Origin of the sequence: Nocardia sp. NPDC046473 (assembly GCF_040645995.1) — a bacterium.
In the GTDB taxonomy this organism is placed as follows: Bacteria; Actinomycetota; Actinomycetes; order Mycobacteriales; family Mycobacteriaceae; genus Nocardia.
Window position 1 is genome coordinate 571,460 of record NZ_JBEYZJ010000007.1, and the last position, 57,671, is coordinate 629,130.

A 57,671-nucleotide genomic window follows, 5' to 3' on the forward strand; every position below is an offset into this window, starting at 1 on the left:
GGCGGTGCCCCTGCCGTCGTCGCCATCAACCCGGGTACGGGCGCGGCGCCCAACGCGGGTGCGCCCAGCGGCTCTGTGCCCTTGGGCGCCGGCGCGCCGAACAGTTCTGTCCCGCTCGGTGGCGGCACGCCGAACGGCTCCGTTCCGCTCGGCGGCGCGGGCGGTGCCGATCCGTTCGCCGCCGCCCCGCTCGCGGCGCAGCCCGCGTGCCCGCTGGGCTGGCCCGCGCCGAAGCAGCAGGGCGGTCTCGCCTCGCTGATCGGGCTGGCCCCACTGGCGGGCCCGTTCTCCTCGGAAGCTTTCGCGCTCGGCTCGGTCTACCAGCCCATCCTGCAGCTCGCGGGTCCGGTGCTGGCCGAGATCGCCCCGGTCCTGGCGCAGTACCAGCCCGCGATCGACCCGTTCATCACCCAGGTCCAGGGTGTCGAAGCCATTGTCCTGCAAGCGATCCTGCCCTACTACGGACCGTACCGGGGTCAGCTGATCGCGGCCGAGGGCGAGCTCGCCAAGGCGCTGTCCCCGATCCTCACCAACGCCTACAACAGCGAGGCCGCCTCCTGCTTCGTCGCCTGGCAGGGCCAGATCATCGACCAGGCCAAGGGCGGCCGCATCACCGTCGCCTCCCTCGCCCACCCCGGCACCGTCGTAGAGCTCGGCCCCGAATCCTGACCCCGCGCTCCTCCCGTCGCGCCGCGCACGGATTCGCCTGACATTCCGTGCGCGGCCCAACAAAAGGTGCGCAGCGACGATCACTGTGTCGCGAACGGCCGTGCCGACACGGTGCGCGCAGGTCAGTGTGCTGCGCGCACCGTGTCACGCCGCGCAGGAATTCGTCGTACATATCGTGCGCGGCGTGATGGGAGGTGCGCGGCGGGTGGTGTGACGGATCGGTGATCAGCCGGCGACGAGCGTGAGGGTGGGATGGATCACAGTGTGCATTTACATGGACGTCCAACTATAGGATGACCGTATACCGCGCTGCGGGGTCATGGTCGGCTAACAGAACAGGACTGGCATGGTTCGCGAACTCACTCACTTCATCGGCGGGCAACACGTCGCGGGCGCCTCCGGCAACTTCGGTGACGTCTTCGACCCGAATCTCGGTCAGGTGCAGGCGCGCGTGCCGCTGGCCGGCAAGGCCGAGGTCGAGGCCGTCATCGCTAATGCCGAAGCGGCGCAGCCGGTGTGGGCCGCGTTCAACCCGCAGAAGCGGGCGCGGGTGCTGATGCGCTTCCTGACGCTGGTGCAGGACGAGATGGATTCGCTTGCGGCGCTGCTGTCTTCGGAGCACGGCAAGACCATCGCCGACGCGAAGGGCGATATCCAACGCGGCCTCGAGGTGATCGAGTTCGCCGTCGGCGCACCGCACCTGCTCAAGGGCGAGTACACCGAGAGCGCGGGCACCGGCATCGACGTCTACTCGATGCGCCAGCCGCTCGGCGTGGTCGCGGGCATCACCCCGTTCAACTTCCCGGCGATGATCCCGCTGTGGAAGGCGGGCCCGGCGCTCGCTACCGGAAACGCGTTCGTGCTCAAGCCATCCGAGCGCGACCCGTCGGTGCCGCTGCGCCTGGCCGAGCTGTTCCTCGAGGCGGGCCTGCCGCCGGGTGTGTTCAACGTCGTCAACGGCGACAAGGTGGCCGTCGACGCGCTGCTGCACGACCCGAGGATCAAGGCCGTCGGCTTCGTCGGCTCCACCCCGATCGCTCAGTACATCTATGAGACCGCGACCGCGAACGGCAAGCGCGCCCAGTGCTTCGGCGGCGCGAAGAACCACGCGATCGTGATGCCCGACGCCGACCTCGACGACGTCGCCGACCAATTGATCGGCGCCGGTTACGGTTCCGCGGGCGAGCGCTGCATGGCCATCTCGGTGGCGGTGCCGGTCGGCGAGGAGACCGCGGATCGACTGCTGGCCAAGCTCACCGAACGGGTGGAGAAGCTCAACATCGGCCGCTCCGACGATCCCGGCGCCGACTACGGCCCGCTCGTCGGACAGGACGGCGTGGACCGGGTGAACAAGTACGTCCAGATCGGCATCGATGAGGGGGCCGAGCTGGTGATCGACGGGCGCGGTGTGACCGTCCCCGGCGGCGAGGACGGATACTTCGTCGGCGCAACGCTTTTCGACAAGGTCACCCCGGAAATGCGGATCTACAAAGAAGAGATCTTCGGGCCGGTGCTGACGGTGGTCCGCGCCAAGGACTATGAAGAGGGCCTGCGCCTGGCCAATGAGCACGAATATGGCAACGGCGTCGCGATTTTCACCCGCGACGGCGACACCGCCCGCGACTTCGCGGCCCGCGTGCAGGTCGGCATGGTCGGCATCAACGTGCCGATCCCGGTGCCGATCGCGTACTACACCTTCGGCGGCTGGAAGCGTTCCGGCTTCGGCGACCTGAACCAGCACGGCCCGGATTCGTTCCGCTTCTACACCAAGACCAAGACCGTCACGCAGCGCTGGCCTTCCGGCATGAAGGAGCTTGGCCCGGTGGGTCGTTCCGCAAGCTCCACTCCGAACGCGTTCGTCATTCCGACCATGGACTGACGGATGTTCATCCTCGACGAAGACGAGAAGGCGATCCGCGACACCGCGCGCGGATTCGCCGATGAGTTCCTCGCCCCGAATGCCCTGGAATGGGATGAGCAGAAACACTTTCCGGTCGATGTGCTGCGCAAGGCCGGTCCGCTCGGCCTCGGCGGCATCTACGTTCAGGAGGATGTAGGCGGTTCGGGCCTGCGCAGGCTCGACGCCGTGCGCATCTTCGAGCAGCTGGCCACCGGCTGCCCGGCCATCGCGGCCTACATCTCCATCCACAACATGGCGACCTGGATGATCGACAGCTACGGCGATGCCGCACAGCGCTCGCGCTGGCTGCCGAAGCTGACGTCGATGGAGCTGCTGGCGAGTTACGCGCTGACCGAACCCGGGGTCGGCTCGGACGCGGCGGCGTTGAGCACCAAGGCCGTTCGCGACGGCGACGACTACATCTTCAACGGCACCAAGCAATTCATCTCCGGCGCGGGCGCCACCGACGTGTACGTGGTGATGGCGCGCACCGGAGCGGACGGCGCCCGCGGCGTCTCGGCGTTCATCGTGCCCGCCGACACCCCGGGAATCTCGTTCGGCGCCAACGAAAGAAAGATGGGCTGGCACGCACAGCCGACCCGTCAGGTGATCTTCGAGGACGCCAGGGTGCCCGCGGCGAACCTGCTCGGCGCGGAAGGTGACGGCTTCCGCATCGCGATGAACGGACTCAACGGCGGACGGCTGAACATCGCCGCCTGCTCGGTCGGCGGCGCGCAAGCGGCGTTGGACAAGACGGTGCCGTATCTGGCGCAGCGCCAGGCTTTCGGCAAGCCGCTGTTGAAGAACGAGGCCCTGCGCTTCCAACTCGCCGACATGCGAACCGAATTGGAGGCCGCCCGCACCCTGCTGTGGCGGGCCGCGGCGGCCCTGGACGCCGACGCGCCGGACAAGGTCGAGTTGTGCGCCATGGCAAAGCGATTCGCTACCGACGCGGGCTTCGAGGTCGCGAACAAGGCGCTGCAACTGCACGGCGGCTACGGTTACCTGGCCGAATACGGCCTGGAGAAGATCGTCCGGGATCTGCGGGTGCACCAGATCCTGGAGGGCACCAACGAAATCATGCGGGTGGTCGTCGCCCGCGCGGTGGTAGGAGCGGCATGACGGAACCGGAAGTCCTGATCGACCAGCGCGATGGGCTCGGGCTCATCACGTTGAACCGGCCCAAGGCCATCAACGCGCTGAATCACGCGATGACACTTGCCATTACCGACGCGCTGCACGCGTGGGCGGACGACGACGAGGTACGCACCGTCGTCGTCACCGGTGCGGGGGAGCGCGGGCTGTGCGCGGGCGGCGACATCGTCGCCATCCACACCGACGCCACCGGCGGTGCCACCGGTGCGGATTCGCCGACCGGCCGCTTCTGGCGCGACGAGTACGTGCTCAACGCGCTGATCGGCCGTTACCCGAAGCCCTACCTGGTGGTGATGGACGGCATCGTGATGGGCGGCGGCGTCGGCCTGTCCGGCCACGGCAGCCACCGGATCGTCACCGAGCGGTCCAAGATCGGCATGCCCGAGGTCGGCATCGGCTTCGTCCCGGATGTCGGCGGCACCTACCTGCTCGCGCGCAGCCCCGGCGAGCTCGGCACGCACGTCGCGCTGACCACCGCCAGGATGACCGCGGGCGACGCCATCGCGGCCGGCTTCGCCGACTACTTCGTTGCCACCGAACACCTTCCGGGACTGTTCGACACGTTGCGCACCGAGTCGGTCGAGGTCGCGATCGCCAAGTTCGCCACGGACGCACCGCAATCCGGGCTGCTCGGCCAGCGGGCGTGGATCGACGAGTGCTACCGCGCGGACACCGTCGAAGAGATCGTCGCTCGGCTGCGGGCACACGAGGCGCCGGAGGCGGCCAAGGCCGCTGCCGACATTCAGACGAAATCGCCTGTCGCGCTGAAGGTGGCGTTACGGTCGTTGCGTTCGGCGCGCACCGCGCCGGACCTGGAGACGGTGCTGAACGAGGAATATCGGGTCTCCATCGCGGCGCTGTCCTCGCCCGATCTGGTGGAAGGCATCCGCGCGCAGGTTATCGATAAGGACCGCAATCCGCAGTGGTCACCGGCGACCCTCGCCGAGGTCACCACCGCGCAGGTCGACGCATATTTCGCCGAATTGGGCGATCAGGAACTGGGTTTGGTGAGCAATGACTGAGAAGATCGGATTCCTCGGACTCGGCCACATGGGTGCGCCGATGGCGGCGAACCTCGTCGAGGCCGGATATGAAGTGCTGGCCTACGATCCGGTGCCTGCCGCGCAGGAGCAGGCCATCAAGGACGGCGCCACCGTGGTGAGCACAGCCGTCGAGGCGGCCGACGCCGGTGTCGTGATCACCATGCTGCCCAACGGAAAACTCGTCCTCGACGTGTACGCCGAACTGCTGCCCGCCGCCAAGCCGGGCACCCTGTTCATCGATTGCTCCACCATCGACGTCGCCGACGCCAAGTCGGCCGCGGTGCTCGCCATCGGCGCGGGCCACCGCGCGTTGGACGCACCGGTCTCCGGCGGCGTCGCGGGCGCGGCGGCGGGCACACTGACCTTCATGGTCGGCGGCGGTGCAGAGGACTTCGCCGACGCGCTGCCGCTGCTCGAGGTGATGGGCGGCAAGGTGGTGCACTGCGGCGGGTCCGGCGTCGGCCAGGCAGCCAAGATCTGCAACAACATGCTGCTCGGCATCTCGATGATCGGCCTCTCCGAGGCCCTGGTCCTCGGCGAAAAGCTCGGGTTGACCCACCAGTCGTTCTTCGATGTGGTCTCCACTGCCTCGGGGCAGAGCTGGGCGCTGACCACCTACTGTCCGGTGCCAGGCCCGGTGCCGACCAGCCCGGCGAACAACGATTACCAGCCCGGTTTCGCCACCGCCCTGATGAACAAGGATCTGGGCCTGGCCGCAAACGCGTTGCGCGAGAATGGCATCGACGGCCAACTCGGCCTGCTTGCCGCGGAGATCTATAACCGGTTCAACGAGTCGTCCGGCGGGCGGGATTTCTCGGCCATCGTCACCGAGATCCGGGACCGAAGTGATCGCCCCGGCCCGGGCGCCTGACCGCGGCACAAACAATTGATGACACGTCTCGAACATGCGTTCGACTCGAGGTATTGTTCGAGCCGTGTCTCCACTCTCCCGCCAGGACTGGGCCAGGATGAACCTCGAACAGGTCCGTGACCAGCTGCTCGACGCGGCTGCGTTCGGCAAGTACCTGCCGCCCGAGCAGCTCGAGAATGCGGCGGGGAAGATCGCCGAGGGGTTGCGGGTCTATACGGAATTGACCCGTGATCGAGGCGACGTCGGTTAGGGATTTATCCAATCCCGTTGTGTCATAACAGCTTCAGCATATTGACGGGGCGTTATAGCGGGGGGCGTGAACCCGTCTCCTGTATCGTCACCGATATTCCTGACCATTCCTACGTAGAAGGTGCCGAGTGACCGAATTCGAGACGATTCTGCTGGAGCGCAAGGGCCGGGTCGGCTGGATCACGCTGAACCGGCCGAAGGCGCTCAACGCACTCAACGCCCAGGTCCTCGACGACGTCATCGCCGCGCTCGACGAGCTGGAACGCGACGACGAGGTCGGCGCCGTGGTCATCACCGGATCGGAGCGGGCCTTCGCGGCCGGGGCCGACATCAAGGAGATGCAGCCGAAGTCGTACATGGATATGTTCCTGAACGACTACTTCGCGCGCTGGGACCGGCTCGCCCAGTTCCGCAAGCCGACCATTGCCGCGGTGGCCGGATACGCCCTCGGCGGCGGCTGCGAACTGGCGATGATCTGCGACATCCTGATCGCGGCGGACACCGCGAAGTTCGGCCAGCCGGAGATCAAGCTGGGCGTCATCCCCGGCATCGGCGGCTCGCAGCGGCTCACCCGCGCGGTCGGCAAGGCCAAGGCGATGGACCTGGTGCTCACCGGTCGCAACATGGACGCCGAGGAGGCCGAGCGCGCCGGACTGGTTTCGCGCATCGTGCCCGCCGCCGAGCTGCTCGATACCGCGCTCGAGGTCGCCGACACCATCGCGTCGATGTCGTTGCCGGTCACCATGATTGCCAAGGAATCGGTGAACCGCTCCTTCGAAACCACCCTGGCCGAGGGCCTGCGTTTCGAACGCCGAGTGTTCCACTCGCTCTTCGCGATCGACGATCAAAAGGAAGGCATGACCGCCTTCGTGGAGAAGCGTCCCGCGAAATTCACCAACCGCTGATCCTGCCGACGCGAGTTCCCCGGCAGAATGCCTATCCACTTAGCCGGGGAAAGTCGCGCTAGCCGAAATGCGCCGGCGACGGTCCGACGATCTCCACCGGCGTCGACGGGGTGCCGTGGCTCGGTTCGGCCGAAGTCCGGTCCATCGCAAGGATTCCCGCGATCGTCGCGCCGAGCGCCGCGGTCACCGCGACGGCGGCGATGAGCTTGCGGCGATCGACCGGGCCGTGCACCAGCGACGCGGACAGTGCCGTGCCCGCGCGGGCTCGGGCCATCCGCACATCGCCGCTGTGCCGTTCCGCCGCGAGCAGCACCGCGCCGCGAGCCGAGACATAATCCGGTTCCGGGTCGTAGATGATCGGCAGGTCGATCAATTCCGCGAGCTCGTCGCGGATACTCGGGTTGCGGGTGCAGCCGCCGAGCAGCACCAGCGCCTCGGGCCGCACGCCGCTCTCCTCGATGAGCTGACGCACGAACGACGCCGAGTGATGGATGCTCGCGGCACACAATTCCGCCAGGTCGCTGCGGGTGACCACCTCGCGGCCGCCGGAGATCGGATCGATCGCGGTGACCACCCGTTCGCTGCTCAGCGCCTCGCGATGCTTGCGGCTGGTCAGCTTGTCGGTGAGCACGCCGCCGCGCGCGAGCTGCCAGCGCAGCAGCGCGTCGTAGCCGTCGCCGCCGAGCACCGTGCTGCGTTTGCCCGCCAGGATGGTGTCGTTGCGGCAGTCGGCGTGCGTGATGGTCAGGCCGGAGGTGCCTAGGTCGTAGAGCAGTACCGAGCCGTCGTCGGGTAGCTGCCCGGTGAAGCGGAGATAGCGCAGCTGGGCCAGCGGCTCGTCGACGATGGTCAGGCGGTTGCGGCCCGCGCCGGTTCGGATGGCGTCGGCGTGCATGGTGCAGCGGCAGGTGACCGCGGTTCCGGTGACCAGTTCGTCGCGCCGATCGGCGGCGCCGCGCATCTGCCGGATGGCCTCGAAAACGGGTTCCTCGATCCCGCCGCCGGCGCGGCGGGGCACCTGACAGCGGTCGATCGGCGGAAGGTGTGGCTGATCGGAATGGGTCAGCATCGCGCGTGCGCCACCAGCGCCCGCCGATACCCCCAAGACCAGCACCATGGTTTACATGGTGGACCCTTTTGTGCTCGCTGCCAAGACAACGGGCCGGAAAATTCGCTAGTTGGATGCCGGACCGTTACCCCGTGGTCAATCGGCGGGTGTAGGGAACCGTCCAGTACGGTCATTTCGTTTTGGCTAGGTCGTGGACCAGCGCGCCTGTTCGTCGCCGGTGTCGAAGTCGCCTGCCGCGTGTCGGAATTCCGCGAGTAGCTGCAGCAGCGTGTGCAGCCGATCCGGCGCGAGACCGGGCAGCGCGAAAACCTTCGTGTTGAGTTCCTCGGTCGCCTGCGCGACCAATTCCCTTCCGGCGTCGGTGATCTCGATCAGTGTCGCGCGCCGGTCGGTGGGGTGCGGCACCCGCTCGACCAGCTGCGTCGCCTCGAGCCGATCGACGGTGTTGGTCACGCTGGTCGGGTGCACCTGCAGCCGGGCACTGGCCTTCGCCATCGGCAGCGCGCCGGTCTTGCTGAAGCTCAACAGCATGAGCAGTTCGTACCGGGAGAAGGTCAAACCGGTCGGTTTCAGCGCCTCGTCCACCCGGGCCATCACGATTTGCTGGGCGCGCACCAGCGAGGTCACCGCGGCCATGCCGTCGGCCACCGCGCCCCAGCCGTGGCCGACCCATTGGCGATGGGCCTCCTCGATCGGGTCGAGCGGAAGTGGGCGTGGCCGAGACATGTTCCGATCATTCCATGCGGGCGGGCGCGGTTCGGGGACATCCAGGGCGCCTTCGGATCACAGTGCGTCCGGCCTGCTTCGAATCAGCGTGAGCGCAAGGGTGTGTCGTGGCGTCCGAACCCGGCACTATCAATCACGAGGCGGGCGTGGCTGAGTGGTTGAGGCAACGGTCTGCAAAGCCGTTTACGCGGGTTCAATTCCCGCCGCTCGCTCCAACGGGGTTCGAGGGGCTCGGTTCGGCATACGCCACGGCTGAACCGAGCACCTCGAGCCGTACGCGCCGGCCCGTGGTCGGTGCCGCGACGCTGGCCCGGCGCACCCGGACCGCGTCGGCGCGGCCGTCCAGCGCGATGGTGAGCAGCACGTCGGCGCCGCGGAATTCGACGGCACGGACGACTCCACTGTCCGGCTCGCCGTCGGAAACCTCGTGGGCAACAAGCTGTTCCGGGCGGACCATGAGGTTCACCGAGCCGGTGGGCGCGGACTTCTGCACCGGGATCCGGCCGAGCACGCATTGCGCTACATCACCATTCACCACCGCGTCGAGCAGCACGCAGTCGCCGAGGAAGCGGGCGGTGAACAGGTCTTGCGGTGCGGCGTAAACCTTTTCGGGCGCACCGACCTGGGTGAACCGGCCGTCCCGCATCACCGCGACCTGCTCGGCGAAGGACAACGCCTCTTCCTGATCGTGGGTGACCAGGATGCTGGTCATGCCCGCCGCGCGCAGGGTGTCGGCGACGGCCTGCCTGGTGGTGGCGCGCAGGCCCGCGTCGAGCGCGCTGAACGGCTCGTCCAGCAGCATCACGTCGGGCTCGCGAGCCAGGGCGCGGGCCAAGGCGACTCGCTGCTGCTGACCGCCGGAGAGCTGATGTGGGCGGCGGTCGGCGTAGGAGGGATCCAGCGAGACCATCTCGAGCAGTTCCGCGACCCGGTGGTGGCCGTTGCGCCGCCCACGGAAGCCACTGCGCAGTCCATAGGAGATGTTCTGCCCTACGGTCAGATGCGGGAACAGCGCGCCATCCTGGGCGACGTAGCCGATATTGCGGCGCTGCGGCGGCACCGAGAACCGGTCCCGGGCAACGGTTTCCACACCGATGGTGACCGACCCGGCATCCGGCGCCTCGAACCCGGCGATCACCCGGAGCAGCGTGGTCTTGCCACAGCCGGAGGAACCGACCACCGCGGTCGACGTCCGGTCCGGCACCACGAGGGTCACCCCGCCGAGCACCCGGTGGTGGCCGAACGTCTTCGAAACATCGTCGACGACAAGCTGACTCATCTTCCGGCCGCCTTCCGAGACTGGGTGAACAGCAGATAGGTCACGGGCACCGCCGCGACGATCATGATCAAGGCATACGGTGCCGCCGCCGCGTAGTCCAATTCGCCGGACAGCGACCAGAATCGCATGGCCAGCGTGCGAGTTCCGATGGGCGCCAACAGCAGTGTCGCGGTCAGCTCGGTCGCGACCGCGACGAAGACCAGCGCACCGGCCGACGCCGCGGCAGGAGCGGTGAGCCGCAGAGTGACTCGGGCGAAGGTGACCGGACCGGACTTGCCGAGCGACCGGGACGCCTCTTCCAAACCGATCGGCACCTGCGCGAGCCCGGCCCGCACGCTGACCAGCGCGCGCGGCAGGAACATCAGCACATAGGCGGCGACCACCATGGTCACCGTCTGGTAGAGCGGCGGTGCCCAGCGGATGGTCACGGTCACCATGGCCAACGCGATGACGATGCCGGGCAGCGAACTGGTGATGTAGTTGGCGCCCTCCACCATTCGGGCGAACACCGAGGTGGACCGGACCGCGAGCCAGGCGATCGGGAAGGCACACAGCGTGGTGAGCAGCGCGGCCACCGCGGCGAGCACAACGGTCTGCCCGAGCGCCTGGCCGATCTCGGTGAAGTCCCACACCTGCGCGCCGCCGATGCGTAGCCAGCGTCCGATAGTCCACAGCGGTACGCCGAGCGCGCCGACGGCCACCAGGGTGAGCACGCCGAGCACGGGAATCGCGCTGGCCCCCAGCCGGATTCGCGTCACCTCCCGAGGTGCGCCGCTGCCGATCCTGGCGTATCGGGCGTTGCCGCGCACCGTGGCCTCGCCCGCCAGCAGCACCAGGCAGCAGACCACGAGCACGCCCGCCAGCATGCTGCCCGCCGGGCCCGCGAAACTGGACTGGTACTGCTCGAAGATCGCGGTGGTGAAGGTGTCGAAGCGGACCATCACGAACGCGCCGTACTCGGCCAGCAGGTGCAGCGCGATGAGCAGTCCGCCGCCGAGAATGGCCAACCGCAACTGCGGCAACACGATTCGCACGAACACCGCCACCGGACCGGACCCGAGCGCCCGCGCCGATTCCTCCACCGCGGGATCGAGGCGACGCAACGTGGCGGCGGCGGGCAGGTACACCAGCGGGAAGTACGACATGGTCGCGATGATCACCCCGGCCGACAGGCCGTGCATGGTCGGGAAGACGCTGACCCAGGCGTAGCTGTTGACGAACGCGGGCACGGCCAGCGGCGCCACGAATATCGGCCCCCACCATGCCTTTCCGGGCACGTCGGTGCGTTCGACCACCCACGCGAGCCCGACTCCGAGCAGCACGCAGATCGGCACGGTGCACACCACCAGGCCGACCGTATTGCGCAGCAGCTGACCGACTCTCGGCCGGAACACCAGCTCGCCGGCCTGGCTCAGGCCGGTGGAAAAGACCTCGGACACGATGTAGCCGAGCGGCACGAACGTCGCCGCCACCAGCAGCAGGGCGACGGTGGTGACGAGCGGCCCCGGTCGGCCGACCCGGGACGAGGTGAGAGCCGTCCGTAGGCCCACGGCTAGAGCAGACCCGCCTCGGTCATCAGCGCGGTGACCTTCTTGGCGTCCAACTTGGACGGGTCGATCTCCGGCGCCCGCAGGTCGGCCAGCGGCGGCAGCGCCGGGTTGGCGGCGACATCGCTGGCGACCGGGTACTCCATCGAGTCGCCGTCGCGCAGCACCTCCTGGCCCGCCTTGCCGGTGATGAACGCCAGGAACTTCTGCGCCGACTCCTGCTTCTTGCTCGACTTCAGCACGCCGCCACCGGAGATGCTGACGAAGGCGCCCGGGTCCTGCTGCTTGAAGTAGAGCAGCGCGGTGTGGCTGCTGCTCTCCTTGGTCTTGGCCTGATCGCGGTACCAGTAGTAGTGGTAGATGATGCCGCCGTCGATGGTGCCCGCATCGACCGCCTTCATGGTGACCACGTTGTTCTGGAAGGCGGTCGCGTTCGCCTTCATCTCTTTCAACCAGGCGCGGGTGGCGTCCTCACCCTGCGTCGCGAGCAGGGCGGCCACGATGGCCTGGAAGTCGGCGCCCGAGACGCCCGCGCCCCAGCGGCCCTTCCACTTCGGCTGCGCGAGGTCGAGCATCGAGCCGGGCAGCTGGTCGGCCGCCAGCTTGTCCTTGTTGTAGACGAAAACCGTTGCGCGCGCGGCGACTCCGGTCCACATGCCGGTGGACGGGCGGAACTGCGCGGGCACCTGGTCCAGCGTCGGCTTGTCCAGATCGGCGAACAGGCCCGCGTTTTCGACAAGTGCCATGGCGGGGGAATTCTCGGTGAGGAAGACGTCGGCGGGCGAGGCGCCGCCCTCGGCCACGAGCTGGTTGCCGAGATCGGTGTCACCGCCCTGCCGCAGCGTTACCTTGATCCCGGTTTCCTTGGTGAACGCGGTCGCCCATTCTTTGGTGAGTGACTCGTGCTGCGCGTTGTAGACCGTGATTTCTTTTGTATCGTCGGACGAATTCGAGCAGGCCTGAAGACTGAGCGCCGCTACCGTGACGGCCAATACTCCGGAGATCGTTTTCCATCCGACGGGCATCAGTTCGGTCCCTTCCGCGGTCAATTCCTCACGTTGATGAGGCTTACCTAAGTAAGATACCGCGTCCGACCTGCGCCGATGACATCGGTGCCGCCGCGGGTCGCCGGAATTCCGGATCGGTCAGCCGAGCCCCGAGAAATCGCGCAGCACAACGTGATTGCGATCCGCGGTGGTGCCGAGGGTGTAATCCGGGAGCAGGCCGAAGTATTCGGCTCTGGTGGTCGCGCTCCAACGCCGGGCGGCCTCGGTGCGGGTTTTGTAGAAGTTGAGCATGTAACCGCCTTCGTAAAGGCGAAGCAGGCTGTAGCCGCCCGGATATTCCTTCACCGCAGCGACTTCCAGGAATTCGACGGCGCAGGCGGTGTCGGGGCGGGTGCGGCGATTGCGGTGGGTGTGCCCGCTGTGGTGCAGGAAGACGCCGGGGGAGCGCTCGTACAGTGACTGCAGTTCGGCGCTGTCGCGGCCGTTGAGGACGAAGCCGGGGCCCGCGAGATTGGTCAGGCCCGATTCGATGGTGACCGGGTGGTGGCCGAAAACCAGGGTCGGGCGGTCCGGGCCGGCGCGCAGTCGCTCGGTGAACAGGTCGAACTGCGGGCGGTCGATGGCACCGCCCGAGCCGTCGAGTTCGCTGGTATCCAGGCCGAGCAGGCGCAGGCCGGCGGACTCGTGCTCGACCAGCTCCTGGCGCGGGAGGAACGCCTGGGCCCAGCAGTCGTGGTGGTCGGCGGGAGCGGGCTGGCAGGCCGCGTAGTCGGGGCCGACGTGCGGGCGATCGTGGTTGCCGCGCACGACGAGGTAATCGCTGCCCAATGTCCCCCAAGCGTCGAGTTGCGTGCGGACTGCGCGCGAATCCGCAAGGGACGCTTCGCTGGTGAGGTCACCCGCGATGAGTAGTCGATCGGCCGCGCGGTCGAGGCGGCGGAGGTCGTCGAGCAGGGCGGCCAGCATCACCTCGGGATACGGCGGCACGTCCTGACCGACGCCGGGTGGCAGGTTGGCGACGATCAAGCCGCTGACTTCCTCGCCGTAGTGCACGTCGTTGGCGAGGGCGAGGGTTTGCAGCCGACGGCCCGGCGGTGGCACCAATGTGGTGAATTCGCCGGTGCATTCGGGCGTGCCGGGGCTGAGCGTGGTCAGCGAGAGCGCGGGGATCGCGCGTACGCCGTGGGACCAGGCCTCGAAACGGTAGGTGCGGCCGGGTTCGAGGTCGTCGATTTCGGCGTAGTGGAACGGGGTCGGCTGGGGGTCGGCGAACACCGGAACCGGCGCGCGAGCCGAATCCGCCGGGGCCAGGCGCAGTTCCGCGTCGGCGTCTACCGGCACCAGGTGCCCGCTCGGATCGGGCGTCACCGTTGTCCAGGTCACGATCACCGACTGATCGGTGATCGTGACCACCTCCAGATCGGTCGCGATCAACGGATTCGGTTGCGCCCGCACCGAACCCGGCCGGGCCAACGGCAGCAGGGTGGCAAGACCGATGGCGCCCAGCACGGTTCGCCGGCTCGGGCCGCAACACGACTTGCCGATGGCTCCCTGGTTCATGCGTGCGGGTGCGGCGTCAATTCTTGCCCGAGCCCGCGGAGCAGACCTTCCACTTACCGTCTTCCTTCTTCAGGTGTTCGGTGGTGCTGGTGTCGGTATCGGGTGCCTGACCCGGTACCTCGAGGGTGAGCTTGCCGACGATGTGCGCTGTCGCGGTTTCGCCGATGATCACGATGTTTTCGATCTTATCGATGGTCACCGCGACCGTCGCCGACTCGAACTCCTGCTTCTGTTCCTCGGGCAGCGCCTCGAACTCGGCCCGATCCGCCGCGCACGCCTTGGCCGCGGCCGCCCGGAATCCCTTGGACTCCAGCGTGTCGTAGAAGTCGTGCACCGCCACCTCGATCCGCTTGCCGTCGGAGGCGAGCGGTCCCTTCCCGTGCGCGGTCAATACGGCACCGAGCACCACGACGCCGCCGAGTGCGAGCAGCACCACGACCACCAGCCCGACAACGAGACCGACCTTGCTCTTGCGCGACGGCTGACGCCCGGGCGGTGGCGGTGGATAGCGGCCCTGCGGATAGCCCGTCGGCGGCGGATATTCGGTGGGATACTGCGGTCCTTGCTGCGGCGGCTGCCCGCCCGGCGGAAAAGTCATCGTCTCGTCCTCCGTCAGCCCCCCTCGGCTCACTCGAAGGTTACGGCAACCGCGCTGCCGAGCGAGCGGAAAACGGCCCCCGCCGTAGCGGCGGCCGCGCCGGTCGCCGGGTGTACGGCGACGTTCCGCCGGCGGACGCCTATATTGGCCGGGTGTGGGATCACCGCCCATCTTCATTCGTGCAGAAGGAGATTCGGATGCGCAGGCTATTCGTCATGTCCGTCCTAGGCGTCGGGCTGCTGGCGATCGCGCAGGGCGCGGGAACCGCAGGGGCCGATCCGGCGCCCGCCGGTCAGGGAACGCTGCGGGTGCAGGCCGCGACCACCGGGTCCGAATCGTCGGCCGTCGCGGGCGTCCAGGTCGGCATCACGACGTGCGCGTCCGGACCGGTGCTCACCACGCTGACCACCGGTCCGGACGGCAGCGCGACCACGAACCTGGCTCCCGGCTGCTACCTGGCCCAGTTCACTTCCGCATCCGGTTGCGAGCCGAAGAGCACGACCTCGGTCAAGGTGGACGTGGTCCCCGCCGCAACCCAGACCGCGGCCTTCCAGGTCAGCTGCGCCTGAGAATCGTTGCGGTGGTGCGCTTCCGGGATGTCACCATTTCGTAGGATGCGGCGGCGCTCGAGCGCCGGATAGCGTCGCGACGTGGTGCTCTCCGTCCAGTCTTTGCGTAATCGTCCGGCCCTCGTGATCAGGGTGGGCACGGTGTTCGTCGCCGTGACGATCTGGTGGCTGGTGCTGTATCACGGGGTGTCCGCGATCGTCGGCGACGAATACACCCGCGGTGGTCACGTGGTGCGCGCGATCGGCGCGACGTTGGGTACGGTGCCGTTGATCTACGCGGCACGGCGTTTTCTCGACCGAAAGCCGTGGTCCGGGCTCGGTTTTTCCGCTGTTGGCCCCGGTTGGCGTGCGTTCGTCTTCGGTGCCGCCTGCTGGGGAGTTCCCGCCGCAGTATCCACGGCGGTCATGCTGTGGCTCGGTTGGGCCGGCCTCACCATCCAGGGGTCGCTACCCGAAATCCTGGTGGCGCTGGTCGCCCTGCTCGCCTTGGTACTGCTCTACGAGGCGGTCCCCGAGGAACTGATCTTCCGCGGCTATTTCTTCACCAACCTCGCCGAACGCTGGCCGACCGGAATTACCGTCCTGGTTCAGGCAATCCTGTTCACGATGTGGGGCGTACTCATCGGCGCGGCCACCTCGATCGACCGACTCATCCTGCTCTCCACCTTCGCGCTGGTACTGGGCGCGATCCGCGCAACAACCGGAAACCTGTGGGCCTGCATCGGTTTTCACGCGACATTCCAGATATCCACCCAGTTCCTCGGCCCCCGATGGCACTACCTCGATCTCGACGACCCCGACATGAACGTCACCGTCCTGTCCTTCATCATCATTCCGTTCGTATGCAGCGCGATTGTCCTGTGGGCACTGGCCCGAAAACGCCGTCAGAGCCCGCGCGCTTGAAGCCCGACCACAAAGAGGCCCCGACCAGCTGGTCGGGGCCTCTTTCGGTGGTGCCCTCGGCAGGATTCGAACCTGCGGCCTTCTGCTCCGGAGGCAGACGCTCTATCCCCTGAGCTACGAGGGCGGGATAGGACTCGATCGGGGCGGTGAGCCGCCGATCGGGCGGGGAAAGCGTATCGCATCGGTCGCCGGGAGCCAAAAAGGGTTGTCGGGGGCGGCGGTTGGGGGTCAGTTCGGCGGGATGGGGGTGGCGCCGCGGGCGGTGAGCATGGTGGTGATGAGTTCGGCTTCGCCGCGTTGGGTTTTGTCCATGGTGTCGGCGAGGGTGCGCACGGCGGTGGTTTCGGCGTGCTGGGCCGCGTATTGGATCATCGAGAGGCCGCCCTGGTGATGGCGCAGCATGAGTTGCAGGAAGAGGGTGTCGAGCTGCGGGCCGGTGGCTTGGCGCAGCGCGGCGAGTTCGGTGGGGGTGGCCATGCCGGGCATGGTTTGCATCGGGCCGGACATGGTCTGGGTCGCGCCGGCATGCCCGTGGCCGCCGGGCTGGTCGTTCATCCAGCCCATGTAGCCGTCGACGCTCTGCGCGGGCTTGCCCCACAGTTGCAGCCAGCCCTGCATCCGGCCGACCTGGTTCTGCTGGGTGGTCATGATGTCGTAGGCGAGGCGGCGCACGTCGGTGTCGGTGGAGCGGACCAGCACCACGCCCGCCATCTCGACGGCTTGCGCGTGATGAGCCGACATGTCCTGGGTGAAGCCGACGTCCACCGCGCCGGGATCCGGTTCGGACGAGTTGTTCAGCGGCAGCCGGATCAACGCGCCGATGGCGACGCCGATCAGGATGGCGCCGATCACGCCGAGGATCAGCAGCGCGGTGCGCTGGCGACGGACCTGGGCGCCGAGGCCGGATTCCGCGGAATCCGGCGCGACCTCGGTAGCCACTACTGGCTCGGCTGCGGCTGGCCCGGCGCGGGCTGGGCCGGATTCGGTGCGGGCCGCGGCTGGTTCGGGGCCGGCGCGCCGGGCAGACCGGGCAGCCCCGGCACACCGGGCACGCCCGGCAGACCGCCGGGCATCCCGCCGACCTCGCCCTGATCCTGCTGCAAGCCCTTGCCGTCCATCGGCACTGCGTTCGGTCCGGGCGGCGTCGGGTCGAACGGCGGCGGATTGTCGGTGTCGAACGCGATCGTCGAGCAGTCCGCGCCGACCTCGGGGTAGGTGTAGTTGTTCAGTCGCAGCGCCGTGATGAACTGGCCGACGCGATTGTCATCGGCACTGTCCAGCTTCAGCTGATGCCCCCACGACTGCAGCGAAACCGCATGGTCCAAACCGGGGTACGGCGACATCAACGAGTACGGCTTGCCCTGCACCTTGCTCTTCAGCGAGGCGATACCCGCCGCATCCACCTTGTCCGGGTTGTAGGCGATCCACACCGCGCCGTGCTCGAGCGAGTGCACCGCGTTCTCCATCCGGATCGGCTTGTCGTAGACGACACCGGTGCAGGTCGCCCAGGAGGCGTCGTGCGGTCCGCCGAACGCGGGGCTCTGGTCGTAGGCCACCCGCTGGGTCGGGCCGATGTGCAACCCAGCCGGGTACTCCTTCTTGACCACGCCGGGGATCGCATCGGAGGGATCCTTGCGTTCCGCGCTCGGCGTGAACTTCTCCAAGTCGGCCTTCTCCTGGTACTTGGGTACCAGGCTGTAGGCGAGGGCACCGATCAGTGCGATGATGACTACGGCCGCGCCGATGGCCAGCCAGGGGATCTGACGATTCTTCTTGGGAAGTTGGCCGCGCCCGCCCCCTTTGCGGGACCCGGACAACTTGGCGGCGGCCTTGGCCGATTTGGCGCTGGGACTACTCGGCATCGCTCGTTGTGCTCTCTCGAAGTGATGGATCCGCGGGTGCTGTGGATTGCGGACGGTTCCGGCGCAGTGCCCACTCGAGGTGTACACCCGCCAAGACCATAGGATAGAGACTCGTGACTCCAGCTGACCTTGCAGATCTCCTTCGCGCCACTGCGGCGAAGGTGCTTGTCGAACGCGGACTGGACCCCGCGGTCCTGCCCGACGAGGTCACTGTCGAGCGCCCCCGCAACCCTGAACACGGTGACTATGCCACGAATGTGGCGATGAAGGTCGCGAAAAAGGCAGGCGCGAACCCGCGCGATCTGGCGACCTGGCTCGCCGACGCGCTCAGCGCCGCCGACGAGGTGGCCTCGGCCGAGGTGGCCGGGCCCGGCTTCCTGAACATCCGGCTCGCCGCGTCCGCGCAGGGCGCGATCCTGGAGCAGGTGCTCGCCGCCGGGACCGCGTACGGCAGCTCGGACACGCTGAAGGGCGCCAGGATCAACCTGGAGTTCGTCTCCGCCAACCCGACCGGGCCGGTGCATCTCGGCGGCACCCGGTGGGCCGCGGCGGGCGACGCGCTCGGCCGGATCCTGGCCGCGCAGGGCGCCGACGTGGTGCGCGAGTACTACTTCAACGATCACGGCGCGCAGATCGAGCGGTTCGCCAGGTCGCTGGTCGCGGCGGCCACCGGCGCGCCGACCCCGGACGACGGCTACGCGGGCGCCTACATCGGCGAGATCGCGGCCACCATCGTGGCCGCGCACCCGGAGGCGCCGTCGCTGCCCGAGGACGAGCGGCAGGAGCTGTTCCGCGCCGAGGGCGTCGAGCTGATGTTCGCGCAGATCCGGCAGTCGCTGCACGAGTTCGGCACCGACTTCGACGTGTTCTTCAACGAGAGCTCGCTGTTCGAGTCCGGCGCGGTGGAGCGGGCCGTCGCGAAGCTGAAGGATTCCGGCGACCTTTATGAAAAGGACGGCGCCTGGTGGATCGCGAGTTCGGAATACGGTGACGACCAGGATCGCGTCGTCATCAAAAGCGACGGCAAGCCCGCTTATGTTGCGGGCGATATCGCCTACTTCCAGAACAAACGGGATCGCGGTTTCGATCTGTGCATTTACATGCTCGGCGCCGACCATCACGGCTATATCGGTCGGCTGAAGGCGATCGCGTCGGTTTCCGGGGATGATCCGGCCACCGTCGAGGTCCTGATCGGGCAGATGGTGAATCTGCTCAAAGACGGTGTCGCCGTGAAAATGAGCAAGCGTGCGGGCACCGTGGTCACCCTCGAAGATTTGGTCGAGGCGATCGGCGTCGACGCGGGCCGGTATGTGCTGGTTCGCTCCTCGGTGAATTCGAGCATCGATATCGACCTCGACCTCTGGACCAGCCAGAGCAGCGAAAACCCGGTCTACTACGTGCAATACGCGCACGCGCGGACCGCGTCTATCGCGCGCAATGCCGCCGAGCTCGAATACGACAAGGTGACACCGGATCTCGCGCTGCTGACCTCCGACGAGGAGGGCGAACTCATCCGCACCCTCGGCGAGTACCCCAGGGTGGTGAGCAGCGCCGCCGCGCTGCGCGAGCCGCACCGGGTGGCCCGCTACCTGGAGGAACTGGCCGGTACGTACCACCGCTTCCAGACCAACAAGAACCTGCGCGTGCTGCCTCTCGGGGACGAGCCGGTCAGCCCGACCAACGCCGCGCGTTTGGTGCTGGTCAACGCGACCCGTCAGGTCCTCGCCAACGGCCTCGCCCTGCTCGGCGTCAGCGCACCGGAGCGCATGTGAACGGGCACAAGACTTTTCAGACGAGCGCCAGGGAGGACCTACTCGTGAACGAGCGTAGCGAGCGAACCAAAGACACAGCCGCCTGCGCGGTCACGACGGAGCCGAGCGCCAGCGAGGTGGAGTCGTGAGCGCGCATCCTGCTGGCCCTCGGCACGCTGAGATCCCGCACGCCCCGAACTTGCCGGAGCGCCCTCGTGACCCGCAGCAGATGATCGATCTGCCCGCGAATGTCTGGCCGCGCAACGCCTCCCGCGACGCCGATGGCGTGGTGCGTCTCGCGGGTGTGCCGGTGCATGAACTGGCCGCCGAATTCGGCACCCCGCTGTTCGTGATCGACGAGGACGACTTCCGGTCCCGCTGCCGCGACATGGTGCGCGCGTTCGGCCCGAACGCGCGAGTGCACTACGCGTCCAAGGCTTTCCTGTGCGGCGAGATCGCCCGCTGGATCCGCGACGAGGGCCTGTCGCTGGACGTGTGCTCCGGCGGTGAGCTCGCGGTGGCGTTGCATGCGGATTTCCCGGCCGAGCGAATTGCGTTGCACGGCAACAACAAATCGGCGACCGAGCTGGAAGCCGCCGTTGCGGCGGGGGTCGGCCACGTGGTGGTCGACTCGCTGATCGAGATCGAGCGCCTAGAGGCCATCGCGGGCCGCGCCGGTGTGGTGCAGGACGTGCTGGTCCGGGTCACCGTCGGCGTGGAAGCCCATACGCACGAATACATTTCGACCGCGCACGAGGATCAGAAGTTCGGCTTCTCGATCGCCGGCGGCGACGCGATGGAGGCGCTCGCGCGCGTCTTCGACGCGGACAACCTGCGCCTGGTCGGCCTGCACAGCCACATCGGCTCGCAGATCTTCGAGATCGACGGCTTCGAGATCGCCGCGCGCCGCATGCTGCGGTTGCTGCACGACGCCGTCGAGAAGTTCGGCGTCGACCGCACCGCGCAGATATCCACGCTGGATCTCGGTGGCGGGCTTGGTATTTCGTACCTGCCGAGCGATGACCCGCCGCCACTGGACGACTTCGCCGCCAAGGTGCGCGACCTGGTCGCCGCGGAGGCGGCCGCCATCGGCCTGCCGCAGCCGAAGATCGCGGTGGAACCCGGCCGCGCCATCGCCGGACCGGGCACCGTCACGCTGTACGAGGTCGGCACCATCAAGGACGTCTCCCTCGACGGCGGCCTGCGCAGGCGCTACATCAGCGTCGACGGCGGCATGAGCGACAACATCCGCCCGGCGTTGTACCAGGCGGACTACGACTGCCGCCTGGTTTCCCGCTCGTCCGAGGCCGCGGCCGTGGTCGCGCGCGTCGTTGGAAAGCATTGCGAGAGTGGCGATATCGTCATCCGCGATACCTGGATGCCCGAGGATGTCGGCCCCGGCGACCTCGTTGCCGTCGCCGCGACCGGCGCGTACTGCTATTCGATGTCCAGCCGATACAACCAGCTGACCCGCCCCGCGGTGGTCGCGGTGCGTGACGGACAACCGCGTCTCATCCTGCGCCGGGAAACGGTGGCGGACCTGCTCAGCTTGGAGGTTGAATCATGACCAATCCCGCTCAGAACACCTGGGGGAGAGATCAGCCGATCGGTGTAGCGGTCCTCGGTATGGGCAATGTCGGCACGGAGGTCGTGCGGATTCTGCGTGATCATTCCGAAGACCTGCGTTCCCGCGTCGGTGCGCCGCTGGTGCTGCGCGGCGTCGCGGTCCGCAATCTCGACAACGATCGCGGCCTGCCGCCGCACCTGCTGACCACCGACGCGGATGCCCTGGTCGCCCGCGACGACGTCGACCTGGTGGTCGAGGTGATCGGCGGCATCGACCCGCCGCGCCGCCTGATCCTGGCCGCGCTGAACGCGGGCAAATCCGTGGTGACCGCGAACAAAGCGCTGCTCGCCGACTACACCGGCGAACTCGCGGCCGCCGCCGAACGCAACCGCGCCGACCTCTACTTCGAGGCCGCGGTGGCCGGCGCCATCCCGGTGGTCCGCCCGCTCATCCAGTCGCTGGCCGGTGACCGGGTCAACCGGGTGGTCGGCATCGTCAACGGCACCACCAACTTCATCCTCTCCGCGATGGACGAGACCGGCGCCGACTACGAGGTCACCTTGAAGGAGGCCACTCGCCTCGGCTACGCGGAGGCGGATCCGACCGCCGATGTGGAGGGCTACGACGCCGCGGCCAAGGCCGCGATACTCGCCTCGCTCGCGTTCCACACCAGGGTCACCGCGGCCGATGTGTACCGCGAGGGCATCTCCAAGATCAGCTCCGAGGACCTGGAGACCGCCTCCGCGCTGAACTGCACGGTCAAGCTGCTCGCCATCTGTGAGCGGGTGCCCGCCGGACCGGGCGAGCCGACCGTGGCCGAGGGCGGCAAGGACCGCGTTTCGGTGCGCGTCTACCCGGCCCTGGTGCCGCGCAAGCATCCGCTGGCCGCCGTGAGCGGCGCGTTCAACGCGGTGGTCGTCGAGGCGGAGAACGCCGGACGGCTGATGTTCTACGGACAGGGCGCCGGCGGCGCGCCGACCGCGTCCGCGGTGCTCGGCGATCTGGTGATGGCCGCGCGCAACAAGTTCTACGGTGGCCGCGCGCCCGGCGAATCGGTTTATGCTGAGCTACCGATCGCGCCGATCGGCGATACGCCCACCCGCTACCACGTGAACCTGCAGGTGGCAGACCGTCCCGGGGTTCTTGCCGCGGTGGCGGGCGAATTCGCCAAGCACGAGGTGAGCATTTCGACCGTCCGCCAAGAGGGGCACGGCACGGGTGCTCGCTTGGTCGTGGTTACCCACCACGCCGTGGAATCAGCGCTCGCGGACACCGTCGCCGCCCTTGGCGAGATGGAATCCGTCACATCAATCACCAGTGTTCTGCGATTGGAAGGCACCGAAGAATGAGTACGTCCAGGGGACGGCAGACGGCGGAGCCGGCGGGGTGGGTAAGCACTGGCGTGGCGCCGCAGGCAGGAGTGCACTCCCGCTGGCCCGGTTTGATCGCGGCTTATCGCGATCGGATCGCGGGCGCGGCCGAGTGGGAGCCGGTCACCCTGTACGAGGGCGGTACGCCGCTGGTGCCCGCACCGCACCTGTCCGAATTGACCGGATGTGATGTTTATCTCAAGGTCGAGGGCCTGAACCCGACCGGCTCGTTCAAGGACCGCGGCATGACGGTCGCGATCACCGACGCCAAGTACCAGGGCCAGCGGGCGGTGCTCTGCGCGTCCACCGGCAACACCTCGGCATCGGCCGCGGCCTACGCCACTCGCGCGGGCATGACCTGCGCCGTGCTGATCCCGCAGGGCAAGATCGCGATGGGCAAGCTGGCCCAGGCGGTCATGCTCGGCGCCAAGATCATTCAGGTGGACGGCAACTTCGACGACTGCCTGGAGTTGGCTCGCAAGGTCACCTCGGACTTTCCCAGCATCGGCCTGGTCAACTCCGTGAACCCGGCCCGCATCGAGGGCCAGAAGACCGCGTCGTTCGAGATCTGCGACGTGCTCGGTAAGGCCCCCGACGTGCACGCGCTGCCGGTGGGCAACGCGGGCAACATCACCGCGTACTGGCGCGGCTACCGCGAGTACTACGCCGACGGCATCACCACCCAGCTGCCGCGCATGCTCGGCGTGCAGGCCGCCGGTGCCGCGCCGCTGGTCAACGGCGCCCCGGTGAGCAACCCGGAGACCATCGCGACGGCCATTCGGATCGGCGCGCCCGCGTCCTGGAACGGCGCGATGGCGGCCAAGGAGGAGTCCGGTGGCGCGTTCCGCGCGGCCACCGACGACGAGATCCTGGCGGCATACCGCCTGGTCGCGGCCCGCGAGGGCGTGTTCGTCGAGCCGGCGTCGGCGGCCAGTGTGGCCGGCCTGCTCGCCGCGCACCAGCAGGGCTGGCTGGATTCGGGCCTGACCGTCGTGTGCACCGTCACCGGCAACGGGCTCAAGGATCCCGACACCGCGCTGCTGGGCATGCCGCAGGTGCAGGCGATTCCGGTCGACCCGGTCGCGGTCGCCCACGAACTAGAGCTGGCCTGAGTTGACCGCGCGCGAAGGTCAGTTGTCGGTGCGTCCGCGGAACGCGAGCGTGAATCGCACGCTGCCCGCAGGCCTTTCGGTAACTGCGCGGGTGCCCGCGTCCACCGCGAACCTCGGTCCCGGGTTCGATTCGCTCGGTATGGCATTGGGGATCTACGACGAGATCGAGGTGCGCACTACCGATTCCGGGCTCGCCATCCGGGTCGAGGGCGAGGGTGCCGATGATGTCCCTTGGGGCCCTTCGCATCTCGTAGTGCGCGCGATCGAGCGCGGACTCGAGTCGGCGGGCGTCTGGGCCGACGGCCTCGATGTGGTGTGCCGCAACGTGATTCCGCACTCGCGCGGGCTCGGCTCCTCGGCCTCGGCCGTGGTCGGCGGGCTGGCCGCGGGCTGTGCCATCGCGGCGAAGTTCGATCCGGCGCTGGCCATGTCCGCCGACCAATTGGTGCAGCTCGCAGCGGAATTCGAGGGTCATCCGGACAACGCGGCGGCCAGCGTGCTCGGCGGCATCGTGGTGTCCTGGACCGAGACCGACCGGGCTGCCGACATCGGCCAGGACGGCGTTCCGGTGGCCGAGCATCACGGCCGGGTCTACCGGGCCGTGCGGCTCGACCCGCATCCGTCGTTGCGGCCCTTTGTGCTCATTCCGGAAGAGCGCTCGGCGACCGCGCACACCAGGGGTTTGCTGCCAGAGGTGGTGCCGCACGGCGACGCCGCGTTCAACGTCAGCCGGGCCGCGCTCGCGGTGGTGGCGCTGACTCAGCGCCCCGACCTGCTGATGCCCGCGACGGCCGACCGGCTGCACCAGGCCCAGCGTGCGCCCGCGCTGCCGCTGACCACCACCTGGATTTCCCGGCTGCGCGCGGCGGGCATCGCGGCCGCCGTTTCTGGTGCCGGTCCCACCGTATTGGCCTTGAGTACCTGCGAATTCCCCGCCGAACTCCGTGAACTCGCGGCCATGGACGGGTTGCGAGTGGTCGAACCCGGACTGGCCGATGGAGTACTGACCGACTGACGGCGCGTCTGGCTTGCCGAGATTCGCAATGGGCAGCTATCCTGAGCGAGTCCGTACATCGTGCGCATCAGACGCCGGTGCTTCATCAGGGCAATCGCTCCAGCACGCTCCAGGCTCGAGCCTCCAGGCCATGGGGGTGCTGCGTAGCTGCGCACTGGAATGATCACTCCCCACCTCACACCACCGGTGGCGAAGCGGACGGACGCATCCGAGTCCGGCAGAATGCCCGGACTGCGGGACGAACCCTCGAAACAGCACACGGCAATCGGGGGAAGGAAAGGATTTCCGTGACAGATACGGACCTGCTCGCAACACCCGGGGTGGATTCCAACCCAACATCTCCGGGGGACCGCGAAAGTGACTCCGGACAGATTTCGAAGATGAGCGAACAAACCGACGTCGCACGATCGGGGCTGACTGGAATGTTGTTGCCGCAGTTGCGCGCGCTCGCGGGGGAGCTCGGTATCCGAGGCACCTCCGGAATGCGCAAAGGCGATTTGATCGCCGCTATCAAGGAAAATCAGTCCGGGAAACCGGCCAAGGGTGAAAAGCCCGAAGGGGGACAGGCCAAGTCCGCGGTTTCCGCCAAGGCCGATACGCCCGGTAATACGGAAGCGCCGGCGACTCGCTCGGCGCCCGCTCGGGCAGAACAGGGGACCCTCGATGTGGATCCCGCCCCGGCAAAGGAAGCTCCCGTCGTCGAGGCTGCTGCCCCGGCGAAGGAATCCACTCCCGTGAACTCGGCGCCGGCCGAGGCCACCCCGGCCAACACGACCGAATCCGGCGAGGATTCCGGTCGCGATGGCGGTCAGCGTGGTCGTGGTCGGCAGCGGCGCGGCCGTGACCAGGCGCGATCCGGCGGCGGCGAGACCGCTTCGGCCGATGCGCGTGGTGACGAGCCGAAGCAGGACACCGAGCAGGGCGAGCGTCGTCAGCGGAATCAGTCGGGCGAGCGGAATCAGTCCGAGCGCAATCAGACCGGCGAGCGTAATCAGGGCGAGCGCAACCAGTCCGGTGACCGCGCGCAGTCGGGTGAGCGGAATCAGTCCGGTGAGCGCGGCCAGTCCGGCGAGCGCAACAACCAGAACGGCAACGGTGGCGGCAACGCCAACGGTGGCCGGAACAACGACCGCAACAACGCCCGCAACAACAATGACGACGACGAAGAAGGCGGTCGCGGGCGGCGGGGACGTCGATTCCGCGAGCGGCGTCGTGGTCGTGACCGCGAGCCGGGCACCGGTGGCGGCGAGGCGCGCGAGCTGGAGATCCGCGAAGACGACGTGCTGCAGCCGGTCGCGGGCATCCTCGACGTGCTGGACAACTACGCCTTCGTCCGGACCTCGGGCTACCTGGCCGGACCGAACGACGTCTACGTCTCGATGAACCTGGTCCGCAAGAACGGCCTGCGCCGCGGTGACGCGATCACCGGTGCGGTGCGTGCCCCGCGCGACGGTGAGCAGAGCAACCAGCGGCAGAAGTTCGATCCGCTGGTCCGGCTGGACACGGTCAACGGTGGTGAGGTCGAGGCGGCCAAGCGGCGTCCCGAGTTCAGCAAGCTCACCCCGCTGTACCCGAATCAGCGACTGCGCCTGGAGACTCAGCCCAACAAGCTGACCACCCGGGTCATCGACCTGATCATGCCGATCGGCAAGGGCCAGCGCGCCCTGATCGTCTCGCCGCCCAAGGCCGGTAAGACGACGATCATGCAGGACATCGCGAACGCCATCGCCATCAACAACCCCGAGGTCTACCTCATGGTCGTGCTGGTCGACGAGCGTCCGGAAGAGGTCACCGACATGCAGCGTTCGGTGAAGGGTGAGGTTATCGCCTCCACCTTCGACCGCCCGCCGTCAGACCACACCTCGGTCGCCGAGCTCGCCATCGAGCGCGCCAAGCGACTGGTGGAAATGGGCAAAGACGTTGTGGTGCTGCTCGACTCGATCACTCGACTGGGTCGTGCGTACAACAACTCCTCGCCCGCTTCCGGTCGAATCCTGTCCGGTGGTGTCGATTCCACCGCGCTGTACCCGCCCAAGCGGTTCCTCGGCGCGGCGCGCAACATCGAGAACGGCGGCTCGCTCACCATCATCGCGACCGCGATGGTGGAGACCGGTTCCACCGGTGACACGGTCATCTTCGAGGAATTCAAGGGCACCGGTAACGCGGAGCTCAAGCTGGACCGCAAGATCGCGGAACGGCGTGTGTTCCCCGCGGTGGACGTCAACCCGTCCGGTACTCGTAAGGACGAGCTACTGCTCAACCCCGACGAGGCCGCGGTGCTGCACAAGCTGCGCCGCGTACTGTCCGGCCTGGACTCGCACCAGGCGATCGATCTGCTGATCGACCGTCTGAAGAAGTCCAAGAACAACCTCGAGTTCCTGATGCAGGTGAGCAAGACCGCGCCTGGCGCACTGGACGAGTAAGTTCGCAAGTTGTATCGCCGAGAGGGCTCCGCGTTCGCGGGGCCCTTTCGGCGTTTGCGGGCAGAAGAACAGGAGACCGATGACGGCCGCGCCACTGATCATGAGGCCGAGAATGATCGCCGATGCCTCCACTGCACTCCCCTCCGGAGCGGTGGTCGAAGCCTCGACATACCCAGCGGTTCCCGGGACTGCCGTGGTCGCGGTGTCCGGCAGGGCACACCAGCCGACCGCGACAGCGAGGATCAACAGACCGAAGATCGCCGACGCGACTCGGATGTTCACAAGTTCTCCCTTCGCTGGTCACGGCACGCCGTTGTGCAAGGTCTCAAACTCTATGAACGAAGCTGTTCGCATTCCTGAGTAGCCAACTACCCGTCTTCAGGGTTCCCGAGACACCGGCGAAGCGCGTGCCCGAACTTCCTGGGGCGGCGGTGCCAGGGGGAGTACCTAGGGCGGGAACAAACCGCTTGCCGGGGGTGTTTTGGGAGCGTAGGGACTGTTCTGGCATACTGAACGGTCGTTGCGTCTGCTCTGTTTCGAGCAGGCCTCCCGCCTAAGTCGGCTCCGGTTCACGTTCTCGCGATTCACGCGCTAGCGACCCGGCGGCCAATATCGAGAGGACACCCATGAAGGCAGGAATTCACCCCACGTATGTCGAGACCACGGTCGTCTGTGGTTGCGGCAATACGTTCCAGACTCGCAGCACCAAGGAGTCGGGACACATCAACGTCGAGGTCTGCTCGCAGTGCCACCCGTTCTACACCGGCAAGCAGAAGATCCTCGACACCGGTGGCCGTGTGGCCCGCTTCGAGGCTCGCTACGGCAAGCGCGCGGGCAAGAAGGCCGACGCGGACGACGCCGCAGCCAAGTAGCTTCCTCGCCGACGCCCGGTCCTGCTCAGCAGGCCGGGCGTCGGTGTTTTGTATGACGTCCTTTTCACCAGGGAAATCAGAAAGAGGAAGAACAAGTGACGCAACCGTCCGCGATCGATGACATTCTGGCCGAGCACGCCGGCCTGGAGACGCAGCTGTCCGATCCGGCGCTGCACAATGATCCGGGCGCCGCGCGCCGGGTCGGCAAGCGATTCGCCGAGCTCGCGCCGATCATGGCCACCTACACCAAGCTGAAGTCCGCGCGCGACGATCTGGCCGCCGCGCAGGAACTCGGCGCCGACGACGCGACCTTCGCCGCCGAGGTACCCGACCTGGAACGCCAGGTCGCCGAGCTGGAGCAGACCCTCGCGGACCTGCTCGCCCCGCGCGACCCGCACGACGGCGACGATGTGGTGCTCGAGGTGAAATCCGGTGAGGGCGGCGAGGAATCGGCGCTGTTCGCCGCCGACCTGGCCCGCATGTATGTCCGCTACGCCGAACGGCACGGCTGGAAGGTCGAGATCCTCGACGTCACCGTGTCCGATCTCGGCGGGTACAAGGACGCGACGCTGTCGATCAAGAGCCGCGACGCCGCCCGTGACGGTGTCTGGTCGCGCTTCAAGTTCGAGGGCGGCGTGCATCGAGTGCAGCGCGTGCCGGTCACCGAATCGCAGGGCCGCATCCACACTTCCGCTGCGGGCGTGCTGATCTACCCGGAACCCGACGAGGTGGAGGCGGTGCAGATCGACGAAACCGACCTGCGCATCGACGTTTACCGTTCCTCCGGCAAGGGCGGCCAGGGCGTCAACACCACCGACTCCGCCGTCCGGATCACCCACCTGCCCTCCGGCATCGTGGTGACCTGCCAGAACGAGCGTTCGCAGCTGCAGAACAAGGCCCGTGCCATGCAGGTGCTGGCCGCCCGGCTGCAGGCCCTCGCCGAGGAGCAGGCCGATCAGGAGGCCGCGGCGGGCCGGGCCAGCCAGATCCGCACCGTGGACCGCTCCGAGCGCATCCGCACCTACAACTTCCCGGAGAACCGCATCGCCGACCACCGCATCGGTTTCAAGGCGCACAACCTGGATGCCGTGCTCGATGGCGAGTTGGATCCGCTGCTCGATGCCCTCGGCAAAGCGGACCGCGAAGCTCGAATGGCCGCAGAGTAAACACTTTTCGGGAAGAGTCGTCGTCATGTCCGTGACCCGCGTAGCGCTGCGCCCCGCCATCAACGAAGCCGTCGAGACGCTGCGGCAGGCCGGGGTGCACAGTCCGCAGGCCGATGCGGAGCAGTTGGCCGCGCATGTGCTCGGGGTCGAGCGCAGCAGACTCATGCTGACCCCGCTCGTCGCGCCCGACCAGCTGACCGAGTACCGCGCGCTGGTGGATCGGCGGGCACAGCGAATTCCATTGCAGCACTTGACCGGAACCGTGGCGATGGGGGAGATCGACCTGGCGGTCGGGCCCGGTGTGTTCATTCCGCGGCCGGAGACCGAGCTGCTGTTCGCCTGGGCGCTGGCGCAGCTCGAGGCACTGCCGCACGCTCACCAGCCGGTTGTCGTCGACCTGTGCACCGGCTCCGGCGCGCTGGCGCTGGCCATCGCGCACGCGCGCCCGGACGCCGATGTCCATGCGGTAGAACTCGATTCGGCAGCATTGCAGTGGGCGCGGCGCAACGCCGACCGATGCATCGCCGACGGTGACACCCCCATCACCCTGTACGCCGACGACGTCACCGATCCGAACCTGCTGACCGAACTCGACGGCCGAGTCGACCTCGTGGTGTCCAACCCGCCCTACATTCCCGAAGGCGCGCAACTGGATCCCGAAGTCGCCGACCACGACCCACACCTGGCCCTCTTCAGTGGCCCGGACGGCCTCGACGTCATCCGCGCGATGATCCCCACCATCACCCGCCTGCTCCGCACGGGTGGCGCCACGGCCATCGAACACGACGACTCCAACGGCTCGGACCTCGCCGCTCTACTCGGCAAACAAGGCGACTTCACCGACATCGTCGAACACCCCGACCTGGCGGGCAAACCGCGCTTCGTCGCCGCGACGCTAGCCCGCCTCTCCGCGACTTCAGGCCAGACCTAGGCGCCGTGACAGTGACGTCGGCGGCCGGCGGTGACAGAGCGGCTGGGTTTGCTGGTACCCGGATGTCCGGATTGGGGCATTCGCTGGGGCTGTGGGCCGGGGGATAGTGGTCGTTGCATGACCGCGTGACAAGATGATGCCCGTGAGTACCGTCTATGACTGCGCGGATCCCGACACCCGCGCTGCCGGACTGACCGCAGCCACCAGCGCCCTGAAATCGGGGCGGCTCGTCGTGCTGCCTACCGACACGCTGTACGGCCTGGCCGCGGACGCTTTCGACTCCACCGCGGTCAGCTCGCTGCTCGCGGCCAAGCGTCGTGGCCGCGACATGCCGGTGCCGGTCCTGGTCGGTTCCTGGCACACCATCGACGGCCTGGTCTTCTCGGTCCGCCCGCAGGCCCGCGAGCTGATCCGGGCGTTCTGGCCCGGCGGCCTGAGTCTCGTTGTGCAGCAAGCGCCTTCGCTCGCCTGGGATCTCGGCGACACGCGCGGCACGGTGATGCTGCGGATGCCGCTGCACCCGGTCACCCTGGAACTGCTCCGCGAGGTCGGTCCGCTGGCCGTCTCCAGCGCCAACGTCTCCGGTCAGCCGCCCGCCAAGACCTCCGACGAGGCCCGCGAGCAACTGGGCGACCTGGTCAACGTCTACCTCGACGGCGGTCCGGCCGACCATGCCGTCGCGTCCACCATCGTCGACCTCACCGCCGACCAGCCGCGCATCCTGCGCGAGGGCGCGGTACCCATCGCCGACATAGCCGACGTGCTCGGGATGTCGCCGGAGGCGCTGACCAGCGCCGCCATCCGATGATCGGTGGGTACCGCGGATGACCGGTTCGGGCGCCGTCGTCCCGTTGCGGGAGCTATTGCTCGTCCTGCTCATCTCCGCGGTCGTGACCTTCCTCGCCACCGGCGGAATCCGGGTGCTCGCCATCGGATTCGGCGCCGTGGCGGTGCCGCGCGAACGTGACGTGCACGTCAAGCCGATCCCCAGGATGGGCGGTGTCGGCATCTACGTCGGCGTGGTCGCGGCGATGCTGTTCGCATACCGGCTCCCCGCGCTGCGCCGCGGCTTCGACTACACCCCGAATATTCCGCTCGCGGTGCTGGTGGCGAGCACGATCATCGTCGCGGTCGGCATCGTCGACGACCGGTGGGGCCTGGACGCGCTGACCAAGTTCGCCGGTCAGGTGACCGCGGCGGGCGTCATGGCCGTGATGGGTTTGAGCTGGTACAGCATCTACAACCCGTTCAACAACACCACGGTGTTCCTGGACGCGCTGCAAGGCGGTCTCGTCACGGTGGCGGTCACCGTGACCCTGGTCAACGCGATGAACTTCGTCGATGGGCTCGACGGGCTCGCGGCCGGACTCGGATTGATCGCGGCGGTCGCGGTTTTCGTGTTCGCGATCGGCTTGATGAACGAGCAGGGCGGCTCGGTCGACACCTACCCGCCCGCGTTGCTGGCCGCCGCGCTGGCCGGCGCCTGTCTCGGTTTCCTGCCGCACAATTTCCAGCCCGCCCGGATATTCATGGGCGACTCGGGTTCGATGCTGATCGGCCTGGTCCTCGCCGCCGTCTCCACCAGCGCGTCCGGGCGCATCCCGCTACAGGGCTTCGGGACCCGCGACATCGTCGGTCTGCTGTCGCCGCTGCTGCTGGTCGGCGCGGTCATGTTCATTCCGGTGCTCGATCTGGTGCTTGCGATCATCCGGCGGGTGCGCGCGGGTGTGAGCTTCTCCACTCCGGACAAGATGCACCTGCATCACCGATTGCTGCAGATCGGGCATTCGCACCGGCGGGTGGTGCTGCTCATCTACTTATGGGTCGGGATCCTCGCGTTCGGTGCCGTCGGGACCGCGTTGATGAACCTCACACTCGTTGTCCTGCTGGTGGCGGGCGGGCTGGTCTTCGCCCTCGTCGTCACGGCCATTCCCGGGCTGCGGCGTGGGGAGGCAGCGGGGGACCGGCCACCGTCCGGGTAAGGTTCGCGAATGTGAACTTCACTCCCACCCCGGTCCCCGGTCCCGACGCCCCGCTGAAGGCGGCGTTGCGCTACGGCTTGATCGGCTTGGGCGTGCTGGTTGTGTTGTCCGTCGCCATCGGCGCCGCGGCTGCGGGCACGCCGGGCCTGTGGGGTGCGCTGATCGGCTCGGCCATCGGCGGCGGCTTCATTCTGACCACCGCCGTGGTGGTGTTGTTGGGCGCGAAATTGCCGCCGTCCACCGCTGGTCTGGTGATGTTGGCCGGCTGGGTCGGCAAGATGCTGGTGGGGTTGATCGTGATCGGGGTGCTCATCCGGTTCGATTTCTACGATCGCGTCGTGCTGTTCCTCACGGTGGTCGGTGCACTGTTCATCGTGCTGGGAGCGGAGATGTACGGCATTCTGCGGCAGAAGGTTCCGTACGTGACGACGCCGACCGGAGATCCGGACCCGACCAGCGAGTAGCCCGTAATTTTCCCCCCACCTACACGCTGTCGTAGATAACTTGGTAAAGTGTTGGTAAGCAAGCGACCAAGCACACCGAGCCGTCAGGCGAGGGGGGTCATCGCGATCCTGCCGCATGCCGCTATGCTTACTGCCGTGCCGGGCTCCGAGGGGTTCCGGTTCTGCATGTCGACGATGTCGCCGACACACGTACAGACGCCACCAGCGGCCCTGCCGCTCAGCTGCTGACGAATTTCGAGCCGACCTGAGTCGACCCAAATTGATCGTCAATGTCCGATCGAACCGCGGGATCAACCGAGCCCACGGCCCGAACACGGGAGAGAACGCTGAGCGTCACCACTTTGGCGGGCGAGTTTCACGCGCCAACGCTGTCCGACTTCTTCCCTCCAGCTGTGCTGTTCGAGGGAACATTTTTCGAGGTCGACCGGTTGGTCCTCGTCCGCGTCCTGATGTCCGCGGTGCTGCTCGCTTTCATGTTTGCCGCATTTCGTAATCCGCGGATCGTCCCGCGGCGCCTGCAGAGCCTCGCGGAAACCGGCCTCGTTTTCGTCAAAGAGCAGATTTGCGACGAAGTACTCGGCAAGGATGCCGGCCGCAGATACTTCCCGCTGATCGCATCGATCTTCTTCACTGTTCTCTTTCTCAACTTCTCCGGCGTAATTCCGGGGTTGAACATCTCGTCGAACGCCCGGATGGGCATGCCGATCCTGCTGGCCGCTGTTGCCTACATCACGTTCAACTACGTTGGTATCAAGAAGTATGGCTTCCTGAAGTACATGCGCAGCAGCATCGTCGTTCCGGATGTTCCGCCCGCTTTGCACGTTTTGTTGATTCCTATCGAGTTTCTCTCGACGTTCATCCTTCGTCCATTCACGCTGACCGTCCGGCTCATGGCCAACATGCTCGCCGGGCACATCCTGCTGGTGATGTTCTTCGCCGCAACGCAGTTCTTCTTGTTCGACGCGGACGCATGGATGAAGGTTTTCTCGCCGTTCTCGCTGATCGCGGGCCTCGGGTTCACGCTCTTCGAGATGCTGGTCATCGTGCTGCAGGCCTATGTATTCGCGCTTTTGACCGCTGTCTACATCGGAATGGCGCAGCACGCCGACTCACACTGACCTGACCGAACAACTACCGCCAAACCTGCTACACCGCGCCGACCGGCGGGTGAGCAACAGAAAGGGAACGGAAGACTCATGAGCCTCGCATACCTGGCCCAGGAAGCCGCCACGAACTCCGACAAGATCAAGGGTTACGGCGCTATCGGCTACGGTCTGGCGGCCATCGGCCCCGGCATCGGCGTCGGCATCGTGGTCGGTAAGGGCATCGAGGGCATCGCGCGTCAGCCCGAGCTCTCCGGCCAGATCCGTACCAACATGTTCCTCGGTATCGCCCTGACCGAGGCCCTCGCGCTGCTCGGTCTCGTCGCCGGCTTCATTTTCTGATTCCGATGTACCAGATACCAGTGCTTGCGGCGGGGAGTGGAGAGGACATCAACCCTCTCATCCCCGAGACGTATGACATCGTATGGTCGGCAGTCTGCGCCGTTATCATCGGCTTCTTCTTCTTCAAGTACCTCGTTCCGCGTTTCCTGAAGGTGCTCGACGAGCGCGCCGACAAGATCCAGGGCGGCATCGCTCGGGCCGAGGCCGCGCAGGAAGAGGCCCAGCTCACCCTGCAGCAGTACCAGCAGCAGCTGGCCGAAGCACGGCTCGAGGCCTCGCGTATCCGTGAGGACGCGCGCACCCAGGGCCAGCAGATCCTCGCGCAGATGCGCGCGGACGCGCAGGCCGAAAGTGACCGCATCGTTGCCGCAGGCCACAGCCAGCTGGAAGCACAGCGCCAGCAAATCCTTACCGAACTGCGCTCCGAACTCGGCCATACCGCCGTAGATTTGGCCGAAAAGATTATCGGGCAGTCGGTTTCGGACGAAGCTAAGCAGGCGGCGTCGATCGAGCGGTTCCTGACCGAGCTCGACGACGAGTCGAAAGCCGGCATCGGGGTCGGAAGGTAGCGACGCGAAAGTGAGAAGCATGTACGCAGCGAGCCGCGAGGCCTGCGCCCGGTCTCGGGAGGCGCTCAGGGCCGCTCTGACCGGAAGCGACAGTGTCGCGGCCACAACGGGTTCCGAACTGTTCGCCGTTGTCGCCGTGCTGGACGACCAGCGTTCGCTGCGTGTTGCGCTCGCGGACGTGTCGGTGCCCGGCTCGGTCCGGGCCGAGCTCAGTGAGCGGGTCTTCGGCGGAAAGGTCAACCCGGCCACGCAGGCCGTGTTGACCACCGCCGTTGCCCAGAACTGGTCCCGGACCGCCGACCTGGTCGACACCCTGGTGTTGCTCGGGCAAGAGGCGTTGCTGGAGTCGGCGGCCGACACTGGCCGGCTCGACGCGGTCGAGGACGAGCTGTTCCGGCTCGGTCGGATCATCAGCGACAACCCGGACCTCGAGCAGGCCCTTTCCGATCGGACCAAGCCGGCCGAGGCGAAGCGGGAGCTGATCGATCGCCTGCTCACCGGCAAGACCGAATCCATCACGCTAACCCTGGCTGAGCAGGTGGTGACCAGGCAGAAGACGGCAGTCGGGGTGGCATTCGACGAACTGTCCGACCTGGCTGCGGCCCGTCGCGACCAGATCGTGGCGCACGTGCGTGCGGCGATCGAGCTGTCGGCGCAGCAGCGCGAGCGGCTCGCCGCCTCGCTGCATCGCATCTACGACAAGCCGATCCAGGTGCACGTACAGGTCGACCCGAGTCTGCTGAGCGGGCTGGTCGTACACGTCGGCGACGACGTGATCGACGGCAGCGCCATCGGCCGGCTCGAACGGCTGCGTCGGTCCCTGACCTGACGTTCCGCGGGTCTCACCCACCCCGCCGGCTTCGCCGGCTGCCGTCCCCCACCCCCGACTATTCGACACAGCGAGAGCAGGAAGAACATGGCGGAGCTGACGATCTCCTCCGACGAGATCCGTAGCGCGATCGAGAGCTACACGCAGAGCTACACCCCCGAGACCTCCATCGAAGAAGTCGGTGTTGTCACCGACACGGCCGACGGCATCGCGCATGTCAGCGGCCTGCCTTCGGCAATGGCCAATGAGCTGCTGGAGTTCCCGGGTGGCGTGCTCGGCGTGGCGCTGAACCTCGAAGACCGCTCGATCGGTGCGGTCATCCTCGGCGAATACGCCGACCTCGAAGAGGGCCAGCAGGTCCGCCGGACCGGCGACGTGCTGTCGGTTCCGGTGGGCGACAACTTCCTCGGCCGCGTGGTCGATCCGCTCGGTCACCCGATCGACGGTCTCGGCGAGATCGAGGCCGAAGAGCAGCGCGTGCTCGAGCTGCAGGCCGCCTCGGTGCTGGAGCGTCAGCCCGTCGAGGAGCCGCTGGCCACCGGTATCACCGCCATCGACGCCCTCACCGCGATCGGCCGTGGCCAGCGTCAGCTGATCATCGGCGACCGCAAGACCGGCAAGACCGCGGTCTGCATCGACGCCATCCTGGCGCAGAAGGCGAACTGGGACTCCGGCGATCCGGCGAAGCAGGTGCGCTGCATCTACGTCGCCGTCGGCCAGAAGGGTTCCACCATCGCGGGCGTCAAGTCCGCGCTGGAGGCCCGTGGCGCGCTGGAGTACACCACCATCGTCGCGGCCCCCGCGTCCGACTCGGCCGGCTTCAAATGGCTTGCGCCGTACACCGGTTCGGCTCTCGGCCAGCACTGGATGTACCAGGGCAAGCACGTCCTCATCGTGTTCGACGACCTGACCAAGCAGGCCGAGGCGTACCGTGCCATCTCGCTGCTGCTGCGTCGCCCGCCGGGCCGCGAGGCGTACCCGGGTGACGTGTTCTACCTGCACTCCCGTCTGCTGGAGCGTTGCGCGAAGCTGTCCGACGAGCTGGGCGCCGGCTCGATGACCGGTCTGCCGATCATCGAGACCAAGGCCAACGACATCTCGGCGTTCATCCCGACCAACGTCATCTCGATCACCGACGGCCAAGTCTTCCTCGAGTCCGACCTGTTCAACAAGGGCGTGCGCCCGGCGATCAACGTCGGTACTTCCGTCTCCCGTGTCGGTGGCGCGGCCCAGACCAAGGGCATGAAGAAGGTCGCAGGCTCGCTGCGTCTGGAAATGGCGCAGTTCCGCGAGCTGGAGGCGTTCTCCGCCTTCGCCTCCGACCTCGATGCCGCGTCGCTGGCGCAGCTCGAGCGTGGCGCCCGCTGGGTCGAGCTGCTCAAGCAGGACCAGTACTCGCCGGTCGCCGTCGAGGACCAGATCGTGTCGATCTTCCTGGTCGACGACGGCCGCTTCGACTCGGTTCCGGTCGCCGACATCCGTCGCTTCAACAGCGAACTGCTCGAGCACCTGCACCGCGCCGCGGCCGACGCCTTCAAGTCGATCGAGGGCGGCAAGGTCCTCAAGGACGAGGCCGCCGATCAGATCAAGGCGGAGACCGACAAGTTCAAGCAGGGCTTCCTCGCCTCCGACGGCAGCCGTGTGGTGAACGAGGCCGAAGCGGCCGATCTCGAGCACGAAGAGGTCGAGACGCTGTCGGTCACCCGCAAGCACGTCGAGAAGTGACCCAGGTTCGAGACTGATGCGAGTAATTCGTAAAACCGACTGCGGCATGAGCGTCAGGCACGGAGGAGGCAGCTTGCGTAACCACGCAGTGCCCGTGAATGCCGCCATCGCCTACAGCATGAAGGGAGTGTGACTGATGGCAAGTTTGCGTGAATTGCGCTCCCGCATTCGTGGTGTGAATTCGATCAAGAAGATCACCAAGGCCCAGGAGCTGATCGCGACCTCGCGAATCTCCAAGGCGCAGGCCAGGGTTGCGGCCGCCAAGCCGTACGCCGAGGAGATCACCAAGGTCCTCGGTGAGCTGGCGAACGCGTCGAAGAACCTGACCCATCCGCTGCTGACCGAGCGCGCCGAGCCGCGCCGGGCGGCGGTGCTGGTGATCACCAGTGACAGCGGCATGGCCGGTGGCTACAACTCCAACGTGCTCAAGCGCGCCGAAGAGTTGATGCACACGCTGCGCGGCGAGGGCAAAGAGCCGGTGATCTACGTGATGGGCAACAAGGGCCTCACGTACTACACCTTCCGCAACCGCACCCCGGTCGCGTCGTGGTCCGGGTTCTCGCAGCAGCCGAAGTACTCCGATGCGTCGGCGGCCTGCAACCACCTGGTCGAGGCCTTCATGGCCGGTTCCGAAGGCGTGGTTCCCGCGCCGAACGGCACCGGTGACATCGCGGGTGTCGACGAGCTGCACATCGTGTACACGCGATTCGTGTCGATGCTGACGCAGACCCCGGAGGTGCGCCGGTTGGCGCCGATCCAGGTGAGCTACGTCGACGAGAACTTCGACATGGGTGAGGACTTCGTGTCCGATTCGCCGACGGCGGATGTGCACGCGCAGTACGAGTTCGAGCCCGACGCCGATGTGCTGCTGGCGGCCCTGCTGCCGAAGTACATCAACACGCGTATCTACTCATCGTTGCTCGAGGCAGCGGCATCCGAGTCCGCGGCTCGGCGCACCGCAATGAAGGCAGCCACCGATAACGCCAACGACCTCGCCACGGATCTTTCCCGGCAGGCGAACTCGGTGCGGCAGGCCCAGATCACGCAGGAAATCAGCGAAATTGTCGGCGGCGTAAACGCGCTGGCTTCGAGCTCGGACCGCGACTAAGCGCAGGAAGAGAAAAATGACCGCAGCAGTCACGCAAGACAACACGAGTCGGACCGGCGCAGACTCAGGTCGCGTCGTCCGAGTCATCGGCCCCGTCGTCGACGTCGAGTTCCCCCGGGGCTCGATCCCAGAGCTGTTCAACGCTCTGCACGCCGAGATCACCCTTACCTCGGTGGCCAAGACGCTGACCCTCGAGGTTGCCCAGCACCTCGGCGACGGCATCGTGCGTTGCATCTCGATGCAGCCCACCGACGGCCTGGTCCGTAGCGCGGCCGTCACCGATACCGGCAAGCCGATCTCGGTGCCGGTCGGCGACGTCGTCAAGGGCCACGTCTTCAACGCCCTCGGCGATTGCCTGGACAGCCCCGGCCTCGGCCGCGACGGCGAGCAGTGGGGCATCCACCGCAAGCCCCCGTCATTCGACCAGCTCGAGGGTAAGACCGAGATCCTGGAGACGGGCATCAAGGTCATCGACCTGCTCACCCCGTACGTGAAGGGTGGCAAGATCGGCCTGTTCGGTGGCGCCGGTGTCGGCAAGACCGTGCTGATCCAGGAGATGATCACCCGTATCGCGCGGGAGTTCTCCGGTACCTCGGTGTTCGCCGGTGTCGGCGAGCGCACCCGTGAGGGCACCGACCTGCGCCTGGAAATGGAAGAGATGGGCGTCCTCCCGGACACCGCCCTCGTCTTCGGCCAGATGGACGAGCCGCCGGGCACCCGCATGCGCGTCGCGCTCTCGGCCCTCACCATGGCCGAGTACTTCCGCGACGTGCAGCACCAGGACGTGCTGCTGTTCATCGACAACATCTTCCGGTTCACCCAGGCCGGTTCCGAGGTGTCGACCCTGCTCGGCCGCATGCCGTCCGCCGTCGGTTACCAGCCGACCCTCGCGGACGAGATGGGTGAGCTGCAGGAGCGCATCACCTCGACCCGTGGTCGGTCGATCACCTCGCTGCAGGCGATCTACGTGCCCGCCGACGACTACACCGACCCGGCGCCGGCCACCACCTTCGCCCACCTCGATGCGACGACCGAGCTTTCGCGCCCGATCTCGCAGAAGGGCATCTACCCGGCCGTCGACCCGCTGACCTCGACCTCCCGCATCCTGGAGGCCTCGATCGTCGGCGATCGGCACTTCGCCGTTGCCAACGAGGTGAAGCGAATCCTGCAGAAGTACAAGGAACTGCAGGACATCATCGCCATCCTCGGCATGGACGAGCTCTCCGAAGAGGACAAGGTCCTCGTCGGCCGCGCCCGTCGCCTGGAGAAGTTCCTCGGCCAGAACTTCATCGTGGCCGAGAAGTTCACCGGCCAGGTCGGTTCGGTGGTTCCGCTGGAGCAGACCATCGACGACTTCGACCGGGTCTGCAAGGGCGAGTTCGACCACTTCCCGGAGCAGGCGTTCAACAGCTGCGGTGGTCTCGACGATGTCGAGGCGGCCGCGAAGAAGATCGCCGGAAAGTAGTCCCGATGTCGGAAATGTCAGTTGATCTCGTCGCCGTCGAACGGCTGCTCTGGTCCGGCCAGGCAACGTTCGTCAGCGCGCAGACCACCGAGGGCCAGATCGGCATCATGCCGGGCCACGAGCCGCTGCTCGGCCAGCTGGTCGAGGGCGGCATCGTGTCCATCGTCGACACCGACGGTCAGCGTATTGTCGCGGCGGTGCACGGCGGCTTCTTTTCCGTGACCGCAACGACGGTCCGGGTCTTAGCCGAGTCCGCGGAGTTCGCGGACGAGGTGGATCTCGAGGCGGCCCAGCGCGTGTTGGCTGATTCGACAGCCAGCGAAGAGGATCAGCTAGCGGCGCAAGCACAGGTGCGCGCGGTGGAGCGGACCGCGAACGCGTAAGCGACAACCAGATATTCAGGATCACATAATCGGCGGCGAAGGCTACTTCGCCGCCGATTGGTGTTTCATCACCCGTGCGCCGGTGCGGCTGGTGCCCCCGAATGACAGAGTGACAGTTGTCATAGCCCGGCGTGCTCGCGCACACTCGTCCGGTAGTCGGCCCGGTTGGCTGCCTACGATCGTGCAAGTGATCTGCGAATAAAGTCAGCTATCTTTCTGCAAATCACACAAGTCGCCTGCGGTTATATCGATCTTCGATGTTGGCTGGACCGTCCAGTCTTGCGGGCTGCAGACCTTTCGGTTAGCCTGGGCGAGGAGAAGCTGGTTCGTTTTAGAATGGATACGCTCATCTTTTCGGGGGGTAATTTAGTTGTGATCAATTAGCGTCCTGCCATTGTGGCGGTGAAGTGCTGTGACTTCGAGATGCAATTCTGTTGATCTGGCCGATAGTGGCATATTTCTGAATTCTGCATGGTCAACTCTATCGTGCTGTGTCGTTTTCCCGGCGAAGAGCTGTGATTATAGCGTCGAGTTCTGGCTCGCCGTGGAGATTCGAGGGGGTGAGAATTGATGCGGGTGGCGCATGAGTGCGCGGCGGCATAGGGGGTCTCGATTGCGTTGGTTACTTGCCCGGAGAAGTCGGTTTGGTCTTTGGTGGGGCAGTGACTTAATGCATGCTTCCCGTCGAATGTCCGCAGAGCACCCTTTTGTTCGCGTCGAGAGTATTTGTATAAATTTCATGAAATGTTTCTAGTTGATACCGAGGGCGAAGCAGATCGAGTCCAGGTCGGCTTACGCCTTTGCGATAGTCAGCACGTGCCGGGGCTGAACTGATTCGCTGGCGTTCTCAGTGGATCGGCACTGGCTCGATCGGATCAAGGGTTGGGCTTACGGGAGGTCTTCGGCTGTCGGCCGGGGGCCTGGTTGATCCAAAGAGTAGACATCGCTGGGTGTCGTATGCGTTCTGGCAATTGTTGCGCGTCCTGACTGGAGGTGGACGTGCTGAGTGGGTGGGAGAGTACCTTGCTGATCGTTGAGCGCATGGTTGAAATGTGCGAATTGTCTGAGGCGTTTGCGGAAATATCCGGCGGCGAGGGACGACTAGTGGTCTTGACCGGTGCTTCCGGAACTGGAAAGACCGCCTTGCTACAGGCATTCGGGGCTGAGCTCCCCGTCGCCGCTAGATTCTGGTTCGCGGCAGGTGCACCCGCCGAAAGCCAGCAGCAATTGGGCGTGTTGACGCAGTTGCTTCGGCATGCCGCGCTCGAGGATTCGACAGACTTGTCGAGTGCCGAAGCCCTGCTTGCGCTCGGCGAAGCGGAGAGTCAGCGTGGCGCGATGTCGGCAGCGACGGCGCACCGCCTTGGAGCCGCGATTGCCGATCTGGCTCGGCAACAATCGCTGGTCATACTGGTCGACGACGTGCATTACGCGGATGCGGCGTCGCTGCAAATACTGTCCTATCTGCTTCGGCGCTTACCGGCGCTGCCCGTGTTGATAGTGGTCGCGGAGCCGCTGGGTCCGCCTGCGCTGCCGCTGACGTTCCAAGCTGAGTTGCTGAGGTTCCCGAAGGCACGCCGTATAGGGCTCGCACCGTTGAGTGCGGAAGGTGTTGCCGATGCACTCACCGGCTATGTGGGCGGGGATTCGGCAGCACGGCTCGCGGGCGGCTTTTTCGAGGTCACCGGTGGAAACCCCCTGCTGGTTCGGGCGGTCGCCGAGGAGTTCTACCGCAAAATCGAACGCGGTGACAGTAGTGGCCGACTCGAGGAAGGCGGCGTGGATGACCTCGCGGACGGCGATGCACTGGGTCAAGCCGCTCTGGCCTGTCTATACAGCGGAGACGAGAGCGCAGTACGCGTCGGCAGCGCGATGGCCGTTCTCGGTGAGCACGCGACCATCGATCGGATCGTACGACTGACCGGCGTGGAGCTGTGCGTGGTGAAACAAGTGGTCCGCAGCCTATCCGCGGCCGGGCTGGTTGCTGCTGCTCGGTATCGGCACAGCTTGTTGGGGGCGGCGGTGGCGAAGCGGCTACCTGTCATTGAGCGGATCGCGTTGCATCAGGGGGTTGCCGCTCTGCTTTTCGACGAAGGTAGAGCAGCAGTTGAGGTGGCCGCTCACCTCATCGCGGGCGGTCCGTCGACAGAGCCGTGGGCGGGCCGTGTTCTCCGCGATGCGGCGACCGAGGCGCTGCGCAACGACGGCACCGAGTTCGCCTTGGAGTGCCTGCGTTCGGCAGCGTGCGCATGCGTGGACGAATGCGAACGAACGGCTATAGATCTTATCCGGGTAGCGGTCGAGAGCCGGATTGATCCGGCCTTCGCCAGCCGTTGGCTCGACCGACTGGTCGCGTCGGTTACCGCAGGTCATCTGAAGGGGGGTGATGTCCTCGAGCTGACGCAGTACCTGGTCTGGCACGGGCGGCTGGAAGAGGCCGAAGCGAGCTTGTCTGTGCTCGCGGACGGACCGGGCTCCACTGATTGGCACACCGTTGACGCGATCCAGGCCACCCAATCTTGGCTCAGGTTCATTTGCCCACCATTGGCCGGTGCCACCCCGACGACGCACGACACCCAAGACCGCAATTGGCTACACCGACCCTCGGTCGGCCGAAGGCCCGGCGCTACGGAGATTTTACTTGCGGTGATCGGCACAGGTGCCAGTCCGCAGACGGTAACGGTGCTCGACGAACTACTCGCCGGATGGTCCTGGAAGAACAGCTCGAGTGAAGAAGCCTTGGTTTCACTGCTCGCTCTGGTCTATGCCGGCCGTTCGGATATCGCTGTGCAATGGTGCGATGCCCTACTGCGCGATGCGAACTTACTACGCGCGCCTAGCCGCGCAGCCTTCCTCACGTGCACCAGGGCACTGATTGCTGAGCATCAAGGGGATCCGATTCTTGCCGAAGAATGCGCTTCGCAGGCATTGGGTTTGATATCGGTGGACGGGTGGGGTGTCGCGATCGGTGCTCCGCTGGCGATCCTGATCTCGGCATGTACGACTACCGGCCGGACGGATTCGGCCGCGAGCTGGCTCAGCCATCCGGTTCCCGGTGCGATGTTCCACACGCCGTTCGGGCTCAACTATCTGCACGCTCGTGGCGAGTACCAGTTGGCGCTAGGACGATCGTCCGTGGCGCTGGAAGACTTTGCCGCCTGTGGTGACCTGATGCGGCAGTGGAACATTGATACGCCGACGTACCTGCCCTGGCGCACTTCCGCGGCCTCGGTCTATCTCGCGCTGGGTGATCACGCCCGTGCTCGTGAGCTGGCCGAAGAACAACGCGAACGACCTGGTGCCGACACACCACGAGTCAAGGCGATTTCGTTGCGTATTGCCGCGGCAACCCGTCCGCCGCGTGAACGCCCGGCGTTGCTGCAGGAGGCGCTGATGGTGTTGTCCAAGACGAAGGAGACGGCCGAGAGTGTGCGTGCCCTGGCGGAGTTGAGCCAGGCGTTTCGTGATCTGGGAGTCTCCGGGCGAGCCCGTTCGACCGCACGCAAAGCATGGACTCTCGCGTCCTCCTCCGGTTTGGAGGTCCTGTGTACTCAGCGACTGTCGACAGACTTGATGGCCCATCTTCATGTCATCGAAGAGTCGGATGCAGACCTGGGCGAGGCGGCGACACTGACCGATTCGGAAATGGCCGTCGCACGACTGGCAGCTCTGGAGTACACCAATAGAGAAATCAGCCGGAAAATGAACGTTACGGTCAGCACAGTCGAGCAGCATCTGACCCGCGTGTACCGGAAACTAGGCGTGCGTGGTCGTAAAGAGATCGGACTGGTATTGCGGATGTACATCGCCGAAACTGCGTAACGAACGGTGGCGCCGACGGCATCATCTTTCGATGCCGTCGTGTCGAGTTCTGTCGCTGAACCAGTGCCCATGCCTTGATTGTCGTGATGAAATTCAGCCGGTTCAAGACCTGTGTGCTGTCCGTAATTTCGGTCGACCGCAGAACGTTTGACACAGCGCCTGTCCGTCGCGTAGATGAAATTTCGTAGAATATATGCACCGATTCAATTCGGCGCATTTTCTTATATTGCCGCCAACCGGAACTCAGGGGCTTGTTAGGGGTTGGTTCTAGGGGGTACAGCGGGCTTATCTTGCGAATGCTCCGGTGTGCTGTAGCCGCGCCCGGCAAATACTCGTACCCGAAGAGCGTGAAAAGGGGCCTCCGTTGGCGGACGAAGCGAAGCTTGTCGAGTACCTCCGCCGGATGACGGCGGACCTGCGACAGGCGCATCGTCGGATTCATGATCTGGAAGCGAGCGAGCAGGAGCCCATCGCGATCGTCGGTATGTCCTGCCGCTACCCAGGTGGTGCGGACACCCCGGGGTTGCTGTGGGAGTTGGCAGCCCAAGGCCGGGATGCGGTGTCGGAGTTTCCGGCCGATCGCGGCTGGGATGTGGCGAACCTGTTCGATGCGGACTCCAACCGGGCAGGGACGTCGACGACCAAATACGGTGCGTTCCTGCACGATGCGGGCGAGTTCGACCCCGGGCTGTTCGGGATCTCGCCACGAGAGGCGCTGGCGATGGATCCGCAGCAGCGGTTGCTGCTCGAGCTGTCGTGGGAGGTGTTCGAGCGAGCAGGTTTGGACCCACAGTCGTTGCGCGGCAGCCGGACCGGTGTGTTCACCGGCCTGATGTACCACGATTACGCGTCGAGGACTGTGCTGCCCGACGAGCTCGAGGGGTATTTCGGAACTGCCGTCGCGGGCAGTGTGGCATCGGGGCGAGTGGCGTACACGTTCGGACTCGAAGGGCCTGCGGTAACTCTCGACACGGCATGCTCCTCGTCGCTGGTGGCAATGCATCTCGCGGTGCAATCGTTGCGGTCCGGCGAATGCACGATGGCCATCGCGGGCGGCGTCGCCGTCATGGCGACCCCGGCGGCGTTCACCACCATGTCCCGGCAAGGCGGCGGCGCCCCGGACGGCCGGTGCAAGTCATTCGCCGCCGCTGCCGACGGCACCGGATGGGGTGAAGGCGCTGGTCTGCTGCTGCTGGAGCGACTCTCGGACGCGCAGCGCAACGGACATCCGGTGCTTGCCGTGATCCGTGGCACGGCGGTGAACCAGGACGGGGCGTCCAACGGATTGACCGCGCCGAACGGTCCGGCCCAGCAACGGGTGATCCGCCAGGCGCTGGCGAACGCGGGGGTGACCGCTGCCGAGGTGGATGTGGTCGAGGCGCACGGTACGGGCACGGTGCTCGGCGACCCGATCGAGGTGCAGGCGCTGCAGGCCACCTACGGCCAGGACCGGCCCGCCGATCAGCCGTTGCTGCTCGGCTCGATCAAGTCGAACATCGCACACACGCAATCCGCGGCCGGAGTCGCGGGAGTGATCAAGATGGTCGAGGCGATGCGGCACGGGGTCGTGCCCGCGACGTTGCACGTCGACGAGTTGAGCCCGCAGGTGGATTGGTCCTCCGGCGCGGTCGAGGTCGTCACCGAGGCACGGCCATGGCCGCGAGTTGATCGATCGCGCCGGTCGGCGGTGTCGTCCTTCGGCGTTTCAGGGACCAACGCGCACGTGATCTTGGAGCAAGCTCCGCCGGTGTCCGAGGGAACCGAATCGGCCACCGAGCACCGGAATGTGGCGGATTCGCTCGACACGTCGCCGCAGGCGCTGGTGCTGTCGTCTCGGAGCGCGGCAGGATTGCGTGCGCAGGCGGTGCGGCTGTGTGAATACCTCGCGGACAGCCCGGACGTGGCGTTGGCCGATGTCGGCGCGGCGTTGGTGACCGCGCGTGCGGCACTCGAGCACCGCGGCGTGGTGGTGGCCGCCGATCGTGCCGAATTCGTCCGGGGGCTCGAAGCATTGGCCGCGGCGGAGTCGTCTGCGGGCGTGCTGGTCGGCGAGGTGCGCGACAGCCGTGTGGTGTTCGCCTTCCCTGGTCAGGGTGCGCAGTGGGTGGGTATGGGTCGTGAGTTGTTGGCGGTTGATGAGGTTTTCGCGGCTCGGATGCGTGAGTGTGCGGCGGTGATGGATCCGTTGACGGGGTGGTCGCTGCTGGAATGTGTGGCTGGGCAGCAGGGTTCGTTGGGTCGGGTGGATGTTGTTCAGCCGGTGTCGTTTGCGGTGATGGTGTCGTTGGCGGCGGTGTGGGAGTCGTTTGGTGTCACACCGGATGTGGTGGTTGGTCATTCGCAGGGTGAGATTGCTGCGGCGTGTGTTGCTGGTGCGTTGAGTCTGGCGGACGCGGTTCGTGTGGTGGTGTTGCGTAGTCGGGTGATCGCCGAGCGGTTGGCCGGTCATGGTGGCATGGTGTCGGTGGCGCTGCACGCCGACCAGGTGAATGAACTGATCGCCCGCTTCGAGCAGCGGGTGTCGATCGCCGCCGTGAACGGCCCTGCCGCCACGGCGATCTCGGGGGAGCGTGCCGCCCTCGACGAGATCGTCGCCGAGTGCGAGGACAACAACATCCGCGCGCGAACCATCGACGTCGACTACGCGTCGCATTCGGCGCAGGTGGATTCGGTCGCCGGCGCGCTGCTGGACGCGCTTGCCGCGATCGCGCCACGGCAGGCCCGAACCCCGCTGTACTCGACCGTGCGCGGCCGATTGGTCGACGGTGCGGAGCTGGACGCGGCATATTGGCTGGAGAACCTGCGCGAGCCGGTCCGATTTCTGCCTGCGATCGAGGCATTGCTGATCGAAGGCCACCGGACGTTCCTCGAAGTGAGTTCGCATCCGGTCCTGGTGCCTGCGATCGAGCAGGTGATAGACGCGAGCGAGACGCCCGCCGTCGCGCTCGGGACCTTGCGGCGCGACGAGGGCGGGCAGCGTCGGCTGCTCGAGTCGCTGGCGCAGGCGTGGGTGAACGGACTCGCCGTGGCGTGGCTGCCGAGATTCGACGGCCGGCCGGGTGCGCGAGTCGACCTGCCGACGTACGCATTCGCGCGGCGCCGGTTCTGGCTGGAGATGACGACCGGCGCCGGCGACGTCAGCTCGGCCGGTCTGCGCTCGGCCGAACACCCGATGCTCGGTGCCGCGGTGGTCCTCGCCGATTCCGGCGGACTGCTGCTCACCGGGCGTCTCTCGGTGGCGACCCACCCCTGGCTCGCCGACCACGCAGTGTCGAACACCATGCTGGTTCCCGGCACCGGATTGGTCGAAATAGCTTGGCGTGCAGGCGATCAGCTCGGTTGTGACCAGATCGAGGAGCTCACACTCGAGGCGCCGCTGATGCTGCCCCGGGATGGCGGCGTCGCGGTGCAGTTAGCGGTCGGTCCGGCGGATGCCTCGGGCCGTCGAGCACTGTCGGTCCACTCCCGGCCTCCGCAGGGGGATGACGAGTCGTGGGTCCGGAATGCGACGGGTGTGCTGTCGACCGCCGGCGCGCGTGCGGACCTGGAATTGACCGAATGGCCACCCTCGGGCGCTGTCCCGGCCGACATCTCGGACCTGTATGAGCGTTCGGCGGCAGCCGGGTTTGACTACGGTGCCGCTTTCCAAGGGGTACGCGCAGCGTGGCTGCGCGGTGACGAGGTGTTCGCTGAAGTCGTGCTGCCCGAGCACATCGCCGCCGATGCGGGAGGTTTCGGCGTGCATCCAGCGCTGCTCGACGCGGCATTGCACGCGTCGTCGCTGCTGCCGGGCTGGAACACCGCAACCGAGAGTAAGCTGCCGTTCTCGTGGCGGGCGGTGACGCTGCACGCGACGGGCGCCACCACTTTACGAGTGCGACTGGCTGTGCTCGGTGCTGACGCCGTGTCGGTGCTGGCCTGCGATGATGCCGGACGACCGGTAGTGACCGCCGACTCGCTCACAGTCCGCGCGATCGCCACCGGAGGTCTGTCCGCGCGGGGTCCCGCCGCGTCGCTGTACCGGCTCGGTTGGCACGCGGTCACCACGACGTCGGCGCTGAGCCGCCCGGTTATCCTCGGCGTCGATTCGGCGATCGAAGGCTGTCTCGCGTTCACCGGCCTTGCGGCGCTGGCGGCAGCGCTGGATGACGGCTTCGAACTACCCGATGCGATCCTCGCGCCGTTGCCCGCTGCCGTGGGTGACGAGGATGCCGATCATGTTCATCGAACGGTCCACGACGCGCTGGCACTGGTGCAGTCATGGATCTCCGATGATCGGTACGCCGGCGCGCGGCTGATCGTCATTACTCGCGGTGCCGTTGCGGTCACCGCCGACGAAGCCCCCGATGATCTCACACACGCCGCCGCGTGGGGCTTGCTGCGATCGGCGCAGTCGGAGCATCCCGACCGGATCGGGCTGCTGGATATCGACGGAGCTCCGGCCACCGGGGTCGCCGTGGCGCGGGACGCGATGGAGCACGCGCAGGCAGCGGTGCGGCGTGGCCAGCTGCTGGTGCCCCGGCTGGACCGCGTGGTCGACGAGAAGTCTTCGGCCGAAACGGATTTCGGAACCGGCACGGTGCTGATTACCGGAGCGGGCGGCACGCTCGGCGGCTTGGTCGCCCGCCATCTCGTCCGCGCGCACGGAGTTCGGCGGGTGCTGCTGGCGAGTCGCAGCGGCGTGGTCGGCGACTTGCCCGCCGAACTGATCGAGCTCGGCGCGCAGGTGTCGGCGGTGGCATGCGATATCGCCGACCGTACGGCGGTGGCCGCCATGGTGGCCGCTATCCCGGCCGAATATCCGTTGACGGCAGTGGTGCACGCGGCGGGCGTGCTCGACGATGGCATCGTTACCGCGCTCACCCCCGACCGGATCGACGCGGTGCTGCGGCCGAAGGTGGACGCTGCCCTGGTGCTGCACGAGGCGACGCGGGGGCTGCCGCTGTCGGCATTCGTGTTGTTCTCCTCCGCGGCCGGTGTGCTCGGTAGCCCCGGCCAGGCCAATTACGCTGCGGCGAATGCATTCTTGGACGCCCTGGCGCAACGGCGGCGTGCTGCCGGGCTGCCCGCGTCCTCGCTGGCATGGGGCATGTGGGCGCCGCCGAGCGGCATGACCGGCCGACTGTCGGAGGCCGATCGGGAACGTGGTGAGCGCGGCGGCGTGGTCCCGCTCTCGGTCACCGACGGGCTGGAACTGTTCGACCGCGCGGTCGCGAGCGCCGACGCCGCAGTTGTCCCGATCGGTCTCGACCTGCCGAGGTTGCGCGCCCGCGCGGCCGGATCAGGCTGGGTACCACCGGTTTTGCGTGGTTTGATCGGTGCGCTCGCACGCCGCAGTGCGGCCGCGACGGGCGACGCGTCCGCTGGACGGCTGGCGGCTCTGCCCGAGCCGGAGCGCGCGAAAGCGTTGCTCGACATTGTGCGTGCCCAGGTCGCGGTTGTGCTCGGCTACACCTCCGCGCAGGCGTTGGAGCCACGGCGCACGTTCGTGGAGTTGGGTTTCGACTCGCTGACCGCGATCGAACTGCGTAACCGTCTCAACGCCGCGACCGGGCTGCGGCTGCCCGCGACGCTGGTCTTCGACTATCCCAATACCGAAACGTTGGTCGCGCACCTACAGGCCGAGCTGTCCGGCGTCGACACCGGTGCCGCACCGCTTCCGGCGACGCCGACGGCAGATGACGACCCGATTGTGATCGTCGCGGTCGCCTGCCGTTATCCGGGCGGTATCGCCGATGCAGACGGGCTCTGGCGCGTCGTCGCCGAGGGTGTCGACACGATCTCCGATTTCCCCACCGACCGCGGCTGGGACCTCGAGGCACTTTACCACCCTGACCCTGATCAACCGGGCACATGTTACGTCCGTGAGGGCGGATTCCTTTATGAGGCAGCGGATTTCGACGCCGACGCGTTCGGGATCGCACCACGGGAAGCGCTCGCGATGGACCCGCAGCAACGGCTGCTGCTGGAGACCTCCTGGGAGTTGTTCGAACGGGCGGGCATCGACCCGTTGTCGTTGCGGGGCAGCCGGACCGGCGTCTTCGCCGGGGTGATGTACCACGACTATGCCGTCGCTCTCGCCGGTGCCGCCGACGACCTCGTCGGTTACGTCGGCATGGGCAGTTCCGGGGCGGTGGCCTCTGGCCGCATCTCCTATACCTTCGGGCTGGAAGGGCCTGCGGTGACGATCGATACGGCCTGCTCGTCGTCACTGGTGGCGTTGCACCTTGCGGCGCAGGCGCTGCGCAGCGGAGATTGCTCGCTGGCCGTGGCCGGTGGTGTCGCGATCATGTCGACGCCGGGATCGTTCGTCGAATTCAGTAAGCAGCGCGGCCTGGCACCGGATGGTCGCTGCAAATCGTTTGCGGCCGCAGCCGACGGCGCGAGCTGGTCCGAAGGCGTGGGACTCGTTCTGGTGGAACGACTCTCGGACGCGCGCCGCAACGGACACCCGGTGCTTGCGGTCGTCCGTGGCTCCGCGATCAATCAGGACGGCGCGTCGAACGGTCTCACCGCGCCCAACGGCCCCGCGCAACAGCGAGTCATTCGCCAGGCTCTGCACAACGCCCGGTTGACCACCGCCGATATCGACGTCGTCGAGGCACACGGCACCGGCACCGTCCTCGGCGACCCGATCGAAGCACAGGCCCTGATCGCCACCTACGGGCGCGACCGGGACCCCGCGCGCCCACTGCTGCTCGGTTCGATCAAATCGAACATCGGCCACACGCAGGCCGCCGCGGGCATGGCAGGCATCATCAAGATGATCGAGGCGATGCGCCACGGAGTAGTGCCGAAGACACTGCACGTCGATGCCCCGAGCCCGCATATCGACTGGTCGGCGGGGGTGGCGCGGCTGACCGTCGAAGCCGAGCAGTGGCCGGAGACCGGGCGAGTGCGCAGGGCGGGAGTGTCGGCGTTTTCGGTGACCGGTACCAACGCCCACGTCATCCTCGAACAGCCGCAGCACGTCGAGCCGCCGGTCGAATCGGCCGGACCCACCGCGCCGGTGCTGCCGTTCGTAGTGTCGGGCCGGACGCCGGCGGCATTATCGGAGCAGGCCGCGCGGTTGGCCGATTTCCTCGGCGCGACAGAGGATATTGCGCTCGCGGAGCTCGCGTGGTCGCTGGTGCGTGGACGGGCGGCGCTGGATCACCGCGCGGTAGTGCTGGCCGGTGCCGTCGACGATCTGATCAGCGGGCTCGCTGCCGTCACGACGGGCGAGCCGGGAGTCACCGGCAGCCGGGTGACCGGACAGGTCGCGTTTGTGTTCCCTGGTCAGGGTGCGCAGTGGGTGGGTATGGGTCGTGAGTTGTTGGCGGTTGATGAGGTTTTCGCGGCTCGGATGCGTGAGTGTGCGGCGGTGATGGATCCGTTGACGGGTTGGTCGCTGCTGGAATGTGTGGCTGGGCAGCAGGGTTCGTTGGGTCGGGTGGATGTTGTTCAGCCGGTGTCGTTTGCGGTGATGGTGTCGTTGGCGGCGGTGTGGGAGTCGTTTGGTGTCACACCGGATGTGGTGGTTGGTCATTCGCAGGGTGAGATTGCTGCGGCGTGTGTTGCTGGTGCGTTGAGTCTGGCGGACGCGGTTCGTGTGGTGGTGTTGCGTAGTCGGGTGATCGCCGAGCGGTTGGCCGGTCATGGTGGCATGGTGTCGGTGGCGTTGCCGCTGGAGCGTGTCGAGGCATTGATCGCTCGGTTCGGTGCGCGGGTGTCCATTGCTGCGTTGAATGGTCCTGCGAGTGTGGTGGTTTCGGGTGAGGTCGCGGCGTTGGATGAGTTGCTGGCCGATTGTGCGGCGGCGCAGGTGCGGGCGCGGCGTATCGATGTCGATTACGCGTCGCATTCGGCGCAGGTCGATGATGTGGCGGCGGAATTGCTCGAGGTGCTGACGGGCGTCAGCCCGCGGCGTGGCCGGGTTCCGCTGTATTCGACAGTGCGGGGCGCACTGCTGGACGGCTCCGAACTCGACGCAGAGTACTGGGTCGAGAACCTGCGCCGGCCGGTGCGATTCGCGTCGGCGATCGAGACGTTGCTCGCGGGGGACTTCCGGAAGCTGCTCGAGGTGGGTCCGCATCCGGTCCTGATCCCGGCGATGGAGCAGAGTATCGATCGCAGCGGGGTCGCCGCGGTGGCGGTGGGCACATTGCGTCGCGACGACGGTGGCCGCGCTGGGTTGCTGGCCGCGCTCGCACAGGCTTGGGCACACGGCGTTCCGGTCGATTGGACCGGGACGCTGCCGAACGAGGTGGGGCAGCACGCCAACCTGCCGACCTATGCGTTCCAACGCACTCGGTTCTGGCCTGAGCCCTCGACGGAGACCGGATACTCCCTGTTCGCCACGCGACCGGGGGCGAGCGGGTCGCCGACTTCGGCGCACGACGCCATCTTCCGTGTCGATTGGATCGTCGCAGACCTTCCCGCGGCCACCGGCGACCCGGTCCAGTGGGCGAGTATCGGTGCTACGCCAGACCTTCCGGCCCGTCGATACGACGACCGGTCGGCGCTCTACGCCGCGCTCGAGGCCGGCGAACCGGCGCCCGACCTGATCGTGCTGCCGTACCTTCCTGACGACTCGCACGCCGACGTGCCGTCGGCGGCCCGCGCGGCCACGGCCCGCGCGCTCGACGATCTGCAGTCCTTGCTGGCCGACGACCGACTCGCCACCACGAGGCTCGCCTTCCTGACACGCGGTGCGGGCAGTGATGTCGAAGCGGTCGATCTCGTCAACGCACCGATCTGGGGTCTGGTCCGTGCGGCGCGGGCCGAGCATCCGGACCGGTTGCTGCTGATCGACATCGATCAGCAGCCCGGCTCGGTTTTGGTGGCCGCGCTCGCGCAGACCGACGAGCCGGAGTTGTCGCTGCACGGCGGCGAAATCCGGGTGCCGAGACTGACGCGCGCCGAGGTGCGTGCGGACGCGGAAACCACCTGGAGCTCGCACGGCAGCGTGCTGGTCACCGGCGCGACCGGCGCGCTCGGCACGGTGATCGCCCGGCACCTGGTGGCCGAACGCGGTGTCCGCCACCTGATTCTGGTGAGTCGCGGCGGCGTCCCCAACGATGTGGTGGCCCAGCTGGCCGAGCTCGGTGCCGAAGTGACCGCGGCGCGCTGCGATGTCACCGACCGGACCGCGTTGGCCGCGCTCATCGAGAGCGTGCCTGCCGAGCACCCGCTCGTCGCGGTCGTGCACACCGCGGGAGTGCTCGACGACGGTGTGCTGTCCGCGTTGACGCCGCAGCGGTTGGACACCGTCCTGCGCCCGAAGGTCGATGCCGCGTTCCATCTGCACGAACTCACCGCCGCGCTCGACCTCGAGGCCTTCGTGCTGTTCTCCTCGGCCGCAGGCACTTTCGGCGGTGCGGGGCAGGGGAACTACGCCGCCGCGAACGCATTCCTGAACGCGCTCGCCCGGTGGCGGCGCGCGCGCGGCCTGCCCGCGTCGGCGCTGGGCTGGGGCCACTGGGCGGGCGGCGGTATGGCGGCGGCCCTCGACGAAACGAGCGCCCGCCGCCTGCGGCGGGCCGGTGTACTGCCGATCTCGGCGGCTCTCGGCACGACCCTGTTCGACCTGACCACGAATGCGGACGACGCGGTATTGCTGCCGGTGCGGATCGATCTCGCGGCACTGCGGTCGCAGAGCCCGCCGCCGCTGCTGCGGTCCCTCGTTGACGCCGAGTCACCGGACGCCGCAACCGGTTTCGCGGCTGTGCTCGCGGGGGCGACGTCCGAGGAGCAGCGCCGCTTGGTCGTGGACCTGGTCCGCGCCCAGGTCGCGGCCGTGCTCGGTCACGACGGCGCCGCCGCGATCGATCCGGGTCGCCCGTTCGCCGAGCTCGGGTTCGACTCGCTCACGGCCGTCGAACTGCGCAATCGGCTCGGCTCGGCGACCGAGCTGCGGCTGCCGTCCACGCTGGTGTTCGATCATCCGACACCGATCGTGCTCGCCGAGTTCCTGCTGGACACCGTGCTCGATCGCATCGAAACGATCGCGCCGTCGCGGCTCGCCGCGGGGCCGGTCGATGAGCCGATCGCCATCGTGGCGATGAGCTGTCGTTTCCCCGGTGGCGTGCGGTCCCCGGAAGACCTGTGGGAGCTGCTGGTTTCGGGCCGCGACGTCATCGGCGAGTTCCCGGTCGACCGTGGCTGGGACATCGAGGCGCTGTACGACCCGACCGGGGTCCGGCCGAACACCAGCTACACCAACGAGGGAGGATTCCTCGATGATGCGGCCGATTTCGATCCGGCCATGTTCGGCATCTCGCCGCGCGAGGCGATCGCGATGGATCCGCAGCAGCGACTGTTGCTGGAGACCGCGTGGGAGTCGTTCGAGCGCGCGGGCATCGATCCGTCCTCGCTGCGCGGCAGCAGGACCGGGGTCTTCGCGGGCACGATGTACACCGGTTACGCCGACTTGTTCCCGGCAGGATCGGACGAGCTGTCGGCGCACGTGGGTGCGGGTTCGGCCCCGAGCATGGCCTCGGGTCGGGTGGCCTACACGTTCGGGCTGGAAGGTCCGGCCGTGACCGTGGACACCGCGTGCTCGTCGGCACTGGTTGCGCTGCATCTGGCGGCGCAGGCGTTGCGCAACAACGAATGCTCGCTTGCGCTTGCGGGTGCTGCGGCGGTGCTGTCCACTCCGGCATCGTTCATCGGGTTCAGCAGGCTGAAGGGACTGGCGCCCGACGGCCGATGCAAGGCCTTCGCGGCGAGCGCGGACGGCACCGGCTGGTCCGAAGGCGTCGGACTGCTACTGCTGGAACGGCTTTCGGACGCGCAGCGCAACGGTCATCCCGTGCTTGCGCTGGTGCGCGGGACGGCGGTGAACTCCGACGGTGCGTCCAACGGGCTGACCGCGCCGAACGGGCCGTCGCAGCAGCGCGTCATCCAACAGGCGCTGGCGAACGCCGGTCTGTCCGCCGCGGAGGTGGACGCCGTCGAGGCACACGGCACCGGAACCACCCTCGGCGATCCGATCGAAGCCCAAGCGTTGCAGGCCACCTACGGCCGAGACCGTTCGTATCCGTTGTCGCTCGGCTCGATCAAGTCGAATATCGGGCATACCCAGGCCGCTGCGGGCGTCGCGGGCATCATCAAGATGGTCCAGGCGATGCGCCACGCGATACTGCCCGCGACCTTGCACGTGGACGAGCCGACGCCACACGTCGACTGGTCCTCGGGTGCGGTGGAATTGGTGACCGAGACGCGCCAGTGGCCGGAGCACGGCCACCCGCGCCGAGCCGGAGTGTCGTCGTTCGGATTCAGCGGAACCAACGCACACGTCGTGTTGGAGCAGGGGCCGCAGCCGCAACCGTCGGCAACGGCGAACCTGCCGATGACGCCGATGCTGTTGTCGGGCAAGACCACCGAAGCGCTGCGGGCCCAGGCCCGGCAGCTGCTGGCCAGGGTCGAGGACGATCCGGGGTTACCGCTCGCCGATATGGCGTGGTCGTTGGTCACCGGTAGGGCGGCGCTCGAGCATCGCGCGGTGGTTCTCGGGCGCGACCGCGACGAGCTGGTCGAGGGGCTGCGCCGCGCCACGACTGCCGAGACCACCGCCATCGTGCCGGAAGGCCGTCTGGCCGTGCTGTTTTCGGGCCAAGGGGCGCAGCGCGTCGGGATGGGGCGGGAGCTGTACGGAGCGTTCCCGGTGTTCGCCGCCGCCTTCGACGAGGTGTGTGGCTGCGTGGATCCGTGGTTGGGGCTGTCGCTGCGCGAGCTGGTATTCGACGGTGCCATCGAGGTGCTCGATCGGACCGAGTTCGCGCAACCCGCATTGTTCGCGGTGGAGTTCGCGCTGTTTCGGTTGGTCGAATCGTGCGGTGTGGCACCGGATTTCGTGATGGGGCATTCGGTGGGTGAGATCACCGCCGCGTGTGTCGCCGGCGTGCTGAGTGTCGCGGACGCGGCACGGTTGGTCGTGGTGCGCGGGCGCCTGATGCAGGCGCTGCCTGCGGGTGGGGTGATGGTGGCGGTGCGCGCCACCGAGGCCGAGGTGGCACCGTTGCTGGCCGGCGATGTCGGGATCGCGGCCGTGAACGGCGTTGCGTCGGTGGTCGTCTCGGGCGCGGCGGCGGCGGTCGAGACGGTGGCGGCGCATTTCCGGGATTCGGGTCGTAAGACGTCGCGGTTGCGGGTATCGCACGCGTTCCATTCGCCGTTGATGGAGCCGATGCTCGACGAGTTCGCGGCGGTGTGTGCCGAACTCGACTTCGGTCGACCGCGACTCGGCCTGGTGTCGAACGTGACCGGTGGCGTGGTGTCGGAAGAGGTTGCCACGCCGGACTATTGGGTTCGGCATGCGCGTGACGCGGTCCGCTTCGCCGACGGCATCGACGCGGTGCTGCGGGCCGGGGTGACCGGCCTGCTGGAGCTGGGGCCGGATGCGACGCTCACCGCCCTCGTTACAGAGGCAGCGGTCGACGGCGTTGCTGCCGTGGCCGCATTGCGCAAGGACGGCTCAGAACTCGACGCGGTGTTCGCCGCGCTGGCCCGCCTGCATGCGCATGGTCTGTCCGTGGCGTGGACCGAGCTGTTCCCCGTGGGCTATCGCGCGCAGATCGATCTGCCGACCTATCCGTTCCAGCATCGTCGCTACTGGCCGCCGCAGGCGCCGCTATCCACGGCCGGAGCGTTCGCGGACAGCCATCCGCTGCTGGGCACGACCATCGCGCTCGCCGAGCCGGACACCCTGGTGATGACCGGCAAGTGGACCCGGAACACCCAGGCCTGGCTGGTCGACCACCAGGTCTCCGGCGCTGTTGTCGTACCGGGAACGGTCTTGGTCGAGTTGGCGCTGGCGGGTGGTGCCCGCATCGGTTGTCCGCAGGTAGCCGAGCTGACCGTGGCGGCACCGATGCTGGTTCCGGAAATCGGTGGCGTCGAGGTGCAAATGGTGATCGACCCGCCGGATGCCGCCGGCGGTCGCGCGGTGAGCATCTACTCGCGCCGGGACAGCGATGCGCCCTGGGTCCGCCATGCCTCGGGTTTGCTGACCGTCGACACTGAGCAAGGCGCTCCCGACAGCGAGACGTGGCCGCCCACGGCGGCGAGCGTCCTTTCGGTGGACGAATTGTACGCGCGGTTCGCGGCGAACGGGATCGACTTCGGTTCGGCTTTCCGTGCGGTCCGGGCCGCGTGGTCGCGGGCGGGCGAGGTGTTCGCCGAGGTTGAAATCGATAGCGAATTGCACGACACCGCAGGACGTTTCGGGCTGCACCCGGTGCTGTTCGACGCGGCTCTGCAAGGGGTGGCCGCGACAGCTACCGGACCCGGCGTCGAGGGCACCTGGTTGCCCTTCGCCTGGACCGGAGTGTCGTTGTTCGCCACCGGCGCGACGAGGCTGCGGGTGCGAATCACCCCGTCCGGTACCGGCACTCTGGCCATAGCCGCACATGATCCGGCGGGGCAGCCGGTGTTCCGAGTCGGCACACTCGCCCTGCGCCCTGTTGCCGGTGCGCAATTGCGTGGCGGAGTAGGGGATTCGCTGTTCGGCGTCGAATGGTCCCGCTCGGCCGTGCCGGTGGCGCACCTTGCGCGCAATGCCGACCTGTCGGTGCTGTCGGGTGATCTCGACGCAGGGGCCGCCGCACCGGCCGGCTTCGCCGTCGAATTCCCTGCTACCCCAGTGGATGCCGATCTCTACACCGCGATTCGAACGGCAACGCACCGCGCGTTGGCATTGCTCCAGCACTGGCTGGCCGATGAACGACTGATCGACTCCGAGCTGGTGGTGGTGACCAGCGGAGCGGTCGTCGTCGGCG

Annotated in this window: 40 protein-coding genes and 2 tRNA genes (2 of these 42 running past the window's edge); 32 read left to right on the forward strand and 10 right to left on the reverse strand. The window is 67.1% G+C overall.

All coding sequences use genetic code 11. The features are described 5' to 3' along the window. The 7 genes from ABZ942_RS27405 to ABZ942_RS27435 form a co-directional block, all read left to right on the forward strand. Positions 1-669, forward strand: the 3' portion of a protein-coding gene (locus ABZ942_RS27405; RefSeq protein ID WP_357386734.1) for a hypothetical protein. The gene continues 282 nt to the left of window position 1, outside the view; only the last 669 of its 951 coding nucleotides appear in the window; its start codon lies off the left edge, out of view; its stop codon occupies positions 667-669. Positions 670-1,015: 346 nt separating this feature from the next. Then, the gene (locus ABZ942_RS27410) at positions 1,016-2,548 is read left to right on the forward strand and encodes a CoA-acylating methylmalonate-semialdehyde dehydrogenase (protein ID WP_357386736.1); all 1,533 of its coding nucleotides are present in this window, start codon (positions 1,016-1,018) and stop codon (positions 2,546-2,548) included. 3 nt (positions 2,549-2,551) lie between these two features. Next, positions 2,552-3,691: an acyl-CoA dehydrogenase family protein gene (locus tag ABZ942_RS27415; RefSeq protein WP_357386738.1), complete on the forward strand. Its 1,140-nt coding sequence runs from the start codon at positions 2,552-2,554 to the stop codon at positions 3,689-3,691. Next, a complete protein-coding gene (locus ABZ942_RS27420; protein WP_357386740.1) occupies positions 3,688-4,746 on the forward strand; it encodes an enoyl-CoA hydratase/isomerase family protein in 1,059 nt (352 codons plus the stop codon). The genes ABZ942_RS27415 and ABZ942_RS27420 overlap by 4 nt, the downstream gene beginning before the upstream one ends. After that, on the forward strand, positions 4,739-5,638 hold the full coding sequence (mmsB, locus tag ABZ942_RS27425; RefSeq protein ID WP_357386742.1) for a 3-hydroxyisobutyrate dehydrogenase: 900 nt from the start codon (positions 4,739-4,741) through the stop codon (positions 5,636-5,638). The genes ABZ942_RS27420 and mmsB overlap by 8 nt, the downstream gene beginning before the upstream one ends. 64 nt (positions 5,639-5,702) lie before the next feature. Next, the gene (locus tag ABZ942_RS27430; protein ID WP_357386744.1) at positions 5,703-5,888 is read left to right on the forward strand and encodes a DUF6374 family protein; all 186 of its coding nucleotides are present in this window, start codon (positions 5,703-5,705) and stop codon (positions 5,886-5,888) included. A 127-nt stretch (positions 5,889-6,015) separates the two neighbouring features. Beyond that, positions 6,016-6,792 carry an enoyl-CoA hydratase gene (locus tag ABZ942_RS27435; RefSeq protein WP_357386746.1) on the forward strand — a complete coding sequence of 259 codons (777 nt, stop codon included), beginning with the start codon at positions 6,016-6,018 and terminating at the stop codon, positions 6,790-6,792. A gap of 58 nt (positions 6,793-6,850) precedes the next feature. Here the strand turns inward: ABZ942_RS27435 and ABZ942_RS27440 are convergent, their stop codons facing one another. After that, positions 6,851-7,909: an Hsp70 family protein gene (locus tag ABZ942_RS27440; RefSeq protein ID WP_357386748.1), complete on the reverse strand. Its 1,059-nt coding sequence runs from the start codon at positions 7,907-7,909 to the stop codon at positions 6,851-6,853. Between the two features lie 135 nt (positions 7,910-8,044). Then, positions 8,045-8,587 carry a MarR family transcriptional regulator gene (locus tag ABZ942_RS27445; RefSeq protein WP_357386750.1) on the reverse strand — a complete coding sequence of 181 codons (543 nt, stop codon included), beginning with the start codon at positions 8,585-8,587 and terminating at the stop codon, positions 8,045-8,047. 140 nt (positions 8,588-8,727) lie between these two features. Here ABZ942_RS27445 and ABZ942_RS27450 point away from each other — a divergent pair. Continuing rightward, positions 8,728-8,802 (forward strand) — tRNA-Cys (locus ABZ942_RS27450). Here ABZ942_RS27450 and ABZ942_RS27455 read toward each other — a convergent pair. The 5 genes from ABZ942_RS27455 to ABZ942_RS27475 form a co-directional block, all read right to left on the reverse strand. Then, entirely contained in the window at positions 8,781-9,866 is a 1,086-nt protein-coding gene (locus ABZ942_RS27455; RefSeq protein WP_357386752.1) for an ABC transporter ATP-binding protein, read from the reverse strand. The two genes, ABZ942_RS27450 and ABZ942_RS27455, sit on opposite strands and share 22 nt — an antisense overlap. Further along, entirely contained in the window at positions 9,863-11,416 is a 1,554-nt protein-coding gene (locus ABZ942_RS27460) for an iron ABC transporter permease (RefSeq protein ID WP_357386754.1), read from the reverse strand. Before ABZ942_RS27460 ends, ABZ942_RS27455 begins: the two co-directional genes overlap by 4 nt. Positions 11,417-11,418: 2 nt before the next feature. Then, positions 11,419-12,438 carry an iron ABC transporter substrate-binding protein gene (locus ABZ942_RS27465; RefSeq protein ID WP_357386870.1) on the reverse strand — a complete coding sequence of 340 codons (1,020 nt, stop codon included), beginning with the start codon at positions 12,436-12,438 and terminating at the stop codon, positions 11,419-11,421. 120 nt (positions 12,439-12,558) lie between these two features. Further along, positions 12,559-13,929, reverse strand: coding sequence for a metallophosphoesterase (locus ABZ942_RS27470; RefSeq protein WP_357386756.1), 1,371 nt, complete (start codon positions 13,927-13,929; stop codon positions 12,559-12,561). 67 nt (positions 13,930-13,996) lie between these two features. Continuing rightward, positions 13,997-14,578, reverse strand: coding sequence for a hypothetical protein (locus tag ABZ942_RS27475; RefSeq protein ID WP_357386758.1), 582 nt, complete (start codon positions 14,576-14,578; stop codon positions 13,997-13,999). Positions 14,579-14,775: 197 nt separating this feature from the next. Here ABZ942_RS27475 and ABZ942_RS27480 point away from each other — a divergent pair, with 197 nt between their 5' ends. Together ABZ942_RS27480 and ABZ942_RS27485 are read left to right on the forward strand one after the other, a co-directional pair. After that, on the forward strand, positions 14,776-15,147 hold the full coding sequence (locus tag ABZ942_RS27480; protein WP_357386760.1) for a hypothetical protein: 372 nt from the start codon (positions 14,776-14,778) through the stop codon (positions 15,145-15,147). Positions 15,148-15,228: 81 nt separating this feature from the next. Continuing rightward, a complete protein-coding gene (locus ABZ942_RS27485; RefSeq protein WP_357386761.1) occupies positions 15,229-16,050 on the forward strand; it encodes a CPBP family intramembrane glutamic endopeptidase in 822 nt (273 codons plus the stop codon). A 48-nt stretch (positions 16,051-16,098) separates the two neighbouring features. Here the strand turns inward: ABZ942_RS27485 and ABZ942_RS27490 are convergent. The 3 genes from ABZ942_RS27490 to ABZ942_RS27500 form a co-directional block, all read right to left on the reverse strand. Then, positions 16,099-16,174, reverse strand: a tRNA-Arg gene (locus ABZ942_RS27490). A 104-nt stretch (positions 16,175-16,278) separates the two neighbouring features. Next, the gene (locus tag ABZ942_RS27495) at positions 16,279-16,989 is read right to left on the reverse strand and encodes a DUF305 domain-containing protein (RefSeq protein WP_357386763.1); all 711 of its coding nucleotides are present in this window, start codon (positions 16,987-16,989) and stop codon (positions 16,279-16,281) included. Then, the gene (locus ABZ942_RS27500; RefSeq protein ID WP_357386765.1) at positions 16,989-17,912 is read right to left on the reverse strand and encodes a DUF3105 domain-containing protein; all 924 of its coding nucleotides are present in this window, start codon (positions 17,910-17,912) and stop codon (positions 16,989-16,991) included. The genes ABZ942_RS27495 and ABZ942_RS27500 overlap by 1 nt, the downstream gene beginning before the upstream one ends. Before the next feature lie 113 nt (positions 17,913-18,025). Here ABZ942_RS27500 and argS point away from each other — a divergent pair, with 113 nt between their 5' ends. From argS to ABZ942_RS27610, 22 genes are all read left to right on the forward strand, one after another. Next, positions 18,026-19,684, forward strand: a complete 1,659-nt coding sequence (gene argS, locus ABZ942_RS27505) for an arginine--tRNA ligase (protein ID WP_357386767.1) — start codon at positions 18,026-18,028, stop codon at positions 19,682-19,684. Between the two features lie 124 nt (positions 19,685-19,808). Beyond that, positions 19,809-21,230 carry a diaminopimelate decarboxylase gene (lysA, locus tag ABZ942_RS27510; protein WP_357386769.1) on the forward strand — a complete coding sequence of 474 codons (1,422 nt, stop codon included), beginning with the start codon at positions 19,809-19,811 and terminating at the stop codon, positions 21,228-21,230. Further along, positions 21,227-22,579, forward strand: coding sequence for a homoserine dehydrogenase (locus ABZ942_RS27515; protein ID WP_357386771.1), 1,353 nt, complete (start codon positions 21,227-21,229; stop codon positions 22,577-22,579). The genes lysA and ABZ942_RS27515 overlap by 4 nt, the downstream gene beginning before the upstream one ends. 71 nt (positions 22,580-22,650) lie before the next feature. Then, positions 22,651-23,712 (forward strand): threonine synthase, encoded by a 1,062-nt coding sequence (thrC, locus tag ABZ942_RS27520; protein ID WP_357386872.1) that lies wholly within the window; start codon positions 22,651-22,653, stop codon positions 23,710-23,712. Between the two features lie 49 nt (positions 23,713-23,761). Next, positions 23,762-24,727, forward strand: coding sequence for a homoserine kinase (gene thrB, locus ABZ942_RS27525; RefSeq protein WP_357386773.1), 966 nt, complete (start codon positions 23,762-23,764; stop codon positions 24,725-24,727). Positions 24,728-25,107: 380 nt separating this feature from the next. Further along, complete coding sequence (gene rho / locus ABZ942_RS27530) at positions 25,108-27,150, forward strand: transcription termination factor Rho (RefSeq protein ID WP_357386775.1); 2,043 nt, start codon at positions 25,108-25,110, stop codon at positions 27,148-27,150. A 626-nt stretch (positions 27,151-27,776) separates the two neighbouring features. Beyond that, positions 27,777-28,022: a 50S ribosomal protein L31 gene (gene rpmE / locus ABZ942_RS27535; protein WP_150407940.1), complete on the forward strand. Its 246-nt coding sequence runs from the start codon at positions 27,777-27,779 to the stop codon at positions 28,020-28,022. A gap of 95 nt (positions 28,023-28,117) precedes the next feature. Continuing rightward, positions 28,118-29,188, forward strand: coding sequence for a peptide chain release factor 1 (gene prfA / locus ABZ942_RS27540; protein WP_357386777.1), 1,071 nt, complete (start codon positions 28,118-28,120; stop codon positions 29,186-29,188). A gap of 31 nt (positions 29,189-29,219) precedes the next feature. Beyond that, positions 29,220-30,119: a peptide chain release factor N(5)-glutamine methyltransferase gene (gene prmC / locus ABZ942_RS27545; protein WP_357386874.1), complete on the forward strand. Its 900-nt coding sequence runs from the start codon at positions 29,220-29,222 to the stop codon at positions 30,117-30,119. 142 nt (positions 30,120-30,261) lie between these two features. Next, positions 30,262-30,927 (forward strand): L-threonylcarbamoyladenylate synthase, encoded by a 666-nt coding sequence (locus ABZ942_RS27550; protein ID WP_357386779.1) that lies wholly within the window; start codon positions 30,262-30,264, stop codon positions 30,925-30,927. A gap of 16 nt (positions 30,928-30,943) precedes the next feature. Further along, the gene (locus ABZ942_RS27555; RefSeq protein ID WP_357386781.1) at positions 30,944-32,101 is read left to right on the forward strand and encodes an MraY family glycosyltransferase; all 1,158 of its coding nucleotides are present in this window, start codon (positions 30,944-30,946) and stop codon (positions 32,099-32,101) included. 11 nt (positions 32,102-32,112) lie between these two features. Continuing rightward, positions 32,113-32,565 (forward strand): hypothetical protein, encoded by a 453-nt coding sequence (locus tag ABZ942_RS27560; RefSeq protein WP_357386783.1) that lies wholly within the window; start codon positions 32,113-32,115, stop codon positions 32,563-32,565. Between the two features lie 269 nt (positions 32,566-32,834). Then, on the forward strand, positions 32,835-33,683 hold the full coding sequence (atpB, locus tag ABZ942_RS27565) for a F0F1 ATP synthase subunit A (RefSeq protein WP_357386785.1): 849 nt from the start codon (positions 32,835-32,837) through the stop codon (positions 33,681-33,683). 78 nt (positions 33,684-33,761) lie between these two features. Further along, positions 33,762-34,010, forward strand: coding sequence for an ATP synthase F0 subunit C (locus tag ABZ942_RS27570; RefSeq protein WP_357386786.1), 249 nt, complete (start codon positions 33,762-33,764; stop codon positions 34,008-34,010). Between the two features lie 5 nt (positions 34,011-34,015). Then, the gene (locus tag ABZ942_RS27575) at positions 34,016-34,579 is read left to right on the forward strand and encodes a F0F1 ATP synthase subunit B (protein WP_357386788.1); all 564 of its coding nucleotides are present in this window, start codon (positions 34,016-34,018) and stop codon (positions 34,577-34,579) included. A gap of 19 nt (positions 34,580-34,598) precedes the next feature. Then, on the forward strand, positions 34,599-35,408 hold the full coding sequence (locus ABZ942_RS27580) for a F0F1 ATP synthase subunit delta (protein WP_357386790.1): 810 nt from the start codon (positions 34,599-34,601) through the stop codon (positions 35,406-35,408). 87 nt (positions 35,409-35,495) lie between these two features. After that, positions 35,496-37,133, forward strand: a complete 1,638-nt coding sequence (gene atpA / locus ABZ942_RS27585; protein ID WP_357386792.1) for a F0F1 ATP synthase subunit alpha — start codon at positions 35,496-35,498, stop codon at positions 37,131-37,133. Positions 37,134-37,269: 136 nt separating this feature from the next. Beyond that, positions 37,270-38,241, forward strand: a complete 972-nt coding sequence (locus ABZ942_RS27590) for a F0F1 ATP synthase subunit gamma (RefSeq protein WP_357386794.1) — start codon at positions 37,270-37,272, stop codon at positions 38,239-38,241. Positions 38,242-38,257: 16 nt separating this feature from the next. Next, entirely contained in the window at positions 38,258-39,706 is a 1,449-nt protein-coding gene (atpD, locus tag ABZ942_RS27595) for a F0F1 ATP synthase subunit beta (protein WP_357386796.1), read from the forward strand. A gap of 5 nt (positions 39,707-39,711) precedes the next feature. Beyond that, positions 39,712-40,089, forward strand: a complete 378-nt coding sequence (locus tag ABZ942_RS27600) for a F0F1 ATP synthase subunit epsilon (protein ID WP_357386798.1) — start codon at positions 39,712-39,714, stop codon at positions 40,087-40,089. A gap of 1,023 nt (positions 40,090-41,112) precedes the next feature. Beyond that, positions 41,113-43,911, forward strand: coding sequence for an AAA family ATPase (locus ABZ942_RS27605; protein ID WP_357386800.1), 2,799 nt, complete (start codon positions 41,113-41,115; stop codon positions 43,909-43,911). 364 nt (positions 43,912-44,275) lie between these two features. After that, on the forward strand, positions 44,276-57,671 hold the 5' portion of the coding sequence (locus tag ABZ942_RS27610) for a type I polyketide synthase (RefSeq protein WP_357386802.1). Its footprint extends 6,611 nt past the window's final position; only the first 13,396 of its 20,007 coding nucleotides appear in the window; the start codon lies at positions 44,276-44,278; its stop codon lies off the right edge, out of view.

Excerpts from the sequence above, each read along its gene's own strand:
- rpmE (WP_150407940.1), top strand. The coding sequence starts at position 27,777 with ATGAAGGCAGGAATTCACCCCACGTATGTCGAGACCACGGTCGTCTGT.
- ABZ942_RS27575 (WP_357386788.1), top strand. The coding sequence starts at position 34,016 with ATGTACCAGATACCAGTGCTTGCGGCGGGGAGTGGAGAGGACATCAAC.
- ABZ942_RS27420 (WP_357386740.1), top strand. The coding sequence starts at position 3,688 with ATGACGGAACCGGAAGTCCTGATCGACCAGCGCGATGGGCTCGGGCTC.
- ABZ942_RS27590 (WP_357386794.1), top strand. The coding sequence starts at position 37,270 with ATGGCAAGTTTGCGTGAATTGCGCTCCCGCATTCGTGGTGTGAATTCG.
- ABZ942_RS27500 (WP_357386765.1), bottom strand. The coding sequence starts at position 17,912 with ATGCCGAGTAGTCCCAGCGCCAAATCGGCCAAGGCCGCCGCCAAGTTG.
- atpD (WP_357386796.1), top strand. The coding sequence starts at position 38,258 with ATGACCGCAGCAGTCACGCAAGACAACACGAGTCGGACCGGCGCAGAC.
- atpA (WP_357386792.1), top strand. The coding sequence starts at position 35,496 with ATGGCGGAGCTGACGATCTCCTCCGACGAGATCCGTAGCGCGATCGAG.
- ABZ942_RS27480 (WP_357386760.1), top strand. The coding sequence starts at position 14,776 with ATGCGCAGGCTATTCGTCATGTCCGTCCTAGGCGTCGGGCTGCTGGCG.
- mmsB (WP_357386742.1), top strand. The coding sequence starts at position 4,739 with ATGACTGAGAAGATCGGATTCCTCGGACTCGGCCACATGGGTGCGCCG.
- ABZ942_RS27415 (WP_357386738.1), top strand. The coding sequence starts at position 2,552 with ATGTTCATCCTCGACGAAGACGAGAAGGCGATCCGCGACACCGCGCGC.
- ABZ942_RS27580 (WP_357386790.1), top strand. The coding sequence starts at position 34,599 with ATGTACGCAGCGAGCCGCGAGGCCTGCGCCCGGTCTCGGGAGGCGCTC.
- ABZ942_RS27475 (WP_357386758.1), bottom strand. The coding sequence starts at position 14,578 with ATGACTTTTCCGCCGGGCGGGCAGCCGCCGCAGCAAGGACCGCAGTAT.
- ABZ942_RS27555 (WP_357386781.1), top strand. The coding sequence starts at position 30,944 with ATGACCGGTTCGGGCGCCGTCGTCCCGTTGCGGGAGCTATTGCTCGTC.
- ABZ942_RS27410 (WP_357386736.1), top strand. The coding sequence starts at position 1,016 with ATGGTTCGCGAACTCACTCACTTCATCGGCGGGCAACACGTCGCGGGC.
- atpB (WP_357386785.1), top strand. The coding sequence starts at position 32,835 with ATGTCCGATCGAACCGCGGGATCAACCGAGCCCACGGCCCGAACACGG.
- ABZ942_RS27445 (WP_357386750.1), bottom strand. The coding sequence starts at position 8,587 with ATGTCTCGGCCACGCCCACTTCCGCTCGACCCGATCGAGGAGGCCCAT.
- ABZ942_RS27455 (WP_357386752.1), bottom strand. The coding sequence starts at position 9,866 with ATGAGTCAGCTTGTCGTCGACGATGTTTCGAAGACGTTCGGCCACCAC.
- ABZ942_RS27515 (WP_357386771.1), top strand. The coding sequence starts at position 21,227 with ATGACCAATCCCGCTCAGAACACCTGGGGGAGAGATCAGCCGATCGGT.
- ABZ942_RS27570 (WP_357386786.1), top strand. The coding sequence starts at position 33,762 with ATGAGCCTCGCATACCTGGCCCAGGAAGCCGCCACGAACTCCGACAAG.
- rho (WP_357386775.1), top strand. The coding sequence starts at position 25,108 with ATGAGCGAACAAACCGACGTCGCACGATCGGGGCTGACTGGAATGTTG.
- ABZ942_RS27440 (WP_357386748.1), bottom strand. The coding sequence starts at position 7,909 with ATGGTGCTGGTCTTGGGGGTATCGGCGGGCGCTGGTGGCGCACGCGCG.
- ABZ942_RS27465 (WP_357386870.1), bottom strand. The coding sequence starts at position 12,438 with ATGCCCGTCGGATGGAAAACGATCTCCGGAGTATTGGCCGTCACGGTA.
- ABZ942_RS27600 (WP_357386798.1), top strand. The coding sequence starts at position 39,712 with ATGTCGGAAATGTCAGTTGATCTCGTCGCCGTCGAACGGCTGCTCTGG.